General features: G+C 66.5%; 57 protein-coding genes, 1 tRNA gene and 1 pseudogene (2 of these 59 cut by a window edge). 21 read left to right on the plus strand and 38 right to left on the minus strand.

All coding sequences use genetic code 11. The features are described from left to right. Positions 1-660, minus strand: partial view of an MBL fold metallo-hydrolase gene (locus tag AAC691_RS09375; RefSeq protein WP_342629848.1) — the 5' portion only. Its footprint begins 15 nt before the window's first position; only the first 660 of its 675 coding nucleotides appear in the window; its start codon is at positions 658-660; its stop codon lies off the left edge, out of view. 149 nt (positions 661-809) lie between these two features. Here AAC691_RS09375 and AAC691_RS09380 point away from each other — a divergent pair, with 149 nt between their 5' ends. From AAC691_RS09380 to AAC691_RS09395, 4 genes are all read left to right on the plus strand, one after another. Next, positions 810-1,883: an XdhC/CoxI family protein gene (locus AAC691_RS09380; RefSeq protein WP_342629849.1), complete on the plus strand. Its 1,074-nt coding sequence runs from the start codon at positions 810-812 to the stop codon at positions 1,881-1,883. Beyond that, positions 1,880-2,500 (plus strand): nucleotidyltransferase family protein, encoded by a 621-nt coding sequence (locus AAC691_RS09385; RefSeq protein WP_342629850.1) that lies wholly within the window; start codon positions 1,880-1,882, stop codon positions 2,498-2,500. The genes AAC691_RS09380 and AAC691_RS09385 overlap by 4 nt, the downstream gene beginning before the upstream one ends. 86 nt (positions 2,501-2,586) lie before the next feature. Then, positions 2,587-2,937 (plus strand): RidA family protein, encoded by a 351-nt coding sequence (locus tag AAC691_RS09390; RefSeq protein WP_323992164.1) that lies wholly within the window; start codon positions 2,587-2,589, stop codon positions 2,935-2,937. Between the two features lie 312 nt (positions 2,938-3,249). Beyond that, positions 3,250-3,963 (plus strand): CHAP domain-containing protein, encoded by a 714-nt coding sequence (locus AAC691_RS09395; protein ID WP_342630177.1) that lies wholly within the window; start codon positions 3,250-3,252, stop codon positions 3,961-3,963. A 60-nt stretch (positions 3,964-4,023) separates the two neighbouring features. On the opposite strand, the gene AAC691_RS09400 is transcribed toward AAC691_RS09395, so the two are convergent. The 14 genes and pseudogenes from AAC691_RS09400 to rfaD all read right to left on the minus strand — a co-directional run bounded on the left by AAC691_RS09400 (position 4,024) and on the right by rfaD (position 16,188). Beyond that, a complete protein-coding gene (locus AAC691_RS09400; protein WP_342629851.1) occupies positions 4,024-4,479 on the minus strand; it encodes a 23S rRNA (pseudouridine(1915)-N(3))-methyltransferase RlmH in 456 nt (151 codons plus the stop codon). Between the two features lie 36 nt (positions 4,480-4,515). Next, positions 4,516-4,944 carry a ribosome silencing factor gene (gene rsfS, locus AAC691_RS09405; protein WP_342630178.1) on the minus strand — a complete coding sequence of 143 codons (429 nt, stop codon included), beginning with the start codon at positions 4,942-4,944 and terminating at the stop codon, positions 4,516-4,518. Between the two features lie 180 nt (positions 4,945-5,124). Beyond that, positions 5,125-5,712: pseudogene (locus tag AAC691_RS09410) on the minus strand (nicotinate-nucleotide adenylyltransferase); the annotation flags it as partial. 2 nt (positions 5,713-5,714) lie between these two features. Beyond that, on the minus strand, positions 5,715-6,974 hold the full coding sequence (locus AAC691_RS09415) for a glutamate-5-semialdehyde dehydrogenase (protein ID WP_342630179.1): 1,260 nt from the start codon (positions 6,972-6,974) through the stop codon (positions 5,715-5,717). Positions 6,975-7,100: 126 nt separating this feature from the next. Beyond that, a complete protein-coding gene (gene ychF, locus AAC691_RS09420; RefSeq protein WP_323992171.1) occupies positions 7,101-8,195 on the minus strand; it encodes a redox-regulated ATPase YchF in 1,095 nt (364 codons plus the stop codon). Next, positions 8,195-8,773 (minus strand): aminoacyl-tRNA hydrolase, encoded by a 579-nt coding sequence (pth, locus tag AAC691_RS09425; RefSeq protein WP_176640113.1) that lies wholly within the window; start codon positions 8,771-8,773, stop codon positions 8,195-8,197. The genes ychF and pth overlap by 1 nt, the downstream gene beginning before the upstream one ends. A gap of 142 nt (positions 8,774-8,915) precedes the next feature. Beyond that, positions 8,916-9,533 carry a 50S ribosomal protein L25/general stress protein Ctc gene (locus AAC691_RS09430; RefSeq protein WP_342629852.1) on the minus strand — a complete coding sequence of 206 codons (618 nt, stop codon included), beginning with the start codon at positions 9,531-9,533 and terminating at the stop codon, positions 8,916-8,918. 119 nt (positions 9,534-9,652) lie between these two features. Then, positions 9,653-10,252 carry a histidine phosphatase family protein gene (locus tag AAC691_RS09435; RefSeq protein WP_342629853.1) on the minus strand — a complete coding sequence of 200 codons (600 nt, stop codon included), beginning with the start codon at positions 10,250-10,252 and terminating at the stop codon, positions 9,653-9,655. A gap of 79 nt (positions 10,253-10,331) precedes the next feature. Beyond that, positions 10,332-11,312 (minus strand): ribose-phosphate pyrophosphokinase, encoded by a 981-nt coding sequence (locus tag AAC691_RS09440; protein ID WP_342629854.1) that lies wholly within the window; start codon positions 11,310-11,312, stop codon positions 10,332-10,334. Between the two features lie 130 nt (positions 11,313-11,442). After that, positions 11,443-12,417 (minus strand): hypothetical protein, encoded by a 975-nt coding sequence (locus AAC691_RS09445; RefSeq protein ID WP_342629855.1) that lies wholly within the window; start codon positions 12,415-12,417, stop codon positions 11,443-11,445. Then, positions 12,414-13,217 (minus strand): peptidoglycan editing factor PgeF, encoded by an 804-nt coding sequence (gene pgeF / locus AAC691_RS09450; RefSeq protein ID WP_342630180.1) that lies wholly within the window; start codon positions 13,215-13,217, stop codon positions 12,414-12,416. The genes AAC691_RS09445 and pgeF overlap by 4 nt, the downstream gene beginning before the upstream one ends. Positions 13,218-13,251: 34 nt before the next feature. Then, positions 13,252-14,253: an SAM-dependent methyltransferase gene (locus AAC691_RS09455; RefSeq protein WP_342630181.1), complete on the minus strand. Its 1,002-nt coding sequence runs from the start codon at positions 14,251-14,253 to the stop codon at positions 13,252-13,254. A gap of 32 nt (positions 14,254-14,285) precedes the next feature. Next, positions 14,286-15,131: a prolipoprotein diacylglyceryl transferase gene (gene lgt / locus AAC691_RS09460; RefSeq protein ID WP_342629856.1), complete on the minus strand. Its 846-nt coding sequence runs from the start codon at positions 15,129-15,131 to the stop codon at positions 14,286-14,288. Between the two features lie 76 nt (positions 15,132-15,207). Continuing rightward, positions 15,208-16,188 (minus strand): ADP-glyceromanno-heptose 6-epimerase, encoded by a 981-nt coding sequence (gene rfaD, locus AAC691_RS09465; RefSeq protein WP_342629857.1) that lies wholly within the window; start codon positions 16,186-16,188, stop codon positions 15,208-15,210. Positions 16,189-16,364: 176 nt separating this feature from the next. Between rfaD and AAC691_RS09470 the strand changes: the two genes are divergently transcribed. The 6 genes from AAC691_RS09470 to AAC691_RS09495 all read left to right on the plus strand — a co-directional run bounded on the left by AAC691_RS09470 (position 16,365) and on the right by AAC691_RS09495 (position 19,783). Next, complete coding sequence (locus AAC691_RS09470) at positions 16,365-16,688, plus strand: accessory factor UbiK family protein (protein ID WP_176640444.1); 324 nt, start codon at positions 16,365-16,367, stop codon at positions 16,686-16,688. A gap of 200 nt (positions 16,689-16,888) precedes the next feature. Beyond that, the gene (locus AAC691_RS09475; RefSeq protein ID WP_176640443.1) at positions 16,889-17,392 is read left to right on the plus strand and encodes a YbjN domain-containing protein; all 504 of its coding nucleotides are present in this window, start codon (positions 16,889-16,891) and stop codon (positions 17,390-17,392) included. Continuing rightward, on the plus strand, positions 17,389-18,219 hold the full coding sequence (gene proC, locus AAC691_RS09480) for a pyrroline-5-carboxylate reductase (protein ID WP_342629858.1): 831 nt from the start codon (positions 17,389-17,391) through the stop codon (positions 18,217-18,219). The genes AAC691_RS09475 and proC overlap by 4 nt, the downstream gene beginning before the upstream one ends. A gap of 133 nt (positions 18,220-18,352) precedes the next feature. Beyond that, complete coding sequence (locus AAC691_RS09485; RefSeq protein WP_323993286.1) at positions 18,353-19,021, plus strand: TetR family transcriptional regulator; 669 nt, start codon at positions 18,353-18,355, stop codon at positions 19,019-19,021. Between the two features lie 101 nt (positions 19,022-19,122). Further along, positions 19,123-19,197: transfer RNA gene (locus tag AAC691_RS09490), tRNA-Gln, on the plus strand. A gap of 412 nt (positions 19,198-19,609) precedes the next feature. Next, complete coding sequence (locus AAC691_RS09495; protein ID WP_176639701.1) at positions 19,610-19,783, plus strand: hypothetical protein; 174 nt, start codon at positions 19,610-19,612, stop codon at positions 19,781-19,783. A gap of 270 nt (positions 19,784-20,053) precedes the next feature. On the opposite strand, the gene AAC691_RS09500 is transcribed toward AAC691_RS09495, so the two are convergent. Together AAC691_RS09500 and AAC691_RS09505 are read right to left on the minus strand one after the other, a co-directional pair. Then, the gene (locus AAC691_RS09500) at positions 20,054-20,323 is read right to left on the minus strand and encodes an HU family DNA-binding protein (protein ID WP_176639706.1); all 270 of its coding nucleotides are present in this window, start codon (positions 20,321-20,323) and stop codon (positions 20,054-20,056) included. A gap of 316 nt (positions 20,324-20,639) precedes the next feature. Beyond that, positions 20,640-22,682, minus strand: a complete 2,043-nt coding sequence (locus AAC691_RS09505; RefSeq protein WP_342629859.1) for an NAD(+) synthase — start codon at positions 22,680-22,682, stop codon at positions 20,640-20,642. Between the two features lie 127 nt (positions 22,683-22,809). Here AAC691_RS09505 and AAC691_RS09510 point away from each other — a divergent pair, with 127 nt between their 5' ends. Beyond that, complete coding sequence (locus AAC691_RS09510) at positions 22,810-22,986, plus strand: DUF1328 family protein (RefSeq protein ID WP_342629860.1); 177 nt, start codon at positions 22,810-22,812, stop codon at positions 22,984-22,986. Here the strand turns inward: AAC691_RS09510 and AAC691_RS09515 are convergent. From AAC691_RS09515 to AAC691_RS09545, 7 genes are all read right to left on the minus strand, one after another. Beyond that, positions 22,940-23,461, minus strand: a complete 522-nt coding sequence (locus tag AAC691_RS09515; protein WP_342629861.1) for a disulfide bond formation protein B — start codon at positions 23,459-23,461, stop codon at positions 22,940-22,942. The two genes, AAC691_RS09510 and AAC691_RS09515, sit on opposite strands and share 47 nt — an antisense overlap. Beyond that, complete coding sequence (locus AAC691_RS09520) at positions 23,458-24,807, minus strand: trehalose-6-phosphate synthase (protein WP_342629862.1); 1,350 nt, start codon at positions 24,805-24,807, stop codon at positions 23,458-23,460. Before AAC691_RS09520 ends, AAC691_RS09515 begins: the two co-directional genes overlap by 4 nt. Further along, positions 24,795-25,553: a trehalose-phosphatase gene (gene otsB, locus AAC691_RS09525; protein ID WP_342629863.1), complete on the minus strand. Its 759-nt coding sequence runs from the start codon at positions 25,551-25,553 to the stop codon at positions 24,795-24,797. The genes AAC691_RS09520 and otsB overlap by 13 nt, the downstream gene beginning before the upstream one ends. A gap of 70 nt (positions 25,554-25,623) precedes the next feature. Continuing rightward, positions 25,624-26,589, minus strand: coding sequence for a DUF2155 domain-containing protein (locus AAC691_RS09530; protein ID WP_342629864.1), 966 nt, complete (start codon positions 26,587-26,589; stop codon positions 25,624-25,626). Beyond that, positions 26,586-26,810, minus strand: a complete 225-nt coding sequence (locus AAC691_RS09535; RefSeq protein WP_342629865.1) for a hypothetical protein — start codon at positions 26,808-26,810, stop codon at positions 26,586-26,588. The genes AAC691_RS09530 and AAC691_RS09535 overlap by 4 nt, the downstream gene beginning before the upstream one ends. After that, positions 26,807-27,358, minus strand: a complete 552-nt coding sequence (locus AAC691_RS09540) for an outer membrane lipid asymmetry maintenance protein MlaD (protein ID WP_342629866.1) — start codon at positions 27,356-27,358, stop codon at positions 26,807-26,809. The genes AAC691_RS09535 and AAC691_RS09540 overlap by 4 nt, the downstream gene beginning before the upstream one ends. A 241-nt stretch (positions 27,359-27,599) precedes the next feature. Next, positions 27,600-27,968, minus strand: coding sequence for an NADH-ubiquinone oxidoreductase subunit NDUFA12 family protein (locus AAC691_RS09545; RefSeq protein WP_176641188.1), 369 nt, complete (start codon positions 27,966-27,968; stop codon positions 27,600-27,602). A gap of 186 nt (positions 27,969-28,154) precedes the next feature. On the opposite strand from AAC691_RS09545, the gene AAC691_RS09550 reads away from it, so the two are divergent. The 4 genes from AAC691_RS09550 (at position 28,155) to AAC691_RS09565 (ending at position 32,903) form a co-directional block, all read left to right on the plus strand. Continuing rightward, positions 28,155-29,726 carry a vitamin B12-dependent ribonucleotide reductase gene (locus AAC691_RS09550; RefSeq protein WP_342629867.1) on the plus strand — a complete coding sequence of 524 codons (1,572 nt, stop codon included), beginning with the start codon at positions 28,155-28,157 and terminating at the stop codon, positions 29,724-29,726. Positions 29,727-29,790: 64 nt separating this feature from the next. Continuing rightward, positions 29,791-30,255 carry a RidA family protein gene (locus AAC691_RS09555; protein WP_342630182.1) on the plus strand — a complete coding sequence of 155 codons (465 nt, stop codon included), beginning with the start codon at positions 29,791-29,793 and terminating at the stop codon, positions 30,253-30,255. Between the two features lie 28 nt (positions 30,256-30,283). Beyond that, positions 30,284-31,441: a GNAT family N-acetyltransferase gene (locus AAC691_RS09560; RefSeq protein WP_342629868.1), complete on the plus strand. Its 1,158-nt coding sequence runs from the start codon at positions 30,284-30,286 to the stop codon at positions 31,439-31,441. Between the two features lie 196 nt (positions 31,442-31,637). After that, complete coding sequence (locus tag AAC691_RS09565) at positions 31,638-32,903, plus strand: MFS transporter (protein ID WP_342629869.1); 1,266 nt, start codon at positions 31,638-31,640, stop codon at positions 32,901-32,903. A gap of 50 nt (positions 32,904-32,953) precedes the next feature. Here the strand turns inward: AAC691_RS09565 and AAC691_RS09570 are convergent, their stop codons facing one another. Further along, positions 32,954-33,832 carry an NmrA/HSCARG family protein gene (locus AAC691_RS09570; RefSeq protein ID WP_342629870.1) on the minus strand — a complete coding sequence of 293 codons (879 nt, stop codon included), beginning with the start codon at positions 33,830-33,832 and terminating at the stop codon, positions 32,954-32,956. Positions 33,833-33,952: 120 nt separating this feature from the next. Here AAC691_RS09570 and AAC691_RS09575 point away from each other — a divergent pair, with 120 nt between their 5' ends. Next, positions 33,953-34,849 carry a LysR family transcriptional regulator gene (locus tag AAC691_RS09575; RefSeq protein WP_342629871.1) on the plus strand — a complete coding sequence of 299 codons (897 nt, stop codon included), beginning with the start codon at positions 33,953-33,955 and terminating at the stop codon, positions 34,847-34,849. Positions 34,850-35,025: 176 nt separating this feature from the next. Here AAC691_RS09575 and AAC691_RS09580 read toward each other — a convergent pair whose 3' ends face one another. From AAC691_RS09580 to AAC691_RS09605, 6 genes are all read right to left on the minus strand, one after another. Beyond that, entirely contained in the window at positions 35,026-38,103 is a 3,078-nt protein-coding gene (locus tag AAC691_RS09580) for an efflux RND transporter permease subunit (RefSeq protein WP_342629872.1), read from the minus strand. A 12-nt stretch (positions 38,104-38,115) separates the two neighbouring features. Next, the gene (locus tag AAC691_RS09585; RefSeq protein WP_342629873.1) at positions 38,116-39,213 is read right to left on the minus strand and encodes an efflux RND transporter periplasmic adaptor subunit; all 1,098 of its coding nucleotides are present in this window, start codon (positions 39,211-39,213) and stop codon (positions 38,116-38,118) included. Then, positions 39,210-40,775: an efflux transporter outer membrane subunit gene (locus tag AAC691_RS09590; protein ID WP_342629874.1), complete on the minus strand. Its 1,566-nt coding sequence runs from the start codon at positions 40,773-40,775 to the stop codon at positions 39,210-39,212. Before AAC691_RS09590 ends, AAC691_RS09585 begins: the two co-directional genes overlap by 4 nt. A gap of 109 nt (positions 40,776-40,884) precedes the next feature. Next, complete coding sequence (locus AAC691_RS09595) at positions 40,885-41,127, minus strand: helix-turn-helix transcriptional regulator (protein ID WP_342629875.1); 243 nt, start codon at positions 41,125-41,127, stop codon at positions 40,885-40,887. Then, complete coding sequence (locus tag AAC691_RS09600; protein ID WP_342629876.1) at positions 41,127-41,777, minus strand: DUF2975 domain-containing protein; 651 nt, start codon at positions 41,775-41,777, stop codon at positions 41,127-41,129. Before AAC691_RS09600 ends, AAC691_RS09595 begins: the two co-directional genes overlap by 1 nt. A 562-nt stretch (positions 41,778-42,339) precedes the next feature. After that, positions 42,340-43,563, minus strand: coding sequence for an NADP-dependent isocitrate dehydrogenase (locus AAC691_RS09605; RefSeq protein WP_342629877.1), 1,224 nt, complete (start codon positions 43,561-43,563; stop codon positions 42,340-42,342). Positions 43,564-43,811: 248 nt separating this feature from the next. On the opposite strand from AAC691_RS09605, the gene AAC691_RS09610 reads away from it, so the two are divergent. Together AAC691_RS09610 and AAC691_RS09615 are read left to right on the plus strand one after the other, a co-directional pair. Continuing rightward, positions 43,812-44,798: a zinc-dependent alcohol dehydrogenase family protein gene (locus AAC691_RS09610; protein WP_342629878.1), complete on the plus strand. Its 987-nt coding sequence runs from the start codon at positions 43,812-43,814 to the stop codon at positions 44,796-44,798. 393 nt (positions 44,799-45,191) lie between these two features. Continuing rightward, entirely contained in the window at positions 45,192-46,985 is a 1,794-nt protein-coding gene (locus tag AAC691_RS09615; RefSeq protein ID WP_342629879.1) for a DEAD/DEAH box helicase, read from the plus strand. 158 nt (positions 46,986-47,143) lie between these two features. Here AAC691_RS09615 and AAC691_RS09620 read toward each other — a convergent pair whose 3' ends face one another. Both AAC691_RS09620 and AAC691_RS09625 read right to left on the minus strand, forming a co-directional pair. Then, positions 47,144-47,614, minus strand: a complete 471-nt coding sequence (locus tag AAC691_RS09620) for a hypothetical protein (RefSeq protein ID WP_342629880.1) — start codon at positions 47,612-47,614, stop codon at positions 47,144-47,146. Positions 47,615-47,627: 13 nt separating this feature from the next. Continuing rightward, positions 47,628-47,756: a hypothetical protein gene (locus AAC691_RS09625; protein WP_281362831.1), complete on the minus strand. Its 129-nt coding sequence runs from the start codon at positions 47,754-47,756 to the stop codon at positions 47,628-47,630. Positions 47,757-47,801: 45 nt separating this feature from the next. Between AAC691_RS09625 and AAC691_RS09630 the strand changes: the two genes are divergently transcribed. Next, positions 47,802-48,269 (plus strand): YbaK/EbsC family protein, encoded by a 468-nt coding sequence (locus AAC691_RS09630; RefSeq protein ID WP_176641074.1) that lies wholly within the window; start codon positions 47,802-47,804, stop codon positions 48,267-48,269. A gap of 220 nt (positions 48,270-48,489) precedes the next feature. Here AAC691_RS09630 and AAC691_RS09635 read toward each other — a convergent pair whose 3' ends face one another. After that, complete coding sequence (locus AAC691_RS09635; RefSeq protein ID WP_342629881.1) at positions 48,490-48,759, minus strand: hypothetical protein; 270 nt, start codon at positions 48,757-48,759, stop codon at positions 48,490-48,492. Between the two features lie 299 nt (positions 48,760-49,058). Here AAC691_RS09635 and AAC691_RS09640 point away from each other — a divergent pair, with 299 nt between their 5' ends. After that, complete coding sequence (locus AAC691_RS09640; RefSeq protein WP_342629882.1) at positions 49,059-49,493, plus strand: hypothetical protein; 435 nt, start codon at positions 49,059-49,061, stop codon at positions 49,491-49,493. A 63-nt stretch (positions 49,494-49,556) separates the two neighbouring features. On the opposite strand, the gene mdoH is transcribed toward AAC691_RS09640, so the two are convergent. From mdoH to AAC691_RS09655, 3 genes are all read right to left on the minus strand, one after another. After that, the gene (gene mdoH, locus AAC691_RS09645; protein ID WP_342629883.1) at positions 49,557-51,782 is read right to left on the minus strand and encodes a glucans biosynthesis glucosyltransferase MdoH; all 2,226 of its coding nucleotides are present in this window, start codon (positions 51,780-51,782) and stop codon (positions 49,557-49,559) included. Beyond that, positions 51,770-53,317, minus strand: coding sequence for a glucan biosynthesis protein G (locus AAC691_RS09650; RefSeq protein WP_342629884.1), 1,548 nt, complete (start codon positions 53,315-53,317; stop codon positions 51,770-51,772). The genes mdoH and AAC691_RS09650 overlap by 13 nt, the downstream gene beginning before the upstream one ends. A 129-nt stretch (positions 53,318-53,446) precedes the next feature. Further along, positions 53,447-53,806, minus strand: coding sequence for a LysR family transcriptional regulator (locus tag AAC691_RS09655; RefSeq protein ID WP_323992237.1), 360 nt, complete (start codon positions 53,804-53,806; stop codon positions 53,447-53,449). A gap of 120 nt (positions 53,807-53,926) precedes the next feature. Here AAC691_RS09655 and AAC691_RS09660 point away from each other — a divergent pair, with 120 nt between their 5' ends. Further along, a complete protein-coding gene (locus tag AAC691_RS09660) occupies positions 53,927-54,490 on the plus strand; it encodes a GNAT family N-acetyltransferase (RefSeq protein WP_342629885.1) in 564 nt (187 codons plus the stop codon). Positions 54,491-54,493: 3 nt separating this feature from the next. Here AAC691_RS09660 and AAC691_RS09665 read toward each other — a convergent pair whose 3' ends face one another. Then, positions 54,494-55,111, minus strand: the 3' end of a protein-coding gene (locus AAC691_RS09665) for a mannitol dehydrogenase family protein (protein WP_323992240.1). Its footprint extends 846 nt past the window's final position; only the last 618 of its 1,464 coding nucleotides appear in the window; its start codon lies off the right edge, out of view — the gene reads right to left on this strand; its stop codon occupies positions 54,494-54,496.

Below are 55,111 nucleotides of genomic sequence, written 5' to 3' on the forward strand. Positions count from 1 at the left end.
ATTGCCGCGCCGTTCCTGGCCTATCGTGGTGATACCGCCATGGCCAGGAAGGATCGTCACATCATCCCCCAAGGGCAGCAACCGTTCGGCGATCATCCGGATCAATAGCGGTCCATCGCCGTAGGGGAAATCGGTTCGACCGACCGAACCACGGAAGAGCGTATCGCCCACGAACGCGAACCGGGCATGCGCATCATGGAAGATGACGTGACCGGGCGTATGGCCGGGCACATGGCGCACCAGGAACGTCCGGCCCAGAAGCGACAGAGTGTCGTTATCCGCCACATACCGGTCGACCGTAACATCCTGCATTCCGTCCAGCCCGAAATGCGCAGCCTGCGCCGCGATGCCGGACAGCAGGAACGCGTCGCGCGCATCCGGCCCGATGACCGGCACCGTCGCTCCCTGCCGCCGCGATGCCGCGGTGCGCAGCGCATCTGCACCCCCCGCATGGTCCAGATGGCCGTGAGTCAGCAGAATCGCATCCAGCGTTAGATCGCGTGCCTCCAGCTCACGCATCACGCGTGGTACGTCGCCACCGGGATCGACCACGACGGCATGGCGGCTGGCCGGATCCCACAGGACCGCGCAATTCTGCTCGAACGCGGTCACTGGCACGACCAGCAGATCCAACCCGTCCAGATCCGAGGAAAACGACACTGGGGCCTCCTTGCCGACCGTGCGGTCAGGTATGGAATTCGGACATGATGGATGCCCGCTCCGCTCTGTACGCCCCGAGACACGGACGAGCAAGGCCGCCCATCCGCGCCTTATGGCCTGTCTATATTCAAGCTGATAGAGTGCTGCCCATGACGCCGCACCCCTTGCCCTTCGACCCGCTGGATTTGGCAATTGCCTGGGCCGAAGCCGGCGAGCAGGCCGCCCTGGCGATCGTCGTGGCCACCTGGGGCAGTTCGCCGCGCCCGCCCGGCAGCATGATGGCCGTCAGCGCCACCGGACGGATCGAAGGATCCGTTAGCGGCGGTTGTGTCGAGGCCGCCGTGGTGGATGCGGCCGCCACGGCCATGGCGCACGGAGGCACCGAATTACTGTCCTATGGCGTGACGTCCGAGCAGGCCTGGGCCGTAGGTCTGGCCTGCGGCGGGGAGCTTGATATCCTGGTCGAGTCGATCGGACCGGCCGGCTCATTGCCGCTCGAGCTGGCGCGGCGGGCTGCCGCCCTGCGGCGTGCCCGGCGCGCGGTTATCCTGGCGACCAACCTGCCCGACAGGCAGCATGTGCTGATCGAAAAGACGACCGATCGACTGCACGTCGTCGCGGGCGCGCCGCCGCTCGACATTTTGCGGCCGAGCCTAGAATCCGTTTTTCGCAACGGCCGAAGCCAGCGGCAGCGGGATGCAGAGGGACGACTCTGGTTCCTGCACCTGCTGACCCCTCCCCACCGCCTGCTGATCGTCGGCGCGGTGCATATTGCCCAGGTTCTGGCACCGCTGGCCGCGGCGGCTGGATTCGACGTTACGGTGATCGATCCGCGCGCCCAGCTTGCCACCCCGGAACGCTTCCCCGGGATCACGCTGCAGGTCGATTGGCCCGACGAGGCCCTTGAGCGCATCGGCATCGACAGCCACACCGCTATCGTCACCTTGACCCATGACGCAAAGCTCGACGACCCCAGCCTGCGCGTCGCGCTGAACAGCCCGGCCTTCTATATCGGCGCGCTGGGATCGCGCAAAACCCAGGCTTCCCGGCTGATGCGCCTGCGCGAAGACGGTTTCGATACCGATCGGACCGCCCGCATCCGCGGCCCTGTCGGACTGGCGATCGGCGCCACCGGCGCACCGGAGATCGCCCTGTCGATCCTGGCCGAGATCGTGGCCGTGCGGCACGATGCCCCACTTGCCCATCAGCGCGGCTGGACGTGACCACCCGACCCAAGTCCGTCGCCGCAATCCTTCTGGCCGCCGGCCGGTCCACGCGCACCGGTGCGCGTCATAAATTGCTGGCGTCCGATCGGGTGGGCGTTCCAATGGTCGTCCGCACGCTACGGGCCCTATGCACCAGTCCGGCCTGGCCGATTATCGTCGTCCTGGGCCATCGCGCGGACGATCTTCGGACGGTCATCGCCGCACACGCCCCGTATGAGCAGGACGTGACGACCTGTCTCGCCGCCGATCACGCCGATGGCCTGTCGGCGAGCCTGCGCGCCGGCGTGAGAGAGGCGGCACGTCACCGACCATCCGGCATCCTGATCTGCCTGGGCGACATGCCAGGGCTGAAACCCGACTTGGTCGCCCGCCTGATCGCCTGTCACCGCGAAGCCGCCGCCCCGGCCATCGTCCCTGTCCATGGCGGGCGGCATGGCCATCCGGCGCTGTGGGATCGCGCCATGATCCCGGAACTGATCGCCCTGCGGGGTGACCAGGGCGCGCGGGGACTGATCCGCGCCCTGGGCACGCGCGTAAGGACACTCGACTCTGATCCGTCGATCCATCAGGATTTCGACACGGCCGAGCAACTGGATGATTTTGCCCGATCCTAATCCCGCCTCGAGTTGACCGACGCCATCCCGGTATCGGACAAGAGGAGCACGCGGCCCGCCGCGGTCGCATCACGAGGAACTGGCCCATGAGCAAGATCATCCGCACCGAACCGAACGCGATCCTGTCGAAGGTCGTCGAATATCACGGCTTCCTGTTTACCCAGGGCTTCGTCGCCCGCGACCTGACGGCCGACATCGTCGCCCAGACACATGACGTGCTGGAGCAGATCGACGAGGCCCTGGAGCAGCACGGCACCGACAAGACGCGCCTGCTGCAGGCGCAGATCTGGCTGAAGGACATCAAAGATCGTGACGCGATGAACGGCGTATGGTCGGCCTGGCTGCCCAAGGATGGCGCGCCTGCCCGCGCATGTGTCCAGGCAGTGATGGCCGCCCCCGAAATCCTGGTCGAAATCATGATCGTCTGCACGAAGTAGTAAGAACGGCGGAGGACACGCTTTCATCGCGATTCCATCTGTCGCATTTCGGCAACGGATTGCGATTCCCGGATATTTGAAGGCCGGCCAGGGCTCCCTGGCCGGCTTTTTCGTGGGAACCAAAATTTTTCATTCAAAAACTGGAATCTGGATCAGAGATCCAGGAATATATTCCTTATTATTTCGGCTGGCTGGTGAATTTTAATAAAATTTGACCAGTCTCCTCCCAGAAATGCGGCCACGTCTTGTCAGGGTTGCAACCGCCTTGCTACGCCTCGTTGCGCAGTGATTTGGCAGGTGGGATTCTTCGGGATGTGGGCAGGCGGTTTGGGACGTTCTCTCCTTTTATCACTGGCGGCCGCTTCCCTCGGTTTGACCCTCTCTCCCAAGGCGGATGCCCGGACGCATCGCGCGCACCATGCGCATCGCAGCATCATGCATCATGTGGTCTATCACCGGCATGACAGCGGCCATGTGATTCAGTGCGTGGCTTTCGCCCAGGCCGATTCCGACGTCGCCTTGCACGGCAATGCGGCCAATTGGTGGTACAACGCCGCCGGGGTCTATGCCCGCGGCTCTGCTCCCGAATCCGGCAGCATCCTGAACTTCCGCGCCAATCGCCGCATGCCGCTGGGACACGTCGCAGTCGTGACCGACATTGTCGACAGCCGAACCATCACCATCGACCAGTCCCACTGGGCCCAGCGCGGCATCAGCCGCCATGTATCGGTCATCGACGTGTCGCCCAACAATGACTGGACGGCCGTGCGCGTAGCGCTGAGCCATAACGGCGCCTATGGCAGCATCTATCCGACCTATGGCTTCATCTATGCGCGTCCGGACACGACCGGTCACGTCATGATGGCCAGCAGCGAACGTGCCGTGCCGCATACGCGCAACGACGCGCCCAGCGATCTTCGCCGCCCGATGACGTCGACCGAAGTGGCCGAGGCGCCGGAAAGCCTGCCGGTCGTGACCTATGGCCACGCCTTCCGCGACGACGCGCCGAATCGCTCCATCCGCTGATATTCATCGTTTGGGGCAAAAAGGCGCCATTTCCAAATCCCCGGCCCGGGATAGAACCGGTCAGGGCCGTCCCGCCCGGTGGTACGGATGGCCGGACGCAATCGCCCGCGCGCGATAAAGCTGTTCGGCCAGCAATCCCCGCACTAGCATATGCGGCCAGGTCATCGGCCCCAGGGAGAGCGTGTCATCCGCGCGCGCGAGCACGCTGCCATCCAGTCCCTCTGCCCCGCCGATCACGAAGCAGAGCGGCCGCGCCAAGCCCATCCAACGTTCGACGAGGCGCGCGAAAGCCATGCTGTCATGGGTTCGCCCGCCTTCATCCAGCGCGACCGCGAACGCCCGCTCCGGCAAGGCCGAAAGCAGCCCCTGCGCCTCGCGCCGCTTGATCTCGACCGCCGCCCCCCGGCCCTCGGCAATTTCCACCAGATCCAGCCGCGGCGTCAGCCGCGCGGCATAACGCTGGAACAGATCGTGCTCGACACGATCCTTCATGCGCCCGACCGCGATCAACCGCATTCCGTCCTCGCCTGAAACAGAATGTGCGACCGGGCCTTATCCCTCGGCCGGCGGCACGTCCAGTTCGGCGCCCCACATGCGCTCTAGCCCGTACATGGCCCGAGCCTCGGCCTTGAACAGATGAACGACAATATCACCGGCGTCGATCAGCACCCAGTCCGACCCGCTGGCGCCTTCGATCAGCACCCGCTTCAAGCCGGCATCGCCGAGCTTGCGTTCGATATGCGCGGCCATGGCCGCGATCTGGCGGTCCGCGAGTCCGGTCGCGATCACCATCCGGTCGGCGAACGCCGCCCGACCGGTCAGGTCCAGCACCACGATGTCCTCGCCCTTGTCGTCAGCGATGCTCTCGGTGATGATGGACAGGTATTTCTCCAGCAGGCTGGTTTCCGCCGGCTCGCGCTTCACCACCTTGGCCGGCCCGGCGACCGCCGCCTTCTTGCGCGGCGTGCCCGGGGCCTTCACCGCGCCGGCAACCGCATGCGTACCGCCGGAGGCGCTTCTGCCGGCTGTGCCGGACGTCTTCTTTGTTGCCGTGCGACGAGTGGTGCCCGTATCGGCCGGAGGCTTCCTGGCGATGACCGTCTCTCCTGATGCATGAGGCGCAGGCGGTTCGGGCGATGATAACGCACAACCCCGGTCCAATGCCCGCAATTCCGTTGCTGATATACCGATCTGGGGGGCCGGAAGAAAGGCCCAAGCACAAGGCACGCAATCCGCCAGGATCGTCGCCTGCCGCCCCGGTCGGCGCCAGTGGGCCAGGGCCAGCGCCGCCTGCCCCCGCAGCGCCGCGGTGTTGTAGGGGGGCCGCGGCAGCACCGCGAACGGCACCTGTGCGATGATGCCCCGCCACGCGTGCCAGCGCGGCAATTGCGCAAGCCCATCCGCCCCCATAAGCCAGATGAACGCGACATGGGGAAAACGCCGCCGCAACTGCGAAACCGTATCGACGGTATAGCGCGTCCCCATCCGCTGCTCGATATCGGTCGCGACGACGCGCCGCCCGTCCACCCGTGCCGCCACCCTCGCCAGGCGGTCGGCGAACGGCGCCATCCCTTCGACCGGTTTCAGCGGATTCCCCGGCGAAACCATCAGCCAAACCTGGTCCAGACGCAAATGCCGCAGCGCCCGCCGTGCCAGGCGCAGATGGCCCTCATGCACCGGATTGAACGAGCCGCCCAACAGGCCGATCCGGGCCCGTCGCCCGTCGCCCCACGCGGGAATCGACACCATTGTCAGGGCCGCTGCTGCCCCGTGCCGATGACCTCGTAGCGATAGGTCGTCAACTGCTCCAGGCCGACGGGTCCGCGGGCATGTAGGCGCCCGGTGGCGATACCGATCTCGGCCCCGAACCCGAACTCGCCCCCGTCACAGAACTGGGTCGACGCATTCCACATCACCACGGCACTATCGGTACCGTTCAGGAACCGGGCCGCCGCCTCGGCATCATCGGTCACGATGGCTTCGGTGTGCGCGCTGCCATGGCGGACGATATGCGCCAGGGCGTCGTCTACCCCGTCCACTACCGCGATCGACAGCACGGCATCCAGCCATTCGGTGGCGAAATCGGCGACGCTCGCCGCCGGCAGGCCGGGCACGATCGCCCGCGCGCGGGCGTCAGCCCGGAAGGCACAGCCCCGTGCAGCCAGATCGGCGACGATGACGGGCAAGAGCGACGGCGCCACTGTCGCGTCAATCAGCAGCGTCTCCGTCGCCCCGCAGATTCCGGTGCGCCGCATCTTGGCATTCACCACCAATCCCCGTGCCATATCCGGATCGGCCGCCGCGTGGACATAGGTGTGGCAAAGCCCCTCGGCATGCGACAGGACCGGTACCCGCGCCTCGCGCTGCACGCGCTCGACCAGAGACTTGCCGCCACGCGGGATGATCAGGTCGATCTGCCCGGATGCGGCCAGCATGTCGGCCACATGGCGCCGATCGGCATCCGGTGCGATCTGCACCGATGCCTCGGGCAACTCCGCCGCCCGTAGGCCGGCCACCATCGCCGCGTGAATCGCCCGCGCGCTGTGCAAACTCTCGGATCCACCGCGCAGGACGACCGCATTGCCCGATTTGATGCACAGGCCCGCCGCGTCCGCGCCGACATTCGGCCGGCTTTCATAGATCATGCCGATCACCCCGACCGGCATCGCGATACGGCGGAAACGCAACCCGTTGGGCCGCGTCCATTCCGCCAGCACCCGCCCGACCGGATCGGGCAGCACCGCTACGTCCTCCAGCCCGACCGCCATCGCCTCGATTCGTGCCGGCGTCAGGGTCAGCCGGTCGCGAAATGCCGCCGTCGTGGTGGAATGCGCCAGGTCGCGCGCATTCGCCGCCAGGATCTCGTCCTGCCGCTCGCGCAAGGCCCGTGCCGCATGGCGCAGTGCGGCGTTGCGCGCATCGGTGGTACTGCGCGCCAGCGCCCGCGCCGCGTCACGTGCCCGCGCGGCCAGGCCCGGCATGGCCGGGACCCACTGGTCCTGCTGGTCCATGACGGGCGTGACTGCGTTCATGATCGGGCTCCCTGCTCCGCGCGGCCGATCCGGCCGCGATCCGACGCGCATTGTCGAACCTTGCACGCCAGGACGCAAGCCGGATCACGACCGACCGGCAGGCTCTCAGACATTGAAGCGGAAGAGGAGGACATCGCCATCCTGCACGACATAGTCGCGCCCTTCGATCCGCAGCTTGCCCGCTTCCTTCGCCCCAGCCTCGCCGTGATATTGAACATAGTCGGCATAGGCTATGGTCTCGCAGGCAATGAAGCCGCGCTCGAAGTCATTATGGATCACGGCGGCGGCCTGCGGCGCACGGGTGCCGGCGGTGATCGTCCAGGCACGGGTTTCCTTCGGCCCGACGGTAAAATAGGTCCGCAGCCCCAGCAGACGGTACCCCGCCGCGATCACCCGATCCAGACCACTATCGGCCAGGCCCAGCCCTTCCAGGAACTCCTTGCGGTCCTCGGGGCCCAACTGGCTGACTTCGGCCTCGATCGCGGCAGAAACCACCACGGCCGCGGCGCCCTCGGCTTCGGCGCGGGCCTGGACGCGCTCGGACCAGGCATTGCCGGTCGCAGCCGAGGCTTCCTCGACGTTGCAGACATACAGAACGGGCTTGGTGGTCATCAACTGCAGCCGGCGCACCGCCTCTTCCTGCCCGGCGGGGATCGCCTGGCGGGCGGGACGCCCCTCGCGCAGCACCGCGATCAGCGGCTCCATCAGCGCCACCTGCGCCGCGGCCTCGCGATCATTGCCCTTGGCCTTCTTTTGCAGGGCGACGATCCGCTTTTCCAGCGAATCCAGGTCGGCCAGCATCAGTTCGGTCTCGATAATCTCAGCGTCGCGAATCGGGTCGATCCCACCCTCGACATGGGTGATGTCGTCATCCTCGAAACAGCGCAGCACGTGGATGATCGCATCGACCTCGCGGATATTCGCCAGGAACTGGTTGCCCAGTCCCTCGCCGCGCGATGCGCCTCGCACCAGACCGGCTATATCAACGAATTCCAGGCTGGTCGGCAGGATCTTCTGCGACTTGCCGATGGCGGCCAGCGCCTCCAGGCGCGGATCGGGGACGGCGACCCGCCCCACGTTCGGCTCGATGGTGCAGAACGGATAATTCGCCGCCTGGGCCGTGGCCGTCGCGGTCAGAGCGTTGAACAGGGTCGACTTGCCGACATTCGGCAGACCCACAATGCCGCAATTGAACCCCATCAGCCATTCTCCCCGGTCAGCAACGCCAGTTTAGTCATGAACAGTTCCGGCTGCCCGTCCGCCAGGATGGGCGCCGCATCGGACATGGCGTCGAGCATCCGCTCCAGCCAGTCCTGATCGCTTTTCGAAAAGTCGCCCAGCACATGCCCTGTCACGCGCTCCTTCGCGCCGGGATGGCCGATACCGATGCGAACCCGCCAGTAGTCCGGACTGCCCAGCATCCGATCCATCGAACGCAGACCGTTATGCCCCGCCGCCCCACCGCCGCGCTTCACCCGCACCCGTCCGGGCGGCAGGTCCAGCTCGTCATGGAAAGCGGTGATGGCTTCGACTGGAATCTTGTAGAACGCGGCGGCCTGCTGAACGCTTTCACCCGAAAGGTTCATGTAGGTCATGGGCTTGAGCAGCAGCATCCTGTGCGCGCCCACCCGCCCTTCGGCCACCTCGCCACGGAAACGCTTCCGCCATGGCGCAAAGCCATGGCGGGACGCGATCCGATCGACGGCCATGAAACCGACATTGTGCCGGTGCCGGCTCATTCCCGGCTCAGGATTTCCGAGCCCGGTCCAGAGCAGCATGCCGTATTCCCTGTCCTAAAGCGTGCCGTGGCGGGACCGGCCGATCACGGCACGCTCCATGTTGCTGCTTTACAGAGCATCCTCACGTGATGAGGCGTTTCCACCTTCATCACGATCTGCTCCACGGCCGTCCGGCCGGCGATTATTTCTTCGCCGGGGTCGCCGCCGCGGCGGCCGGTTCCGCCGCCTCGTCGACGCTCGGCGCCGCGATGGTCGCGATCACGAAGTTCGGGATCTGCAGGACCGGCGTGGCGTTCTCGGTACCCTGCAGGTCGTCCCAGCGCACGTTGCCGTGGATGTCCAGTTGCGACAGGTCCACCGTGAAGGACGACGGAATATTCGCCGGATCGACGCTGACATCCACCGTGTGGCGGACGATGTTCAGCACGCCGCCGCGCTTGATGCCGGGGGCCTTGTCTTCGCCGGTGAAGACGATCTGCACTTCGACATGCACTCGCTCGCCGGCCGCCAGGCGCTGGAAGTCCACATGGATCGGCTGATCGCTGACCGGATGGAGCTGGATCTCGCGCATCAGCGCATGAGTCGACGTGCCATCGACGGTGACGTCGTATACACGCGAACGCCAGCCGGCCTTGTGCATCTCGCGCATCACCAGGCGGGGGTCGAGCGCGATCAGAACGGCTTCCTGCTTCGCACCATAAATGACGGCCGGGACCTGACCGTCACGCCTCGTCGCACGCGCTGCCCCCTTACCAGCCTTCGCGCGCGAAGAAGCCTCGAGTTTCGTGAATTGGGTCACTTTACGCTCCTGAAAACCAAGCGCGCAGGCCTCCAGGGGTGCCTGCGCGAGCGCGGCGTGTAACGGAAAATGCGCGCCGACGCAAATCTTTCAGGCACGCGCCCAGCCGCAACGCGGGCTCAGCCCAGCTTGTCCAGACCCCACGGGGCCTTGCCGGTCGCATCGGACGGTGTCACCCACAGCGGCGTGGCGTTAGGCAGGCGCACATTGGCCGGCAGGTTCATCGCCGCGCGCAGGGCACGGAACATCGCGCCATGGCAGACGATTAGCACGGGGCCCTCGCCGTCCAGCGCACGGTTCACCGCCGCCACGGCCCGGGCGCGCAGCGCGGCGAAGGGCTCGGCACCTTTCGGCGTGTACGCGCCGGCGATCCAGCTATCGTACCAGTCGCCCATCGGCTGGCCTTCCTGCTCGCCGAAACAGACTTCCTGCAGCCCCTCATCGACCACAACCGACAGCGGAGCCGCACTCGATGTGGCCATCGCTTGGGCGACGATCTCGGCCGTGCGTAGCGCGCGAACCAGCGGCGACGATACGATGCGCGCCACCTTGGCGTAACGCGCCTCCTCACGCGCCAGCAGAGCACCCGCGTCCTCGGCCTGGGCGACGCCGCGCGCGTTCAAAGGAATGTCCGACCGCCCCTGCGAGAGCCCAGCGGCGTTCCAATCCGTCTCGCCGTGGCGCAGATACCAGTACGGACGGGCGATCAGCTCGGTCATTCGGGGGCAGCTCCTCTCGGTTCGCTCCTCCCCGATAGGTCCATGCCTGGCCCGGGTCAATCCGTAGGAAAGCGCCGCCTCAGTCGAACAGCGACGAGACCGAACTTTCGTCCGATACCGCGCGCATGGCGCGCGACAGCAGGTTGGCCGTGCTGATCTGACGGATGTTCCCCGCACTTGCGACGGCTTCCGTCGCGGCGATGCTGTCGGTCAGGGTCAGCATCCGGATGGGCGAATCTGCGATGCGCCGCACCGCGCCGCCGGTCAGCACGCCATGGGTGACATAGGCCTCGACTGCGGCGGCGCCCTCTTTCATCAGCGCGGAGGCGGCATTGCACAACGAGCCGCCGCTATCGACGATATCGTCGATCATGACGCAATAGCGGCCCCGCACGTCGCCGATCACGTTCATGACCTCGGACACACCCGCGCGCTCGCGCCGCTTGTCGATGATCGCCAGGTCCACATTCAGCCGCTGCGCCAATTGCCGCGCACGGACCACGCCGCCCACGTCGGGCGATACGACCATCAGGTTCTGGAACCCGCCCGGGATTTCCAGCGGCGGCGCGATATAAGGCAGTGATCCCTGGTCGATGCGCCCCTTGATGTCACGGGTGAACAGCGGCGCCGCGTAGAGATTATCCACCGGAATGTCGAAGAAGCCCTGGATCTGCATCGCATGCAGATCCATGGTCAGGATCCGGTTCGCTCCGGCCTCGACCAGCAGGTTGGCCACCAGCTTGGCGCTGATCGGGGTACGCGGGCCGGATTTGCGATCCTGCCGGGCATAGCCGAAATAGGGCATCACCGCCGTGACACGCCGGGCCGACCCGCGGCGCAGCGCATCCAGCATGATCAGCAGTTCCATCAGATTGTCGTTGGTCGGCGAGCATGTGCTCTGAATCACGAACACGTCCTCGCCCCGGACATTCTCGTGGATCTCGACGAAGACCTCCATATCCGCGAAGCGGCGCACGGATACGTTGCACAGCGGCATGCGCAACTCGGCAGCAACCTTCTCGGCGAGAGGCAGGTTGCTGTTGCAGGCGACGATCTTCATCTGGCGACGCTCTCCCCCGGGGCGGTCTCATGGGCTGGCGGCGCGGGTATTAGCAATCGCGCCCGCCTCTGTCATCCGTCTGCCGCAACGGTCCTGCGCGCCGAACGTTTCCGCCCGCGCGACAGCGGGCTCATTGTTGCAAATCCGCTACAGGCGTGCCCGAGCCGTTCGCGGCTCCACCGACGGGCATCGGCAGCGGCACGTTGTTCCGCCCCGAATAGCGCGAAACCACCTGCCGCACCCCGCCGGCCGCCTCCTGCGCCGCGACCATGGCTACCTCGCCCCAATGCCCGTCCAGCGCGTGGGCGTCGATATCGTGCAATTGCGTCGCCGCCCCGGCTTCCTTGCCCGCCTGATCCACCACCCGCCAGACCAGTTGCATATGCTGCTGCTTCTGCCCGGATGCGCCCGGCGGCACGTCGGAAACCGATACGGCGCAGGACACGGTGAAATCGGCATCGCGCGGCGAGGCCTGCACGGCGTTCTCGGCATCGCCCAGAGCGCGTATGAAGGCTTGGCCCAGCGCGCTGTCGCCATCGCCCGGCGCGCCATGCACGCCGGCGAAATAGATCCGTGCCGCCCGGTGCTTCAGGCTGCGCGGATCCTGGGCCATCTGCGCCGCCTGGATCCCGGTCAGGGCCGCGGCAATTCCGGGCGCTGCCTGCTCTGCCGCCCGACGCAGCGTCGCCGGAGCACCGACCGCCCAGACCGTGGCCGGTATGGGGTCGCCGGCCTCGGCACTGCGCACCCGGCCATCGGGCATCATCACGCTATAGGTCGGCACCACGTCCTGGCCCCGAGCCTCCGCCCCCAGGCGCAGCCACCAGTCCCCCTTGCGCGCGGGCTGCGCCATGGCCGGCACCGTCTGGTCCAGCAGCGCTGCCGCCACGTCGCGGCTCCATGCCTGGGCCGCCGCCTGCGGCAACAGGGCCGAAGGCGGCACAGGCACCGCCAGGCGCGCGGGCGGCGGACTGCCTGCCAGCGACCGCCCCTCGCGCCCCGGATCACGAAACGGATGCGGAACGTCCAGGCATCCGGACAGCAGGCCGACACCGGCCATGGCCACCAGCGCGGCCATATGGCGAAGAACGGGGATACGCATCATGCGCCGCTTGTAGCACCGGCCCGGGCGATCGCCGAAATCTGATGCCCAATCGGCCCGCCACCCGCCAAAGTACGCCGCCGATGACTGAAGAAACGCCGCGTATCGCCCAGCGTATCCACACTAAGCGCTATTGCCCGGCCGATCCCGGCGCGCCGCAGCCGTGCCACGCAATAGCCGGCCAGGTCGAACTGGTAATGTTCCGCGCGCCGCCCACCGGCAAAGAAAGCTTCGGCATCCGGGTCCTCCGCCAGCGCCCGGGCGCGCATGTCGGCTCCGACCTCGTAGCTCTGCTGCCCGATGCAGGGTCCCACGACCGCCCGGACCGTCACCGCTGGCGCCCCCAGCCGGGCCATCGCCGCCAGCGTGGCCTCCAGCACGCCCCCCACCGCGCCGCGCCAGCCGGCATGGGCCGCGCCGACCACACCGCCATCCTCGGCCGCGAACAATACCGGTCCGCAATCGGCGGTGATCACCCCCAGCGCCACCCCCGGCCGGTCGGTGACCAGCGCGTCGGCCTGCGGCGCGGCGCCAGCCTCCCAGGGACTGGTCACGACCGCCACGCCGTCGCCATGCACCTGGGTCACTCCCAGCAGGTATTCCGGACGCACCCCCATGACGGTCGCGATCCGGCGGCGGTTTTCGGCCAGCGCCTGGGGCGTATCGCCCGAACGGGTGGAACAGTTCAGGCTTTCGTACGGGCCCTGCGATACGCCCCCAAGCCGGGTGAAGAACCCGTGCGGTACATCACCCAGCAAGGCGTGACGCAGGACGGCCTCGGGCGGAATCGCGTCCGTCCCCATCGGGCCCGATCCCCCGGCGTGATCCTGCCTGTCCTTATTCATGCGCCTGAAATCCCGGTGGCGCCGGCAGTCCGGGCGATGTCAGGGCCAGCACCTTGAACAGGCGCCCCATCCTGTCCGGCGCGGCCAAGCGCTGCGCGGCGTCGCGAATGGCATGCGCCTCGGCGGCCGCGCGGCCGCGTGCCAATTGCTCGGCCCGCGCGAACAGCCCCAACCCGGCCAGGAAAGCCCCCTGCGTCACACTGCCATGGCAGAGCGCGCCCCCTTGGCGCGCCGCCGCGGCGAATGCCGCGAAATCGACATGGGCGGTCAGGTCCGCCTGCCCCGGATCGGCCAGCGGCCAAGCGGGCTGGCCGTCCCGCAGCGCCTGCAGCGTGTCGCCCCAGATCGCACCGTCATAGCCGTAATCGATGAACAGCCCGGCACCCGGCGCATGCGACAGCCGCGCCGCCACGCTTTCCGCCACCGCCAGCGCTTCGGGGCAAAATTCCAGGATCTCGCCCAGGGGCACGGGCCGGTCGAACAGTTCGCCCACCGCAGCCCCCCAGGGCACGTCATGGGCGCGTACGGTCACGAATCCGACCCCCTGCACAAAGCGTTCGTCCCATCCGTCCGCGGTCCGGACGAACTGGCGGATCGGCAATGCGTCCAGGAACTCGTTGGCCAGCAGGATCGACGGCCCCTCGGGCACATCCGCAAGGCGCGCGTGCCAGGCGACGGGCCACGCCCCGCGCCCGGCCAGCGCCGCGTGCTGCACCGCGCGCAGGCGGGGCGACTGCTCCAGCAGATGCACGCGCGCCGCCTGATGGCAATCGGGCGCCACCCTTGCCAGCAGGCGCAGCATGTCGGCCATCAGGGTTCCGCGCCCCGGCCCGGCCTCGATCAGACGGAACGGCGCCGGGCGGCCCATCGCCTGCCAGGTGACGGCCACCCAGGCCCCCAAGATCTCGCCAAAGATCTGCGAGATCTCGGGCGCGGTAACGAAATCGGCGAACGGATCGCGCCCGGCATAATAGGTCGCGTTGGCCCGCGCCATGAAACGATCCAGCCGTTCGGGCTTATCCGTGCTCACGGGCGTTTGGACTCCGTATCGACCGGCATCAGCAGAGTCTGCGGCGGCCGGCGCATCGCCTGCAGCATCAGCCCCGCGCCGGCAATCGCCATAGGAATGCACAGGATCTGCCCCATGGTGGTGCCGAACGGCAGAAACCCGATAAAGGCATCCGGCTCGCGGAAACATTCACAGATGCTGCGCGCCACGGCATAGCCGAACAGGAACAGTCCGGACAGGAAGCCCGGCCGCTCACGGATCGACTGCTGGCGCGACACCACCCACATCATCGCGAACAGCACCAGCCCTTCCAGCAGCGCCTCGTAGAGTTCGGACGGATGCCGCGGCTGGGGGCCGGCCTGAGGAAAGACCATCGCCCAGGGCAGGCCGGACGGCGCCGGGCGCCCCCACAATTCCCCGTTGATGAAGTTGGCGATGCGCCCCAGCCCCAGCCCGATCGGCACGACGACCGTCACCCGGTCGGAAAACGCCAGGAAACTCAGTTTATTGCTCCAAGAAAACAGCGCCAGCGCCACCACGACGCCAAGCGCCCCGCCATGGAAGGACATTCCCCCACGCCAGACTTCCACCACCGCCATCGGATGCGCGAGATACAGCGATGGCTGATAGAACAGGATATAGCCCAGCCGCCCCCCCAGCACGACACCCAGCGTCGCCCAGGTCAGGAAATCGTCGACCTGCAGCGCGGTCGCCGCACGGGGCGACAATCCCGCCAGGCGGCGCACCAGCCGCCAGCCGACCAGCAGCGCGGTGATATAGGCCATGGCATACCAGCGAATGGCCAGCGGCCCCACATGCACCATGACCGGATCGAATTGCGGAAATATCAGGACGGGCAGCATGCAGCGTCTTTCTGCTACGAAATGGCGTTACGAAACGGCGTCGGGGCGGCCAGGGACGAGCGGGCCGGACGATGCGTCACAGATACGGGTCGGGCGCGGCCAAGTAATCCCGCACGTACCGGCGGACCCCGTCTTCCAGCGTCGTGAACGGCCGTCCATAGCCCGCCGCCCGCAGGCGCGTCATGTCCGCGCGGGTATAGGATTGATACTGTCCCCGCAAATTGGCGGGCATGTCGATGAATTCTACCTGCCTTGGCACACCCATGGCGTCGCACACCGCATGGGCCAGGTCCAGATAGGTCCGTGCCACCCCGGTCCCGCAATTGAACAGCCCGCTGACCCGCGGGTTGTCCAGCAGCCACAGCATCACGTCCACCACGTCGCCGACCCAGATGAAGTCCCGCGCCTGCGCTCCGTCCGCCAATTTCCGCACATCTGACCGGAACAGCCGCGCCGGCAAGCCCCGACTGACCTCGTCATATTTCACCTTCACGACCGAGATCATCTTGCCCTTGTGGTATTCGTTCGGGCCGAAGACGTTGAAGAATTTCAGCCCCGCCCATTGCGGCGGCGCGGCCTCGCCCCGCGCCAGTCGCGCCATTACCTGCCGATCGAATACATGCTTCGACCAGCCATACAGGTTCAGCGGCCGCAGGGAGTCCAGCATTGCGGGATCGTCGGAAAACAGTTCCGACCGGTCGGCGGCGCCATAGGTCGCAGCCGATGACGCATAGATGAAGCGCGCACCGTACCGCACGCACCACGCCCATAAGCGCGCCGACAGGTCAATATTGGTGCGCCAGATCAGGTCTCCGTCACGCGCGGTCGTCTCGCTAATCGCGCCCAAATGGAACACAGCCGTCACGGCCGGGTGGCCGGCCAGGAAATCGTCCAGAGCCTCGGGCGCAAGCAGCCGCTCGGGGGCATGGCGCGCGATATTGCGCCATTTCCCTTCCGCACCCAGCCAGTCGACGATGACCGTCTCCTCGCCCCGCGCCCGAAGCGCCGCATGCAGACATGAGCCGATGAACCCGGCTCCACCGGTGATGATGATCATGACCTGCTCTATAGAGCAGTTCGCTGCGCGATCGAAGACCCGCGACGTCCCATGCCACCGGCCCGCCGTTTGCCGGATGGCCATCGTAGGCCGGAATGTCTATATGCTGCCAGATGCACCGCCGGGCGGCCTTGTCCAATCCGGCCACCACCCACCCTGGAACAGGAGGCTCCGCCATGCCCGACAGGCCCCGTATCTTCGACGATCTCGCTGGCGTTGCCGGCGGCGCCTTCTCGGCGCTGGCTGGACTGCGGGAAGAAATCGGCGCCATCGTTCGAGCCCGCGTCGACGAGGTCCTTTCGACGCTGAACCTGGTCCGGCGAGAAGATTTCGAGGTGGTGCGCGAATTGGCCGGCCGGGCACGCTCGGCGCAGGAGGAGGCAGATGCCCGCCTCGCGGCGCTCGAGGCCCGAATCGTGGCCCTTGAAGCTCAACCCGGCACGCCCCCCTTTCCGCCCTCCATGCCCGGCGAAACGAACCCGACAGCCAACCCGTTCTGAAGCCGAACGAAACGCAAAAAAATCCGCAGGACGGCACGCCCGCGTCCGCGTGACTCTTGCCAGTCTGCCCGAACCGCCCATAGGGTTGAAATGTGGCCGCGTTCTCACCCGTGGCGGGAACGGCCAGCGGCCCGCTTACGCAGACGTCCGGGGTCCGGTGCGCGACGCCGGCCTCCCTCCACGGCTCAGGGGAGTCCCATATGCCTGCTCTCACGCCCTCCTCTCCCTCCCAGGACTCCAACCCGCTCGATCTCATGGAACAGATCGTCGGCGGCTATGAATGGGCGTTCGAACGCCGCAACGATTCCGAAATGGCCGCCGAGGCCCCCGGAAAATGGTGCGATTATGGTCTATATTTTTCCTGGTCGCGCGAAGTCAGCGCGATGCATTTCACCTGCACATTTGACCTGAAGGTCCCAACGCAGCAACGCCGGGCCTTGTTCGAACTGGTCGCCCTGGCCAATGAGCGACTGTGGATCGGCCATTTCGGCATGGATCTTGAGAGCGGCATGCCGCTGTTCCGCCACGCGGTCCTACTGCGTGGCGCCCCCGGCGCATCGATGGAAAGTCTCGAGGACATGGTCGATATCGCCATTACCGAGTGCGAGCGCTTCTACCCCGCCTTCCAGTTCGTGCTGTGGGGCGGCAAGACCCCTGCGGAGGCGCTGGAGGCCGCGATGCTGGATTGCGCGGGCGAGGCGTGAGCAGCCCGGCCTCGCCGTCCGCTCCCATTCCCCCCCTGCTTCTGGTCGGGTGCGGACAGATGGGCGGCGCGATGCTGGCCGGCTGGCTGGCCGATGGACTTGCTCCATCGGTCGTTCTCGACCGGCACCGCGACGATATCCCTGCGCCGCATCGCGTCGTGCGGGATGCCGCCGACCTTCCGCGGGATTTCGTTCCTTCCCTGATCGTCCTGGCCGCCAAGCCGCAGAAGGCTGCCGAGGTGCTGCCCGCCCTGGCCCCGTTCGCGCGCCAAGCGCCCATCCTGTCGGTCATGGCCGGCAAGACGGTCGGCGGGCTGACGGCGGCGCTGGCCGATGCGGGCTGCCCGGATGCCGTCGTCATCCGGGCCATGCCCAACACGCCCTCGGCGATCGGGCAGGGCATGACGGTCTGCTATACCCCGCCCGGGGCCAGCGACGCCCAGCGCGCCTTGTGCGAACGCATACTCTCGGCCATCGGCGACACGGCCTGGGTCACCCGGGAAGAGCAGATGGACGCCGTGACCGCGATCTCGGGCAGCGGCCCGGCCTATGTCTTCCTGCTTGCCGAACTGATGGAACAGACGGGCACAGCGCTGGGCCTGCCGCCGGAACTTGCCCGCCGCATCGCCCGCCGCACCGTTTCGGGGGCCGGCGCGCTGATCGAGCGGACGGGCGTCGACGCCGCGGAACTGCGCCGCCGCGTGACCAGTCCGGGCGGGACGACGCAGCAAGCGCTGTCCGTGCTGATGGCGCCCGATGCATGGCCGACCACGCTGGACCGTGCCATCCGCGCCGCGTCCCGTCGCGCCCGCGAACTGGCGTCCTGAACGGATTGCATGGCCGGCACCCCGGCCACTCGGCGAACTTGCGCCCGCCCCCGCCGTAATTTAACCGCAATGGCGATTCAACCTGTCCGGATCGGCCGGACGAAGCCGAAAACAGAAGATGTTCCAGAAGACCATGGATAACGACCAGTTCGACGATGCCCTGCTCCGCGCCGCCATGGACCGCACCGCCCTGTCCGGATGGGGGCGCCTTACGATCGTCGACGCGGCGCGCGACGCCGGCATTCCGCTGGACGAAGCCCGCCGGCGCTACCCGGTCAAGGCGGCCCTGCTGCTGAAACTGGGCCGCCTGGCCGACGAATCCGCCCTGGTGGATGACGGCAGCACCGGCACGGTGCGCGAAAAATTGTTCGACCTGCTGATGCGCCGTTTTGATGTACTGCAACAATATCGCGCCGGGGTGCGCGCCGTGCTGCGCACCCTTCCTTTCGACCCGTTGCTGGCAGCCGGGCTGGGAGCAGCGACCTACGAAAGCATGCGTTGGATGGCGAGTGCAGCCGGGCTGGACGTCACGGGCCTGATCGGCACCCTGCGGGTCAAAGGCTTGGTCGGTGTCTGGACCTATACGCTGCGTGCCTGGGATCGCGACGACAGCGAAGACCTGTCCAGCACCATGGCGGCCCTGGATCAGGCCCTGGATCGGGCCGCGCGGCTGGGCAATCTGCTGGAATACGGTCGCCGCCGCTCCGCCACTAGCGCGACTGCCGAAGCGGCGACGACTCACTCCAGCGAGATCGACCCGTCCATCGATCTGCCGCTGGAACCCCATCCAAACTATCCCTGACCGGCATCAGCCTGCGGAGCATCCGAAAAAGGAGGCAAAAGCCCCCTTTACGCCACCCCGCCCGACCCATTAGAAGGACGGAGCCAAGGTGTTCGGGCCATTGGGGCGTAGCCAAGCGGTAAGGCAGCGGATTTTGATTCCGCCATGCGGAGGTTCGAATCCTCCCGCCCCAGCCAATCTATTTCACCTGAATAGCTCCTGGGCGTCCTCCGGAATGTCGCGACGGCCTGCTTGGCCACTTCAGCGAATACAATCACGGTTTTCTGCCTGGCCCAGGATACTCTTCATTCAACCCGTATTTTTGAAGCTTCTCCTTCAAATACTGAGTTCTTTACGTCAGGCCCCGCATCGCACCCCATGCCGCCACGCAAAAATACCGGCTCTGAAACGACTGGAGGTGTTGATTTAAAAATAATTCTTGATCGCTGATTTTTTCGTGACATAAAGAAGGGGACTAGAAGAATTCTGGTCCAATCGTCGACATAGAAAGCCAATACAGAACAGTTGTATATTTTTTGAGATCAGAAACCATTTCTTGCAAACCAATCGGCCAAGCATGATCTGTCGGCCCGTGCGGAAAGGCATGCCGTGAAAATTCTGCTTTCCCTCTCTGGAGACCGGACCGGTGCCGTCATGCTGGAATATGGCCTTGTCGCCATCCTGGTCGTTCTGGTTATTGTCGGCCTTGTCGCGGTTATCGGCCAAGATATCCTTGGTATGTTCTATGCCGCCGTCAACAATTTTCCACCATCGGCCAGCTAATTTCTGGCGTATCGGGCCGGAACAGCTTCGCGGAGCGTAGCGACACGGACCAGTCTCGCCACATGAGACCGCGTCTACAAACAATGGTCCGCGCTACATGGCGCGAGGGCCATCATTTCTACATATGACTGTTAACAGGCCGCTTTTGTACAAATGGAAATATAGAGCGAATAATACCCGCAGCCATTCCAATGTTTCGACCGGAACGGAACATCACAGGTTACCCCGATACGGCTCGCGGGCCCCCGCATATGCGGGGGCCCGGCCGTCTCAGACCGCCTTTTTCAGGTTCGGGCTGGCCTTGAAGCGCACCGTCTTGCCGGCCTTCACCTTTACCGGCTCACCCGTACGGGGATTCAGCGCCTTGCGCGCCTTGGTCTTCTTGACCGTAAAGGTGCCGAATGACGGCAGGGTAAACCCACCTTCCTTCTTCAGTTCCCGGATGATAGCGGCCATCAGGTCCGTGGCCGCCTGGTTGGCAGCGACACCTGTGCAGTCGATCGAATCCTGGATTACTGCGGCGATGAAGGCTTTGCTCATTGACTCTGTACGCTCCTGTCAGGACATAAAACGGTCGCAGCGTGCTGTCCGCCACGTTTATCATATCTCGGCGGAGGCGGCTTTTAGCGTGCTGTTCAGACTTATGCCAGAGAATTCTGCATTCATGTCACGATTCTTGTTGGCACAGACAGCAAACCTGGCGCCTCTTTCGGAAAAAGTCCGATTTCGTGGAAGACTGGGCAAGTACATAGCCGGTCCGCGCACAAATCATAACGATGTTGGACCGTTCAATGCAAACCCCCTATCATCGGTCGCCTGACACAAGATCGGGACTAGAGATCCGGCAGTACCAGTATCAGGCCGAGGGAACGTTACGTTCCAGCTCATCCAGCCACAACCGCGCATTGCCATCCGACGGCGCGCGCCAGTCGCCGCGCGGCGACAATGCCCCGCCTGCCACCACCTTCGGCCCGTTGGGTACCGCCGAACGCTTGAACTGGCTGAAACCGAAGAACCGGGCCAGAAAGACCGAAAGCCAATGCCTTATCGTCGGTAGATCATAGGCTACGCGCTTATCTTGAGGAAAACCGGGCGGCCAGTTTCCCGCCTGAGGATCCTTCCAGGCAATCTCGGCCATGAAAGCGACACGCGACGGGCGAAAACCATAACGCAGCACATAGAACAGCGTGAAATCCTGCAACGCGTAAGGACCAATCCGCGCCTCGGTGCTCTGCAGGGCCTGATCATCGCCTGCCGGAACCAGCTCGGGCGAAATCTCCGTGTCCAGGATCGCCTGCAATACGCCACCCACCGCACCGTCCACCCTCTCCGACGCAATCACCCAGCGGATCAGATGCTGGATAAGCGTTTTGGGCAGCCCCGCATTGACGTTATAATGTGACATCTGGTCACCGACACCGTAGGTGCACCATCCCAGTGCCAATTCTGACAGATCGCCGGTACCAATAACGATCCCGCCATGCTGGTTGGCCAGGCGGAACAGGAAATCGGTCCGCAACCCGGCCTGGACGTTCTCGAAGGTCACGTCATAGAGCGGCATGCCGCTGGCGAAGGGATGACCCAGCTCCTGCAACATCATGCGGGCAGTCGGACGGATGTCCAGTTCCGTCGCCGTCACCCCCAGGGCGCGCATCAGTTCCAGGGCGTTGGACTGCGTGCCCGGGCTGGTCCCGAAACCCGGCATCGTATAGGCCAGCACCGCCTCACGCCCCAGCCCCAGTTCGTCGGCCGCTCGTGTGGCCACCAGTAGCGCCTGGGTCGAATCCAGGCCGCCGGACACGCCGATCACCATGCGCCGTGTTCCGGTCGCTTGCAGCCGCTGCTTCAACGCCGAAACCTGGATGGTCCAGGCTTCGTAGCAATCCTGCTCCAGCCGCGCCGGGTCGGATGGGACGAACGGAAAACGTTCGATCCGCCGCTTCAGGCCCAGATCACCCGCCGGCGGTGCCAGCGCGAAGCTGATCCGCCGCCAGCCGGCGTCCGGACGCGCCGCGCGATTGTCGGCAAAACTGCCCATCCGGCTGCGCTCCTGACGCAGCAGGTCCAGGTCCACGTCCGCCGTGGCCCGGTGGGGCCCCTGCGGAAAGCGCACCGTCTCGGCCAGCAACACACCGTTCTCATAGATCGACACCTGACCGTCCCAGGCCAGGTCGGTCGTCGACTCCCCCTCTCCGGCCGCCGCATAAACATAGGCGCAGATGGCGCGTGCGGATTGTGACCGGCATAACAGGTCGCGTATGTCGGCCTTGCCGACCGTGATGTCACTGGCGGACGGGTTGGCGATGACGGTAGCGCCGGCCAGTGCGGCATCGGTGCTGGGCGGCAGCGGCACCCACAGGTCCTCGCAGATCTCGACCGCGATGATCAGACCTGGCACATCCTCGGCCTCGAACAGGAGGTCGGGACCAAAGGGCGCCGTCTGGCCGGCGACATGGATGCTCTGCCCGCGCTGCCCCACGCCGGCGGCAAACTGCCGGGCCTCGTAGAATTCGCGATAGTTCGGCAGGAAACTCTTGGGCACCACCCCTAGGATCGTACCGCGATGCAGAATGACGGCACAATTATACAGCGCGTCGCCATGCCGCAGCGGTGCGCCGGCGACGATGACCGGCGTCATTTCGGCTGTCGCGGCTGCCAGGGTGGCCAGGGCGGTACCCACCCCATCCAGCAACACGTCCTGCTGGCGCAGATCCTCGATCGCGTATCCCGACACGCCCAGTTCCGGAAATACCGCCAGCGCCACGCCCTCGGCGTCGCATGTCTGCACCATTTCGACCATGCGTGCGACGTTGGTGGCCGGATCGGCCAGGGCCACGGGCAGCGTGCATCCGGCGACGCGTGCAAAGCCATGACGGTAGAGAGAACGAAAATCCGGCACGATCTGTCACCCGGTACTGACTGTTTCCATGGTCGCCGCGGCCGCATGCGGCAACTCGCACGAGGCCCACGCATTGGGATCCTTGATGGACCCCTTAGTCCATTCACATAAATCGGAGGACTTCGCCATGGACTTCCTACGCTGGACGCTGATCTTTCTGGTCCTGGCGCTGGTGTCGGCGGCTTTCGGCTTTGGCGGCCTGGCCACCAATTTCGCCTATATCGGCAAGATCCTGTTCTTCATTTTCCTGATCCTGTTCATCGTCGGTCTGTTCTTCGGTCGCGGACGAGGCAGGACGTGGTGATCCCGAGCAGACCCAGAGCGTACAGGCCGCCCATCGCGGTCATCGACAGCTTCAGCCCGCTGATCAGATAGGTCGGCGCGTCGCACGGCTTGGCGGGGCGTAGCGGCATGGCCGCCAGCCGTTCGGCGAAGGTTCCGCCGTGGAAGACGGGGGCCCGGCATTCCGGCAGCGGGCTGGGCCACCATCCCTGTTCCACCCCGACATGCACGACCGACAGGCCGCATGCCGCCATCAGGACCGGGACGCACAGCCAGACGATTCCCCGCCGGCCGCGGCCGCGTGCCAGCGCCGCCAATATCCCGAGCGCGATCAGCAGCCGGTATGGCCAGCGCTCCCACAGGCATAACCCGCACGGCGCCATGCCGAGCCCGTGTTCGACCCATTCGGCGATTCCCAGCGCGATCGCGCCTGCGGCGGCGAGTGTCAGGGGGAGCCACGGCCGGGTGTCGACGCGCCTGAAAACATGGGATTTCATGGTGTACAGACCGGCGGCGCCTCATCCAGTGCGCGGAGGAAGTCCCGGGCCCAGCTTCCGGCGGTGGTCCGGCGGACTTCCTCGTCCAAGGCCAGCCAGCGGCGGCGGCGTTCGTGCACATCCATTGTCAATGCTTGATGCAGGGCGTCGGCGATCTCGTCGGCATCAAAAGGATTGACAAGCACGGCCTCGCCCATCTCGGGGGCGGCGCCGGCGAAATGGGACAGGACCAGCACGCCGGGTGCCGCCGGGTCCTGGGCGGCGATATATTCCTTGGCGACCAGGTTCATGCCGTCGCGCAGCGGCGTGATCAGCGCCACGTCCGCCATGCGGTAGAAACCCGCCAGGATGTCGCGGCCGATCGGCCTTGTGATGTAGCGGATGGGCGTCCAGTCGAATTCGGCATAGGCGCCGTTGACCCGGCCCGTCAGCTCGTCGAGCTGACGGCGCAGCAGGCGGTATTCCTCGACGTCGCCGCGCGATACCGGCGCCACCTGCAGGAACGTCACCTTGCCGCGATGTTCCGGATAGCGCTCCAGCAGCGCCTCGTAGCCGCGGAAACGCTCGGGCAGGCCCTTGGAGTAGTCCAGCCGGTCGACGCCCAGGATCAGCGCGGCCCCGCGCAGGCTGGCCTGCAGCCGCGCGGCCTCGTCCCGCGCGACGCCGGCTTCGGCCTGGGCGCGGAATTCGTGCGGGTCGATGCCGATCGGGAAGGCCTGCGCCCGCTCCATCAGCCCGTTCAGGCGGAAGGACTGGTTGAGATTGTCGGCGTCCTCGTCGGTCTGCACCCCGAACACGTCATAGGCCTGCATGTCCTCGAGCAGCAGCTCGACGCCGGGGAGGCAGCGGATCAGGCTCCAGGGCGGCACCGGGATATGCAGGAAGAAGCCGATCCGCGTCGTGACCCCCAGGTCGCGCAGCGCCTGGCCCAGCGGGAACAGGTGGTAGTCGTGGATCCAGATCACGTCGTCCGGCTGCAGCAGCGGCAGCAGGGTACGCGCGAACATGGCATTGACCTCGAGATAGGTCTGCCAGTCGCTGCGCGCGTAGCTCATCAGCCCGATGCGGTAGTGGAAGAGCGGCCAGAGAATGCCGTTGGAGAAATTCTGGTAGAATCCCTCGTGCTGCCGCGCCGTCAGGTCGATGGTCGCGTAGGTGACGCCCGCGACCGTGTCGAAGCCCGGCACGGGGTCGGCGTCGCTGTCGACCAGGTTGCCCGACCAGCCGAACCACAGCGACTCGCCGCCCCGCAGCGCGTCGCGCAGCCCGACCGTCAATCCGCCCGCCGGCTGCGTGCGTTCGCGCGGCGACGGCACGCGGTTCGATACGATGATCAGGCGCCCCATCTGTCGTCCCCCCCCTCGGTCAGGCCGGCCAGCCATGTCCGGAACGCGGTCGGGTCGGGAAAGTCCCGGTGGATCCGGAACCCCACCCCGCCCAGCCGGACGGCCTCACGGATGCCGTCCTCGTCGGTAACGTCGTCACCGACGAAGATCGGATGCCGCCCGGCGAAGGGCGGCGACTGCATCAGGGCGGCGACGGCGTGGCCCTTGTCGACGCCATGCGGCCGGATTTCCCATGCCATCTTCGCCGCCTGGATATGAAACGCGCCGTTGCCGGAGGCGATCCAGCCCTCGGCCGCGTCGCGCAGCAGCTCGGCGGCCTCGGGCGCCGCGCGGTAATGCAGCACGAAGCCCGCGATCTTGCGTTCGATCCGCACGCCGGGATGGGCGGCGGCCAGACTTTCGGCCGCCTGCAGCCAGCCGGGCGGATATTGCGGCAGGTCGGCGCGGACGATGGGGCCGTCCGGGCGGTGCCGCACGGCGATCCCGTGCTCGCCCGCCACGGCATAGGGCACGTCGCCCAGGAAATGGTCGATCTGGTCCACCGCGCGGCCGGAAATCACCGCCAGCGCGTCGCCGCATTTCGCCCGCAGGCGGCGCAGCACCTGCGGCAGCCCGGGCGGGACCACCACCGATTCCGGGGTGGGGGCGATATCCACCAGCGTGCCGTCGAAATCCAGCAGCAGGGCGGCCTGGTGCGGCGGCGGCATGAAGCGGCCGTCGGGGCCGGCATAATCCGTCGGGCTCATGGAAGTCTGCTCTCCTCGCGTCCGATGGCGTCGTTACCCATCCCGCCCTCTTGCCCGAGGGCCGCCCCGGCTAGCGGGGAAGCAGGGATTGGGGCTGTCCCGGCTGCGGCTGATCCGGACCGGGTTGCGGCGCCGCGGGCTGATCCTGCGGCGTGTCGGGTGTCGGCGGGGGCAGCAGGGACAATGGCGCCCCCTTGCCCGAGCCGCCTCCCCCGTCCATGCCCGCCTGATACGGCGTCGGCGGGGGCAGGGCCTGATGCTGGCCCGCAATCGCCGGCGGTGCAACAGGCATCGACGACGGCTGCGATGCAACAGGCATCGACGGCGGCGGCGATGTGTCGCCCTCGTCCGGCGGGACCAGGGAGAGGGGCTGCCCGCCCGATGCCGGCGCGGCGGGGCGCGCGGGGGCGGCCGCGGCCGGAGACGGCACGGCGACGGACGGGGTAGCGGACGGCGGGATATTGGGCGGCGCCGCGGCAGTGGGAGCGGCACTGGGGGGAGCCGCGCCGGGGGCCGTGTTCGGAGTCGCGCCCGGGGCTGCCCCCGCGTCCGGGGCCGGGGTGGCGTCCGCGGTGACGGGCGGGGTCAGGGGCGGCGGCGTGGGGGCCGTCGTCGCGCCGTCGCAGCCCGTGAGCTGGACGGTATAGACCGGGTCCTGGAACACGCCGAGGAACGGTTCCTGCGCCAGCATCCAGCCATCGAAGCCCGGGCCGTCCTGCCGCGCGTCGCGGACCGAGACCCATGCCGCCGCATCGGGCGCCAGCGTCGCCGGACGGTCGCGGCAGGCGCCGACATGGATGGTGAGCGCCTTGTAGGTCGCGTCCTGCCCCACGGGGACGGTCAGGACCTGCACGTGGGAATCCAGCGTGTCGAGGACCCGGATCGTGGCGCTGGACCGCCCCTGCCAGGTATCGGGCGGGTAGATCAGCGGCGGGTTGACGATTTCGGCGGCCCGCGCGGTACCCTGGAGGGACGCGACCCCGTGACAGGAAAGGGCGGCCAGCACCGCCAGGCGAACGATGGCGGCGTGTCTCACGCTTTGGGGCTTTGCAATGCGGACACGATTCCGTGGATGACCTGCTTCATTTCCTGCGCGTCGACGCCGATCAGCACCGCGTCCTCGAAGGCGTCGCGCATGACCTCGCACAATTCCCGGTAATTCTCGGCCAGGACGCGCAGCTTGTCCTGGCACGAGACCGGGCTGCCATCGGGCTGGCGCCAGATGGCGGGCGGCGGCGGCAGGGCCCCGTCGCTCATTGCGGGGAGTCCCCCCCCGGCTGCCCGGCCGGGGGGGCGGTCCCGCCCTGGGTGGCCCGCTGCTGGTTCGCCTTCGTCATGGAATCGGTCACAGAGAAGATGAAACGGCTGAGCAACTGTTCCAGGCTGATCGACCCCTGGGTCTGCGCGATTTCCGCCCCGGGGCGCAGGATGGCGTCGTTTCCGCCGGGAGACAGCGCGATATATTTGCCGCCCAGCAGGCTGTCGCTGGTGATAATCGCGGCGCTGTCGGTCGGCAGGCGGATGTCGGGGCGCACGGTGAAGGTCACCTGTGCCTTGTAGCTGGCGGGATCGACCCGTTCGGCGACCACCTGGCCCACCGTCACCCCGGCCAGGCGCACGTCCGACCCCACCGACAGCCCGTCGATATGGGCGAAGGAGGCCCCAAGCCGGTAGCCGTTTTCGTGCCGGTGGCCCTTGTCGACCACGGCGAAGGCCAGCAGGCCGCCCAGCAGGACGAGGACCCCGCACCCGGCGGCAAGTTCGGCCGGGTTTCGGCCCCCTCTGACTGGAACCGCACTCACCATCTGAATCGCATCCCTTCTGGGCATCCCTGTCTGGGGCATCCCTGCTGGAGGGGCCCGCCGGCTGGGGATCCTATAAAAGGAAACGCCCCTGCCTTGCTCCGTTCCGCTGCATTCTATCGGCGCCGGCATCCCGTGAACAGGGGCCGGCTGCCGCTATGCTGGAGCATCGAAATCTGGCCGGAATATGGTCGGCATTATCCTGGCGGGCGCCGGAAGCGGGTGCCGCCGTGGCGGCCGGGCGTCAGGACTCGGGGAACCAGGCCTGATAATCGCTGGTCGAGGGGGCGCGCCGGCCGCCGCGATAATCGCTGCCGGGCGGGCGATACGCCTCGATCGTGCCGGTGCGGTTGGGCTGATAGGGCAGTTGCCAGGGCTGGCGGGCGCTTTCGGGCAGGGGCGCGTCCTCGACATGGTGCAGCCAGCCCCACCATTCCGGCGGCACGGCGGACGCGTCCTCGCCCTTGCGGTAGATCACCCAGCGTTCGTGGCGCTTCAGTCCGCCGCCGGTCCGATTCGCCGTCCGCGCTTCGTAATAGCAGCGGCCGTCGGCGTCCTTGCCGACCAGGCGGCCCTTGAATTTGGTGTAGATCCGGGTGCCGAGATTTGCCATGGCCGGATGGTAGCGCCATCTTTCGCCCATGGTCCATCCCGCCCGGGCGCATCGCGACCTCACATGTCCGGCATTGCGGGAACCGGGGAGTTATCCCCCATATCCACAATATACAGTGGTCTGTATAGCGGTGGCCCTACCATATGCGGCTTTCACCGGGCGGCGCGGCGTGCCTAGACTGCCGCCATGACAGCCCGTAGCCATTGGAACGGCATCCGCATGCGCAGCGTGCAGGCTGCCGCCGACCCGGACGACGCCCCGCGCGCCGTCACCCTGCCCGTCGACTGGGACGACGAGGCGGCGTCGGCGCTGGTCCGGCTGGCCCGGGGCCAGGGGCCGATCCGCCTGGCGACCGAGGCCGCGCGCTGGATCGACGAGCTGGCCCAGGGGCCGCATCTGGCCCAGGCGCGGTCGCTGTCCTGTCTGCTGATGCTGCGCCAGGCGGCGCCGACCGAGTCGCTGTGGACCGGCGAGCATGACCGCCGCCCGGGCTTTGTCGTGAATCTGTGCGGCTTCGTGCAGGCGGGCACGGGCTTCCTGGCCGAGGATTTCGTCGCCGCGCTGCGCCTGCTGTGCCTGATGCTGCGCGACGTGGCGCAGCGGCGCGCGCCGCTGCGCAATGGGGAACTGCCCTTTCCGCCGGTGCCGGCGCCGCAACCGGCCCGTGCGCGCAAGGGCCGTGCGCCGGCCGAGGACGACCCGATGCCCGTGCCGGCCGTCGCGGGCGACCTGCTGCTGACCAACCTGGATGCGTGCCTGGCGGCGCTGGGCCTGGATTATGACAGCGACGCGGCGCGCGACGTGGCCTGCAGCCTGGCGTCGCTGGCCACGCTGGTGGCGCATGAAGGCAGCGGGGCGGATGCGCTGCTGCTGCCGCCGGCGCGCTGCGCGGTGCCGGGCCTGGCGGAAACCGCCCGGGCCGTCTGGCGCGAGGCCGCCGTGGAGATCGCAACCCCGCTGCCGCGGATCTGCACCGGCTTTTCCACGCCAGGGCCGATCGACGCGCTGCTGGGCGCGGAATCCTGCGGCCTGGCGCCGATCTTCTCGCCCTTGCGGCCGGATGGGCGGCTGGCCGCCAGCACGCTGGCGCGGCTGGCCTGGCGGGGATTGACGCCCGAAGCCGCCTTTGCCGCCGCGCTGGCCGGCGAGGCGGTGCTGACCCTGCCGGACATCCAGGCCCACCAGGCCATGCATCGGGCGCTGACGGGATTCGTGGACCAGATGCCGGCCCGCCCCGACCCGGCCGCCCTGCCGCTGCGCCGGCGGCTGGCGCTGGAACGCGGCGTGCGGCGCCACCTGCCGGCCCGCCATGGCGGCTTTACCCAGAAGGCCAGCGTCGGCGGGCATCGGCTGTTCCTGCGCACCGGGGAGTACGAGGACGGCACGCTGGGGGAGATCGCACTGACGCCCGCGCGCGAAAGCGCGGTCGCCCGGGGGTTGATGGATGCGCTGGGCCAGGCCGTCAGCATCGGTTTGCAATATGGCGCGCCGCTGGATGATTATGTCGCGGCGTTCGCCTATACTCGGTTCGGCCCGGCGGGCACCGTCGAGGGCGATCCCGTGGCGGCCTATGCCACGTCGCTGCTGGATTATGCATTCCGGGCCTTGTCGGATGCCTATCTGGGCAACAGACTGCCCGACGCCCCGCACCAGGACCCCGTCGCCGACGCCCCGTCGCCGATGCTGCCGCTGGACCTGCCCGCCGCGCCGGGCGAGACGCCCCCGCGGCGCGCCGGCCGGCTGAGGCTGGTGGGGTGAGGCTGGCGGGATCAGCAGGCCACTAAGATATTGATTCCAGTGTCGAATACAGGAGTATCCCATGATGGACAGCACCCCCGAAGCCCGCCTGGACCAGCACGGTATCATCCTGCCCATTCCGCCGGCCCCGGTCGCGACCTATGTCGGCACTGCCGTCAGCGGGTCGCTGCTGGTCGTTTCGGGCCAGTTGCCGCTGGTCGACGGCAAGCTGTTCGCCACCGGCAAGCTGGGCGCGGACGTGGCGACCGAAATCGGGGTCGAGGCCGCCCGCTATTGCATGATCAACATCATCGCCCAGGTCCGCGCGGCGGTCGGCGACCTGTCGCGGGTGCGGCGCGTGGTGCGGCTGGGCGGGTTCATCGCCTGCGTACCCAGCTTTACCCAGCATGCCGCCGTCATGAACGGAGCATCGGACCTGGCGGTCGCCATTTTCGGCGAGGCGGGGCGCCATGCGCGCTCGACCATCGGGGTGCCGTCGCTGCCGCTGGACGCGGCGGTCGAGGTCGAAGGCCTGTTCGAGATCGGCTGAGGGGCGCCCGCCGATGGCCGCCCGTTCCATGGCTGACCTGACGCTGAGCCTGCATCGCGCGATCGCCGAGATTCCGGCGGCCGAATGGGATGATTGCGCCGGCGCGGACAATCCGTTCGTCAGCCATGCCTTTCTCTCGGCGCTGGAAGAGAGCGGGTCGACCGGGCCGCGCACCGGCTGGCTGCCGCAGCATGCGGCGATCCGCGGCAAGGACGGGCGGCTGCTGGCCGCGGCCCCGCTTTATGCCAAGTCCCATTCCTATGGCGAATATGTGTTCGACCAGTCCTGGGCCCAGGCGCTGGAGCGGGCCGGAGGGGCGTACTATCCCAAATTGCAGGTCGCGGTGCCGTTTTCGCCGGTGCCGGGGCCGCGTCTGCTGGTCCGCGCGGGCGCGGCCGATGTTCCGGCGCTGCGCAGTGCGCTGATCGGCGCGCTGCGCCAGGCGTGCGGGGCGCTGGAGCTGTCCTCGGTCCATGCGACGTTCTGCACGGCGGAGGAGCATGAGGCATTCGGCCGGGCCGGCTGGCTGCTGCGCCAGGGCATGCAGTTTCATTGGGACAATCGCGGCTATCGCGATTTCGACGATTTCCTGGCCGCGCTGTCGTCGCGCAAGCGCAAGGTGCTGAAGCGCGAGCGGCGCGACGCCAATGCGTGCGGCCTGACCTTTCGCACGCTGCGCGGCGGGGCGATCACGCCCGAGATCTGGGCCCATTTCTATCGGTTTTATACCTCGACCGTCGATCGTAAATGGGGCAGCGCCTATCTGACGCCGGAATTCTTTCCGCTGCTGTCCGAGCGGCTGGGCGAGCGGGTGGTGCTGATGCTGGCCGAACGCGACGGCGCGCCGGTGGCCGGGGCGCTGAACCTGATGGGCGCGGACGCGCTGTATGGCCGCAACTGGGGGTGCGACGGCGAGTACCCGTTCCTGCATTTCGAGCTGTGCTATTACCGCGCGATCGAGTTCGCGATCGCGCACGGGCTGGCGCGGGTCGAGGCCGGGGCGCAGGGCGAGCACAAGATCCAGCGGGGCTATCGCCCCTGCCCGACCTATTCCGCGCACTGGATCGAGCATCCGGGCCTGCGGTCGGCGGTCGGGGATGTCCTGGCCCGCGAGCGCGCGCATGTTCTGGGCGAGATGGCCGAGCTGGATGCCCTGTCGCCGTACCGGGCGGTGGACGATGCGTGACGGGCGGCGCCTGGTACCCAGCCGCCTGAAGGCGAGGGCGCTGCCCTCGACCCGCAAGGGGTCGCGGACCCCTTGACCCCGATTCGTCGATACCCGATTCCTCGATAACGAATGGTTTCCAAAGGCGTCGCCTTTGGCGGGGCGCGGGGCGGCGCACCGAAGGTGCGATCGGGGTCCAATGGCAGACGAAGGCTTGATGACGCTCGCCCTTGCCGCGGATGCCGATACGGGCGGGGACCGTTCGCCTCGGCGGCGGCATCGCGCCGTGCTTGCCCTGTGCGCGCTCAATTTCTTCATGGCGGACGTGCAGGCGGGGATCGGCCCTTTCCTTGGCGTGTTCCTCCAGCGCCATGGGTGGGAGACCGGCCCCATCGGGTCCGTCATGACCGCCGGGGGGATCGCCGGCATGCTGGCGGCGATCCCGACCGGAGCGTTCATCGACCACACGCGGCGAAAGCGTCTGGTCGTGATCGTCACGGGCCTGTGCACCGTCCTGGCTTCATTCCTGTTGCTGTTGTCGCAGTCCGCGATCGTCGTGACGCTGAGCCAGCTTGCGACGGCCGTTGCGGGCGCCGCGATCGGACCGGCGATGGCCGGCATGACGCTCGGCATCGTGCGTCAAAAGGGTTTCAACGCCCAGATGGGACGCAACCAGGCCTGGAACCATGCCGGGAACATGGCCGGCGCGGGCCTGTCCGGCTGGTTCGGCTGGCGCTTCGGACTGCCGGCGATCTTTTTTCTCTCTGCTGCTTTCGGCGTGCTTGCCATTGCCTCGGTGCTGGCCGTCCCGGAAACATCCATCGATCATCGGGCGGCGCGCGGACTGGAGGACGGCACGGACCATGATTCCGAAACTCGGGCCGAGGGCCTGAGATCGTTTCTCCACCACAAGCCCCTGCTGGTCCTGGCGGTGTGCCTGTGCTGCTTTCACCTCGGCAATGCCGCGATGCTGCCGCTCTATGGCATGGCGGTGGTCAGCGCGGGCAAGGGCGATCCCGCCATGTTCACGGCGACGACCGTCGTCGTGGCCCAGGCCGTGATGATTGTCGTCAGCCTGCTGGCCATGCGTCTCGCCGCACGGCGCGGTTACTGGATCGTGCTGCTCGTCTCCTTTGCGGCGCTTCCGCTGCGCGGCGTGCTTGCGGGCAGTTTTATCCAGCATTGGGGCGTATGGCCGGTGCAGATGCTCGACGGGATCGGCGCGGGGCTGCAAAGCGTCGCCGTCCCCGGTCTGGTCGCGCGTCTGCTCCGCGGAACCGGACGCGTCAATGTCGGTCTCGGCATGGTCATGACCGCCCAGGGGGTCGGCGCCGGCCTGTCGCCCGCCCTGGGCGGTTGGCTTGCGGAGGCTTTGGGATATTCGTCCGCGTTCTACACGCTCGGGTGCATTGCCGTTCCGTCACTTCTGCTCTGGATCGGGTTCGGCGCGACCGTGCGCGCGGCGAGCAGGAATGCTGCATGAGGACCACGATCCAGCCGCGCGCCCGCTCCTGATCGGGGGATGGTGCGTGTTCAGCCTTTCGCCCACTGGGCGGCGGCGTCCCTGGCGAAGGAGGCGTATGCGCGCGGCGCGCGGCCGAGCAATCGGGTGAGGCGCGCGACGTCGTCCGGGGTCGCCGCCGCGCCGTCGGCCTGGTAGCGGGCGAACATCAGGCGCAGGTCGAGCGCATGCCAGGCGGGCAGCATGGTTCGGAGGCGCTGTTCCATCATGCCGAGATCGTCGCCGCCGTAGCGGATGGGACGGCCGAGCGCCTTGCGCCAGATCGCGGCGATCTCCTCGCCGGTCAGGCTGTCCGGACCGACCAGTTCATAGGTCTCGCGGCCGAGCGGCGCGGCGGCATGTTCCCGGCGCGCGAGTTCGATCGCCGCGGCCTCGCCGATGTCGCGGATATCGACCATCGAGATGCCCTTCGCGCCGATCGGCGCGCCATAGGCGCCGAATGTCAGCAGCGGGTCCTTCTGGCGAAAATCGTTCTGGATGAAATAGGCCGGGCGCAGGATCGTGGCGGGAAGGTCGAGCGCGTCGATCATCCGCTCGACCGTGTATTTGCCGGCGAAATGCGGCACGTCGGCATAGGCCGCGCCCTTGAACACCGACAGATAGACGATGCCCTTGACGCCGGACTCCCGGGCCACTGTCAGCGCCAGCATGGCCTGGGTCAGTTCGTCGGCGACGTTCGGAACCAGCAGGAACAGCGTGCTGATGCCCTGGAATGCCGCGCGCAGTGACTCCACGTCGCCGGGATCGCCGCGGACCGGGATCACGCCGGCGGGCAAGCGCGCCGTTTCGGGCGAACGGGTCATGGCGCGGACATCGACATTGCGGCCCTGCAGGTGGGCCAGGACCTGGGACCCGATGGTCCCTGTGCTGCCGGTTACCAAAATAGCCATTTTGAAAGCTCCTCGAGAGGTTGCGAGCGGTTGTGCGTCTCGAGGAGAGAGATATTCGTTCCATTACCGGAGGGGAGATGGCATTTTTGAGATTGTCCGTCTCATTATCGGAACAGCGTGATGAATCTCGACGCCTTGTCCGCCTTCAACCTGGTCGCTGCCTATGGCGGGTTCGGGCGCGCCAGCCGCGTGACCGGCCGGCCGAAGGCGACGCTGTCGCGCCGGGTCGCCGAACTGGAACAGAGCCTGGGTGTCAGGCTGATCGAGCGCGGTGCCCACAGCCTGCGCCTGACCGACGAGGGGCGTGCGCTCCATGCGCGCACGGAAGGGCCGCTGTCGGAGATCGCGGAAGCCGGCGAGGCCGTCATCCTGGGGGCATCGACGCCGCGGGGCAGGTTGCGGGTCAGCGCGCCGGTGGTCTTCGCCCATGTCGCCCTTCCCCGGATCGGCGCCCGTTTTGCGCGTGCCTATCCCGAGGTCCAGCTTGAGATCGTCGCCGAGGATCGCAAGGTCGATCCGGTCGAAGACGGCTATGACCTGGTGATCCGGGTCGACCCCGCGCCGGACGAGCGCCTTGTCGGTCGTCGGTTCCTGAATGACGAACGCCTGATCGTGGCGCCGGCGGACATGGCGCGGCCCGCCCCGATGGACGATGGCGGGGCGCGTGCCGTGAAGGCCGTCCTGCTGGGCACGGCGGCGCCCGATATCGTTTGGCGCATGCGCGCCGGAACGGAAACGGAGATCGTCCTGGGGCCGGAGCCGGTCATGCGGCTCTCGTCGCTGCTGATGGTGCGCGATGCCGTGCTGGCGGGCGCAGGCGCGGCGGTGCTGCCGAGGCTTCTGGTCGCGGACGATATCGCTTCGGGCCGGCTTGCCTGTTGGGGGACGCATGCCGGCCCGCCGGTCGAGATCTGGGCGCTTCAGAGCGCGCGCCGCCTTGTCGGCGCCAAGGTCCGTGCTTTTCTTGACGCGGTCGAAAGGGCGTTTCCGGAGAGGATCTTCGTTCCGCCGGCTTGAACTTTGGCGTTCGCTCCGAGCGATTGACGGCCCTATTGTCGATCTTCGGTCTACAGATGCGTGATCCTGCTGCAGCCCGCGTGGTTGGTCGCCGGCGTGCGATCCAGTGCCCAGGCTGAGCCGCGACGGGCAGATCCAAGGCCCCGACGGCGTTGCCGGCGTTTTCCCGGGAGGCCCTAACTTAACACTGAGGGCATGTCGGGGGCAGGTTCGGTAGAAGCTCCTCTCCTTCGAGCCAACAACAGGTAAAATGCCGGCACGATGAAGAGCGTAAACACGGTTCCGATGGCGAGGCCGCTGGCCAGTACCAGTCCCATGACATAGCGTGAGGCGGCCCCGGCTCCGGACGCGAACAACAATGGCAGCACACCGAGCACCATGGCGCCACTTGTCATCAGGATCGGCCGCAAGCGCAGAAGAGCCGCATGTTCGATGGCCGCAAGTTTCGACGATCCTCTGGCTTGTTGCTCATTGGCCACCTCGACGATCAGAATGCCGTGCTTGCTGATCAGTCCTGCCAATGAGACCAATCCGATCTCGCTATACAGATTGATGGACGCGCCTCCGATACCCAGCCAGAGGAATAGCATGGCCCCCGCGACTGACATCGGCACGGATATGAGAATGATCAGCGGGTCGCGGAAGCTTTCAAACAGGGCGGCAAGCGCCAGAAAAATAATGACAAGGCCGAAGCCGAATCCTGGAAGGAATGACCCGCGTTCAGCGATGTAGTCTCTCAGCGAGCCTGACGTGTCGGTTGCGAACCCGCCCGGCAGGTATCGGTCGGCGAGTTTCTGGAGTTCGGCATAAGCTTGGTCGGTAGAAACGCCGTGGCGGGGAATACCCTGCAATGTTGTTGCGTTAAGTTGCTGGAAATGAGCGATCTGTTCCGGAACCACTTGATGGGTCAAAGTGGCAACCGTTGAAAGCGGGACAGGAATGCTGGGACCATTCGGCTGCGGCACGAAGGCGATCGGATAATTCAGAATCTGTTCGGCATTCAGACGCTGATTTCGCGTAACCATCGGCATGACACGGTAGGACCTCTGGTCGCGACTGAAATAATTTACGTAGCCGCCGCCCAGCAACCAGTTAAGGCCATCGCCGATGTCCTCGACCTTTAGACCGAGTTCGCCGATCTTATTGCGATCCAGATCTATGGTGATCTGAGGCTGATCTATGACAAGGTCATTATCGATATAGGCAAATAGGCCGCTCTTGCGAGCTTGCATCAGGATCGTTTTACTTACCGCCGCAAGTTCCTCGGCCGAACCAGAGCCTTTGAGCACGAACTGAATCGGCATTCCTCGCGAACCGGGCAGAGATGGGGGTTGAAAGACAGCCAACTGGAGCCCCGGAATTTGGTTGAGGCGGTTCTGTAATGCTTCCTGGATCTCCGTTGCGGTGCGCGTACGCTTGTCCCACGCCGTCAAGGCAATTCCGCCATCCTGCATTCTCGGCGCATCGACCAGCCAGTAATCACGCATTTCCGGAATGGTCTTAAAGGCAGCGAGAACGGACGCGTTGTATTTCTTTACAAAATCCAACGTCGTGGAAGGGGGCGCCTGACCAGCGACGGCGACGAGCCCCATATCCTCGGGTGGCGCGAGTTCGCTTCTTGCGCCCCGGAACATCCACCCCGTCGCGCCCATGATAAAGAATGCCAAAATGACCGTGACCGGCCAGAAGGATAGGCTATGGCGGAGAAAATTGGCATAAACACGGTGCATGAGATGCAGCCCGCTATCGCCGAGACGAACGAGGCGGCCAGCCTGCGCGCCATGAGGTCTGAGCAGACAGGCGCACATCATGGGAGACAATGTTAGTGCGAGAACGGCCGAGACCGTGACGCTGGCAGCCAACGTGAAGGCGAATTCCGTGAACAGCGCACCGATCAGGCCTTTCTGAAGTCCTACCGGGATATAAGCGGCGATCAGAACGACAGTCATGGCAATGACCGGACCGGCCAATTCGCGGCCAGCCGATAAGGATGCCTGCAAAGGCGTCTGCCCGTTGGCAAGATGTCTATTCACATTCTCGACCATGATAATCGCGTCGTCGACCACCAGACCGATTGCCAATACGAGCGCCAGCAATGTCAGCGAATTGACAGAGAAACCGAGCACTTTCATCAATGCCAGCGTACCGATCAAGGACACCGGAATCGTCACCAACGGTATCAGGACCGAGCGGAAAGACCCGAGGAAGAGGAAAATGACGACGGCCACGATCACCACGGCCTCGGCCAGTGTCCGCATTACTTCCTGAAGGGACGCGCGTACGAAATCCGAGAGATCGAAAACAATGTTAGCACGGATATCGGGCGGCAAGCCGGATACGATGTGGGCGAAGGCCATTCGCAGGCCGGCGGCGGTTTCCAGCATATTTGCGCCGGGCGTCAGGGTGACACGAATAAATGCCCCCTGCCCCAAACCGTCCGTCACGCCGATATTGGTCGCTTCGGGGCCCAATTCGATGCGTGCCACGTCTCCTAGTTTAATGATAGCAGATCCGCTTCGGATCAGGACAAGATTTCGAAACTGCTCTTCGGTATGCAGACCGCTGGTAATCGCCAGATTGGTAAAACTCATGCCGCCCATGGTCGTACCAACGCCCGTAACATAGTCGTTTTCTTGCAATGCGAGCACGGCTGCGCTCGCCGTAAGGCCGTAGCCCGCCAATCGTCGGGCATCGAACCAGACACGCAAGGCCAGATTAGCTTCGGTCATGTCAGTAGCGTGCAGTACACCCGGTACCGCCTGTAACTGTGGAAGAACTACGCGACTTGCGTAATCGGAGACCTGCTCCGGACGCAGCGTCCGACTGGATACCGCAATATACATCGCGGACCCTTCGTTGTTGGTCATGGTGATAACGGGCTGCTGCGTACCCGGTGGAAGCTTATTGCCGATAGCCGAGACATATGCCTGGACCTGTGCGATGGCGGCCTTTGGATCCTGGTTCAGACGCAGATGCAGCGTCACAGTGCTAAGGCTGGTGGCACTTGTAGAATCGATATAGTCGACCCCGCCGGTCGCCGAAATGGCATTTTCGATCGGAGTCGTCACGAAGCCCGCCATGGTGGCGGCATCGGCGCCGTAATAGGTCGTCGAGACTTGGATCGTGGCACTGACGGTTTGAGGGAATCGTTGGATCGGAAGCGAAAGACCGGCATGCACACCCATGACGACGATCAGCAGGCACACCACAATAGATAAGACTGGACGGCGTATGAACAGGTCGGTGAAACGCATCGTCGGGTTTCCTCATTCCTGCGGCGGATGGGGATCGGCACTCGCATCCGGCTGGATGATATTGTTCTCGGTGACGGGCGCGCCTTCGTAGAGCTTGATCTGCCCTGCACTGACGATTTTCTGACCATCGGTCAGGCCGGACAGGACCTCAACCTGGTCGCCACGACTCTCTCCCGTTACAACTGCAGTTTGTCGAACAATTTCTTTCTTGTGGTCGCCGGACGATTGAACGGTCCAAACGCTGGTTCCGAAGGTCGAAAAAGTCACGGCTGATTTTGGAATCGTGATTTGTCTGGCTGCCACCCCATACATGAGCCGTACGATTGCAAACATCCCCGGCACGAGCGCATGATCGTGATTGCCCAACCGGGCACGGACCAGTATCGTCCTGCTTGGTACATCTACCTGCGGCGTGACGGCTGTAACGGCGCCGGCGAAGTTGTGCCCCGGCCATGCATCGACCGTCACTGTTACGGGACTTCCCTCTTTCAAATAGGCGGACATATTCTGTGGCACGTAGAAGTCGACGTAGATCGGATCCAGAGCCTGGAGCGTGACGACAACTGTCCCGGGTTGCAAATATTGGCCAGGATCGACTCGACGTACCCCGAGGCGCCCAGAGAATGGCGCACGCAGCGTCTTCATTCCGATCACACCTTGCTCTGCCACAGCGCGACTGTGATCCGCCTGGAGCGTGAGGCGATCGTGATCGACCGTGGCTTTACTGACGGCCTGGACTTGATATTGCCGCGTATCGCGATTGAAGACGATCTGATCGAGATCTGCCTGAGCTTGATATTCGGCCAGCAGGCCAGGTTCGTCATTCAGTTGCAACCGCGCCAATTTGGTGCCGGCGTCAACGTCTTGCCCAGAGTGGAAGTCCAGTTCCGATACAATCCCAGCCGTCTGGAAAGCGAGATCCGCGCCCCAACGGGCACGCAGGTTACCGACGGCTTCGAATGTTGGTTGCCATATCGTGCGATGCGCGATCACAGTCGAAACGACCTGCGTGGTCTCTTGTGCGTATGCCGTTCGATCGAGGCCAAGGAGGCCGCAACAGAGTATCAGTGTCAGGCAGGCACGACGTTTTCCGCGTGGGATCGCGATCATGAGTGGCTCCATGGCAGGAGGGAATGGAGGACGTCAGATGGTGGAGGAGGCAGATCTTGACGGTTCCACCATCCCCCACCCAATGCGACGAACAAGGCTGCGGTGTCCGCAAGGCGGGCAGCACGCGCGCGAACCAGGGCAATCGCAGCATTCTGGTAGGTGACCTCACTGGTCAGCACGGTCAGGTAGGAGACGCCTCCCAACTGGTACTGCCTCTGTGCGAGTGACAGGGCGCGAGCGGATGCTTGCTCGGTGGCAAGAGTGGCGGCAAGTTGCCAACTGTCGTTCTGGAGTTGCACCAGGGCGTTGGCGACATCCTGGAAGGCACCCACCACTGTTTGTTGCCATTGGGCAGCGTATTGCCGCATCGAGGCGACGGCGGCCCGTTGCTGATGAAGAAGGTTGCCGCCCTGAAAAATGGGCTGGAGCGCCTGCATCGCCAATGTCGCAAGTCCGTTACCCGGTGTCATAAGCTCCCCGGCCCGCGTGGCTTCGGAGCCGAGATCACCGGTCAGTGTGAACTGCGGCAGGCGGTTCGCAATCGCGATGCCTACGCCGGCCGTAGCGGCGTGCAGATTGGCTTCTGCCTGCCGGATATCGGGGCGCTGTTCCAGCAGGGCGGATGGCAGGCTGACGGGTACGTCCGTTGGCAATTCCAGAGTGGCAAGGTCGAGGATGGGGACGTGGGCCTCCGCCGGCGTCGCGCCCAGATAGGCTGCCATCGCGTGGCGTGCCTGGGCGAGTTCGGTTTTGATTTGCGGCAGAAGAGCTTCCTGCTGGCCCAGTTGCGCCTGTTGCAGGGCGACATCCGTGGCGGTGGCGCCCCCCAGAGCGAACTGGTTCTGGATGGTCCGCAAATAGTTCCGCTCAAAGATGATGAGGCGTTGCTGTTCGGCGAGTTGGCCACGTAGAGAGGCCTCATTGATGGCCGTGGAGACGACGTTGCCGGTCAACGTCAACAAAAACGCCTCAAGCTGCGCACGCTGGAAGTCGGCCTGCGCGGATTGTTGCTCGATCGTCCGGCGTGTTTTACCCCAGACATCGAAATTATAGCTTAATTCCAAATGGGCGTCGTAGTAGCCGTAGCTCAAGGACGTGTTCGGCTGACCGCTGGGAGCGAGTGGAAAATTGCCGCGGGTGCGGGAAAATGAACCACTCACCGCAGGCGACAAGCCGCTATATTCCGCGAGTGTCACCTCCTCCGCATTGCGGAGGGCCTGACGTGAAGCCTCCAACCCCGGGTTGTTGCGGATAGCCGTTGTTACCAATTGCGTAAGCACTGGAGAACGAAAGAGCTGCCACCAAGCGCCAGGGATGTCGCGTCCCATGATCAAGGTCTGCATCTGGCCTTGTGCTGTGGGCGACGACGCTGTGTGCGCTGACAATGCAGTTTCGGTGTAGCGAATTGGCAAATGCGAAGTTGGGTGACGAAAATCCGGCCCGACAGCGCAGCCTGAGCAAAGTCCTATCGTTACAATTTCTACGGCAAGCCGGACGCGCAACCATATTTCATTTCTTATTCGTATTGTTATGGAGCGAGCATTCTTGCATTCCGTGTGCATGGCGCACAGACATCCTCAGGTTACGGGGGATATTGCCCTGAACAGATCAGCGGCCGCTTTTGGCTGCTGAAGACTCATAATGACGTAACGCGTTTGCAGCGCCTGCTGCTCATCCCACTTCACGGAATTGAACAGGGCTTTCTCCGTCTTCGGGCACGTATTCGAGCAGGTCTCCGGGCTGGCAGCGGAGATGCTTGCATATGGCTTCCAGAGTCGAGAACCGAATACCCTTGATTTTTCCTGATTTTATCGAAGAGAGGTTAGGTTCCGTAATCCCCACGGCTCGCGCCAGTTCGTTCGATTTCATCTTGCGGCGGACAAGCATCATGTCCAAATGAAGTATTATTGGCATTATATATAATCCTCCTGCTCTTGTTGAATACGACTCCCGATTGCCATGACGTGCGCCACAGCCAATAGGATCAAGCCCAGAACTGAGGCATCCAATTGTTGGATATCGTATTTAATTATGTCGGGCGCCAGCCCAATCGCATACATCGCAGGGTGCGTAATAAACCGAATTACCGAATACAGAAGAACTGCATAAGCAATTCTCTGCATTTGCAACGTATGACTGTTGGTAAATATCGATCCCTGGGCATATAACGAAAATAGTCGATGCAAATACCAGAGAATCATCAGTCCTGGTAGAAATCGAATAATCAAGAGGACTGCCGCTAGCGTGGAAACCCAAACCGGCAGATGCGATACGGGAACAAAGCCGCGTTGGATCTCGCTGGACCAGGCTAACGGATCGAACGTAGAAGAAAATGCAAATCCCATTTGCCCGCCAAGCGTGCCGGCGGAAACGAAGATTCTCGTTCTGCACAGCAATGCCGTAAAACCAACCAACACAAGCGTTGAACACGAAATTAACAGCACCATGAAAAGTGCGGATAGAGTTTTCCCATAAAGTCTGAGACGAGACTCCTCCCTTGTTTCGGGAGCATCCCTCACAGCGGCTTCTACTGGCGTTGGTCTTACAAATGCGACGACCGTCATCTCACATCATCCCTAGCTTCCAAGCTCCGTATAGTCGGTTGCCGAACTTCTCGTCAAACGATAATCTAATATCGCATGTCAATAATTCCCATGGCTGCCGGCAGAGACGTACTGGCATGCCTCAATCGCAAAAGTTCCAAGCCAAACTTGGCGTTCAGACGTTTAACGGGGCATTCAATATCGGGACAGGTTACACGCCCGTGGTGAAATTACGGCAATTTGCACGGGCCCAGAAGAAGCCCGATGACGGGCGCAACAACACATTTATCGTGCACCTTTTATTATATCGACTATGCTCTGGCGTTATGTTGCGCGCCGCAATAAAATGCGGCGGAAATTTATCGCTTTCCGACGTAATTATGAAAATGTAATTATCTACATCTTATTGACGATATTGCAATTAAAGGCATCGCCATCCCGGATGGCGAGTATGTGACCGAGTCATGCACGCGACGTAGTAGAAGTGGGCGCTGTCACAACTCGATTGGTGTGATGAACCGCATCGGCTTTTCCGAAGGCAATTTTTGTTGAGTTATACCAATGGGCGGCGCGCCGCTTGCAGTCAGGCCGGCGCGGCCAGGGCCTTGCGCAGGTTGGTGTCCAGTGCGGCCAGGAAGTCCTGGGTGGTCAGCCATTTCGTATCGGGTCCGACCAGCAGGGCGAGGTCCTTGGTCATCTGTCCGGCCTCGACCGTTTCGATGCAGACGCGTTCGAGGGTTTCGGCGAAGCGCGTTACCTCGGGCGTGTTGTCGAAGCGGCCGCGATAGGCCAGGCCGCGCGTCCAGGCGAAGATCGAGGCGATCGGGTTGGTGCTGGTCGGCCGTCCCTTCTGGTGTTCGCGGTAATGGCGGGTGACGGTGCCGTGCGCGGCCTCGGCCTCGACCACGTCGCCGGCCGGGTTGAGCAGGACCGAGGTCATCAGCCCCAGGCTGCCGAAGCCCTGGGCCACGATGTCGCTTTCGACGTCGCCGTCGTAATTCTTGCAGGCCCAGACATAGCCGCCGCTCCATTTCAGGGCGGAGGCCACCATGTCGTCGATCAGCCGGTGTTCGTAAGTCAGGCCCAGCCGGTCGAAATCCGCCTTGAACTCGGTGTCGAACACCTGCTGGAACACGTCCTTGAACATGCCGTCATAGGTTTTCAGGATCGTGTTCTTGGTCGACAGATAGACCGGCAGCCCGCGGTCCCGGCCATAGGTCAGCGACGCGCGGGCGAAGCCTTCGACCGATGCCCTTGTGTTATGCATGCCCAGCGCCACGCCGGGCCCCTGGAAATCATGCACCGCCATGTCGACCGGCGCGCCGCCGTCGGCGGGGCGATAGGTCAGCGTGACCGTGCCGGGGCCGGGGATCCGCGTCTCGGCCGCGCGATAGATGTCGCCATAGGCGTGGCGGCCGATCACGATGGGCTGCGTCCAGTGCGGCACCAGGCGGGGCACGTTGGAACAGACGATGGGTTCGCGGAAGATCGTGCCGTCCAGGATGTTGCGGATCGTGCCATTGGGCGAGCGCCACATCTGCTTCAGCCCGAATTCGGCCATCCGGGCCTCGTCCGGCGTGATCGTCGCGCATTTGACGCCGACCCGGTATCGCCGGATCGCCTCGGCGGCCGCGACCGTCACCCCATCGTCGGTCGCGTCGCGGTTTTCGATCCCCAGATCGTAATATTTCAGCGTGATCTCCAGATAGGGCAGGATCAGCCTGTCCTTGATGAAACGCCAGATGATCCGCGTCATTTCGTCGCCGTCGAGTTCGACGACCGGTTCCTTGACCTTGATCTTGGCCATTTGGAGCACTCTCTTGCGTCTTCTTGTCGTTTGCATGCGTGGGGCGTGCGCGCCTGCCGGCCGCGTGCCGAGGCAGTCTTAACGACGCGCATCGCCGCCGCCCGTCACAATCCGGTCATGACCGGCGATTCTGATCCAGATCATGGCAGAGGACGGCGTTGCCGGATGGAATGGGTTGGATGGAATGGTCCGGATGGAACGGACCAGATGGGATGGCCGGGACCGGCCCGCCGAACGGAGTGCCCGCGATGCATGCCATGCGCCTGAATGCCCCCCGGACCGCGCTGGAATGGGTGGACCTGCCCGACCGCCTGCCCGGCCCCGGCGAAATCCGGGTGACGGTCAGTGCCTGCGGCGTCTGCCGGACCGACCTGCATGTCGTCGACGGCGACCTGCCCTTCCCCGGCCATCCGCTGATTCCGGGGCATGAGATCGTCGGCCGGATCGACGCGCTGGGCGCGGGCGTGGAGGATCTGCGGCTGGGCCAACGGGTCGGGGTTCCATGGCTGGGCCATACCTGCGGCACCTGCCCCTATTGCCGCGCGGCGCGGGAAAATCTGTGCGATCGTCCGCTGTTCACCGGCTATACGCGTGACGGCGGCTATGCCACCGCGGCGATCGCCGATGCGCGCTATGCCTTTCCGCTGGGCGAGGAAGGCGACGACGTCGCGCTGGCGCCGCTGCTGTGCGCCGGGCTGATCGGCTGGCGCGCGCTGGCCATGGCGGGGGACGATGCGCGGGCGCTGGGGCTGTACGGGTTCGGCGCGGCCGCGCACATCATCGCGCAGGTCGCCATCGGCCAGGGCCGCACTGTGTACGGCTTTACCCGGCCGGGCGATAGCGCGACCCAGAATTTCGCCCGGGAACTGGGCGCGCGCTGGGCCGGCGGCTCGGACCAGGCGCCGCCCGAGGCCCTGGATGCCGCCATCATCTTCGCCCCCGACGGCGCGCTGGTCCCTGCCGCGCTGGCCGCGGTGCGCAAGGGCGGCCGCGTGGTCTGCGCCGGCATCCATATGAGCGACATCCCCGGCTTTCCCTATGCGCTGCTGTGGGAAGAACGGCAGGTGCTGTCGGTCGCCAACCTGACGCGGCAGGACGGGATCGATTTCCTGTCGCGGGCGCCCGGGATGCAGATCCGGACCCGGACCACCCGCTATGCGCTGCGCGACGCCAACCGGGCGCTGGCCGATTTGCGCGCGGGGCGGTTTGAAGGTGCGGCGGTGCTGGTACCCTGAGAGAGAGAGAGCCCGTTCGGGAATGCGCGCTGGCGGCGGTCCGACGCGCGTTTCCTGCGCTCCGATGCTCGCGGCCATCAAGGCCGCTCCGCTTCGGTGCTCGGAAACACACGCCGGGCGCGGCCCTGCGGGCCGCTCCCGCTCACCAGCACCCATTCCCGAATGGGCTCTTGGACTTCCATGCCGTTGCGCGCCTGGCGGTGGTGCAGCGCGCGGTTTTCGTCGCCGGCGCCCGTTTCCGGGCGGGCCCTGAATTTTGTGCCATAGGGTGGGGCTGCTTTATTGCTGGCCTTTTGGGCGGGGGTTCTTTATGCACCGCCTTTCTCCCGCTTTGCGCACCTGCTTGTCCCGCGGCCCGTCGGCCGCGCCCTTTCTGTCCGGATTGACCGACCCATGCCGTTTCCCGAAACCCATCCCGCTCTTCAGCGCGCGCTCGATGCGCGCGGCTATGCCGAGCCGACCCCGGTCCAGAAGGCCGTCCTGGACGTCGCGGCGGACGGGCGGGACCTGCTGGTGTCGGCGCAGACCGGATCGGGCAAGACCGTTGCCTTCGGCCTGGCGATGGCCGACACGCTGCTGGGCGGCGCCGAGCGTTTCGGCCCCGCCGGGGCGCCGCTGGCGGTGATCATCGCGCCGACCCGCGAACTGGCCATGCAGGTGCAGCGCGAACTGGCCTGGCTGTACGGCCCGGCCGGCGCGCGCATCGTGTCATGCATCGGCGGCATGGATGCGCGGCGCGAGGCCCGGGCGCTGGAGATCGGCGCCCATATCGTGGTGGGCACGCCGGGGCGGCTGTGCGACCACCAGTCGCGCGGCCGGCTGGTCCTGTCCGACCTGCGCGTCGTCGTGCTGGACGAAGCCGACGAGATGCTGGACCTGGGCTTTCGCGAGGAGCTGGAACAGTTGCTGGACGCGATGCCCGATACACGGCGCACGCTGCTGTTCTCGGCCACCATCGCCAAGGAGATCGCGGCCCTGGCGCGCCGCTATCAGCGCGATGCGCTGCGCATCGACACGCTGTCGGGCGCGCGGCAGCATGCCGACATCACCTATCGCGCCGTGCTGACCGATGCGCGCGAGATCATCCCGGCGGTGGTCAACATCCTACGCTTTACCGACAGCAAGACCGCGATGGTGTTCTGCGCCACGCGCGAACTGGTCCGCCACATGCAGGGCGCGCTGCTGGAGCGGGGCTTTTCGTCGGTCGCGCTGTCGGGCGAGCTGGGGCAGAACGAGCGCACGCGCGCGATCGAGAGCCTGCGCACCGGGCAGGCCCGCGTGTGCGTGGCCACCGACGTGGCGGCCCGCGGCATCGATATTCCGGCCCTGGGGCTGGTGATCCATGCCAGCCTGCCGACCGACAGCGCCACGCTGCTGCATCGCTCGGGCCGGACCGGCCGCGCCGGGCGCAAGGGCGTGTGCGCCCTGGTGGTGCCGGTGTCGATGCGCCGCCGCGCCGAGCGGCTGCTGGCCACGGCGAAGCTGAGCGCCGAATGGATTGCGGTGCCGACCGCCGATGCGATCCGCGCCCAGGATGCCGAACGGCTGCTGAACGACCCGATCCTGACCGAGAGCGCCGCCCCGGGCGACGAGGACCTGGTCGCCCGTATGGTCGAGGGACGCAGCGCCGAACAACTGGCCAGCGCGCTGCTGCAGGCCTATCGCGCCCACCTGCCCGACCCCGAGGATATCCGCCCGCTGCGCGTCGAGGCCCCGCGCGCGCCGCGCGAGGGCGATTACGCCCGGCGCACGGAGCGTCCGGCGCGCGAGGAGCACGCCATGCAGGGTGCCGGGGCCTGGTTTTCGATGAGCGTCGGCCGCCAGGACAAGGCCGATCCGAAATGGCTGGTGCCGCTGATCTGCCGCCTGGGCGGGGTGCGCAAGACCGATATCGGCGCGATCCGCATCGCCGACGACCATACGCTGTTCGAAATCTCGGCGTCCTCGGCCGAGCGGTTCGGCGCCTGCGTGGCCGCCACCGATTCGGACGAGGTGCGGATCACCCCGGCCGGCGCCCCCGCCGGTGGCCCGCGCGGCCGGGCGGCGCCGGGCGAACGCGGTCGTGGCGCGCCGCGCAAGCCGGGCGGCAAGGGCGGCTTCTCCCAGGGCCCGGGCGGCGCCCGGGCCGGCCGGGCCCCGGCCCGCACCAGCCCGTCGTCGCGCAAGCGCGCGCCCGCGCGGGGCTAGACTACTTTCGGGGCTTTGCCCCGAACCCCACCAAAGGCGGTGCCTTTGGAAACCATTTGTTTATCAACAGATTGGGGTCAAGGGGGCCGCGCCCCCTTGCGGGTCGAGGGCAGCGCCCTCGCCTGGCCCTGCGCGGGTTGCTTTCCGGGGGGCTGGTCTTACAGCCCGCCGGTCATCATTCCGGCCGCATCGGTGCGGCCTTGCCGGCCCAGCGCGTTCAGCCGATCCTGTTCGGCGGCGCCTTCATTGCGCAGCCGGTCCGCCTGCCGTTCCGGCAGGGTGCGCGCCGCGTCGATACGGTCGCGGCCGGCCTGGATGCGTTGCCGCGCATCCTGCCCTATTCCGTCGCGATAGGCCCGGGCGCGGCCGGTCAGGCAGGTCTCGCGCCGGGCCAGCCGGCCGGCCACGTCCCAGCCCGGGACGCCGCCGGGCGTGCAGGCGGCGTCGGCATGGCGATCCGCGGGGCGATCCGCGGGATGGTCGTACGCAAGATGACGATCCGGGGTTCGGTAATCGGAGCTTCGATAATCGGAGGTCCTCGGAGCGTCGGAGGCGTGGGCGGCCAGCGGGGCCAGGGCCGCGCCGGAGAGGGCCAGGGAGAGGGTCAGCAGGGCGGTGCGCGCGAACATCGGGGCGGGCTTTCTAGCTGTTGTCGATGGTCCACCGGACCATGGCGGGATGGCCGCAATGGGTCGGGGCCGTGGCGGAATCGTGCCCTCTCGACGCGTTGCGCCGGGTCGCGCCATGATGGGCGGCGAAGGAGTGCGCCATGACCCTTGTCCATTCACATACGGAGTCCCACCCGGAGCCGGCCGCATGAGCCTGGAATCCGTCCGTCTCTTCCTGGCCGAACATGCGCCGGACCTGGCGATCATCGAAATGGCCGAATCGACCGCCACCGTCGCCGAGGCCGCCGCCGCGCACGGCACCACGCCCGAGCAGATCGCCAAGACGATCTCGCTGCGGCTGGGCGAGCAGGTGGTGCTGGTGGTGGCGGCCGGCACGGCGCGGCTGGACAACCGCAAGAGCAAGGCGGCCTTCGGCCAGAAGCCTCGCATGCTGGACCGTGCCGAGGTCGAGGAACTGACCGGCCATCCGGTCGGCGGCGTCTGTCCGTTCGGGCTGAAGGAAAGCCTGCCCGTCTATTGCGACCAGTCGCTGCGCGCGTTCGACGAGGTGATCCCCGCCGCGGGCGCGATCAACAGTTCGGTGCGGCTGGCGCCGCTGCGCCTGGCGGAGCTGACCGGCGCCACCTGGGTGGATGTGTGCCAGTTGCCGGAATAGGGTGGCCAGGCTTCTTTTTCGGGGCTTTGCCCCGAGCCCCACCAAAGGCGGTGCCTTTGGAAACCATTTGTTATCAACGGAGTGGGGTCAAGGGGGCGCGCCCCCTTGCGGGTCGAGGGCAGCGCCCTCGCCTTGCCCCGCCTTGCAGTGCGGCGGCGAAGCCGCTCGGCTGCGGCGCACCCCGTTCGAGATCATGATGCGCCGGGAAGGGCCGGAGCGTTCAGCGCAGGTGCAGCGCCGGCGGGGGCACCGTGACGGGGGCCGGATCATGCAACTGCACGGTCAGGGGCGGCGGGGGCGGGATCTGCCGCGCGGTCTTGACCACGGCGACCGGGATGGCGGCGTAGACCGGGCCGTGGGGTCTGGGGTGGCGGGAGAGCGTCACGAACAGCACGACATAGACCACGCCCAGGGCGACCAGCACGCCGATCTTCATGCCGCGCGGATTGGGCAGCTTGGGCAGGCCGGGCGGCGCGGAACGGAGCAGCATGGCGGGGCGTCTTCCTGAACGGGCGTCCGGTATGGACGGGCATAACGTGTGGATACGCGGCCTTGCGACCGGGTGCCAAGCCCGTAGGTGCCGGTTTCCCCGGGTGACTTTTCCTTGGGTGGCTTTTCCCCGGGTGGCTTTTCCGTTCCGCCGCTTGCTGCCATAGTCCGGCACGATCCCGTGGCGCCGCGGCCCGAGCGGCAGGCGCCCCCCGGGGAGTCGCCGGGATCGTCTCCGCATCGTCCGAAGCGGACCCGGGGGCTTCGCGCCATTGGAATGTCCAGAGAGTGCCGAACATCGTGACGTCTTTCCGCCCGGGCCGCGTTGTCGCCCCGATCCTCGGCTATGTCCTCGGCGGCGCCGTCGCCGCCATCGTCGCCGCCACCCCCGGGGCCGCGCCGGCGCAGGATGACGGCGGCCCGACCACCACCAACACGCAGTTGCAGAAGATCCTGGCCGTGTTGCAGACCAATCCCAATGCCGCCAGCCAGGATTGCCTGGGTGCGCTGCAGGACCTGCACAAGACCCAGGACACGCTGGCGGCCGAGGAATCGCGCAACAAGGACCAGGATGTCGAGGTTGCGCGCGACGTGCTGGAATCCGATTTCGAGACCGCCGGCCAGTCCTGCGCCCCGGACGCCGCCGCGATCTGCGACAAGGCGGATTCCGCCGCGCCGCCGAAACTGGTCCAGGCCTGCCGGATGCTGCATGGCGGCCGCGCCGGACGGAACTGAGGCCGTACTGAAGCCGTCCGGACGCGGGGGGCCGCGATTAGAGGCCGCGATTAGATTCCGCGATTACCGGGCGGCGATCCGTTCCAGCCGGTCCAGCCCGTCGGCGCTGGCCAGCACGGCGGCTTTCTCGGCACGGTTGAGCGCGGCGGCGGCGGCGTCCGGGCCGGCGCTTTCCGTCACCTTGACCAGTCCGACCAGCAGATTGGCGTCGATCGGATCGCCCGGGCGGCGGGGCGGGGGCAGCATGGCCCGGTGCGCGGCCATCAGCGCCGGGTCGGCCAGCAGCCGGTGCACGGCGTCGGTTTCCGGGCTGTCCGCCAGCTCCGCGACCGCGCGGGCGGCGCGGCGCAGGATGTCCGGCGGCGCCGTTTCCTCGGGGATCAGCAGCAGGCCGGCGCGGCGCAGCGCCTGGCCGGCGGCGCGGTCGCCCGTGACCGCCGCCAGCGGAATGGCGAAGGCCAGGCCCAGCAGCACCGGGGTCATCCACAGGAACAGCGGGATCGAAACGCTCCACGCGCAGCCGCCCAGGATCAGCCCGAACAGCATATAGCGCCAGTAGGCCCGCGCGATATCGCCCAGCGGCACGCCGCCATCGTCGCGCCGCTGGGCGTTCCAGCCGGAATCCTGGCCCATCAGGATCGACAGCACGCCCGAGGTCTGGATCAGCATGGCGATCGGCGCCACCAGCCCGCCGATGACCGTCTCGACCAGCACCGACAGGCCGGCGCGCAGCGCGCCGCCGCATCCCTGCCGGGCCGGGCGGTCGAACAGCAGCGCGACATAGGCCATCAGCTTGGGCGCCAGCAGGATCGCCATGGTGCCGATGAACACGTATTTCGCCTGTTCGGGATCGACCTGCGGCCAGTTCGGATACAGGGATTTCGTGTCGCCGAAATATTCCGGCTTCTGGAAGCGGGTCTGCAGGGCGATCAGGATGCCGACCAGCAGGAAGACCAGCCACATCGGCGAGGTGACGTAGGAGCCGATGCCCATCATCATGTGCAGCCGGCTGACCCAGTGCAGGCCGCGCGTGCGCAGCACCTTGGCGTGCTGCAGGTTGCCCTGGCACCAGCGCCGGTCGCGGATGGCGATGTCGGTCAGCGAGGGGGGACTTTCCTCGTACGAGCCGGGCAGGCCCGGGACCATGTGGATCGCCCAGCCGCCCCGGCGCATCAGCGCGGCCTCGACGAAATCGTGGCTGAGGATATGGCCGCCGAAGGGCTTGCGCCCCGGCAGATGCGGCAGGCCGGCCTGCTCGGCGAAGGCCCGGGTGCGGATCACCGCGTTATGGCCCCAGTAATTGCCTTCGGACCCGTGCCACCAGGCGATGCCGTGGGCGATCAGCGGCCCGTAGACCCGGCCGGCGAATTGCTGCATGCGCGCGAACAGGGTGGTGCCGTTGACGATCTCGGGCAGGGTCTGGATCAGCCCCACCTGGGGATGGCGCTCCATCGCCGCGGTGATGCGCACCAGGGTGCCGCCATCCATCAGGCTGTCGGCATCGAGCGTGACCATCTGCGGATAGGCGCCGCCGAAGCGGCGCACCCATTCGGCGATATTGCCCGCCTTGCGTTCGGTGTTGACCGGCCGGCGGCGGTAATAGACGCGCCCCCCCGCCCCGCCCCCGGTTCCGGCCGTCTCGGCGCGGGCCGTCTCGGCGCGGAAGGCGAGGAACGCGGCCTCTTCGGCGACCCAGATATCGGGGTTGGTGGTGTCCGACAGGATGAAGATGTCGAATGCGTCCAGCCGTCCGGTGGCCGCGAGGCTGTCATGCATCGCCCGCAGCCCGGCCATCACCCGGCCCGGCGATTCGTTGTAGGTCGGCATCAGCAGGGCGGTGCGCGTCGACAGCGTCGGCAGGTCGCCGTCGCGCGCGATCCCCAGCCCCAGCCCGCCGCGCCGCAGCAGCGAGACGAACCCGCCGACCGACGAGGTGAAGGCCAGCGCGATCCACTGGAACAGCAGCACGAACAGCGCCAGCAGCACCGCGCCCAGCACCGAGAAGCCCGTCGCGTTCAGCACCAGGTTCATCTCGTACGCGCCGTAGCCCGTCAGCAGGCTGGCCGAGCCGATGACCGCCAGCCGGCGCAGGGCGATGAAGCGCGGCGCGGTCACCGGCATGCGCGGCCGGCCGTGCCGGTCGGGCCAGGCGGACAGCGACTGGACGTCCATCCGCAGGGGGGATTCGTCCGGCAGGGCGGGAAACCCGTCCGGAAGGCCCCGGGGCGCGGCCCCCGGCCCAGGGTGTGGCCCGGGGTGCGAGTGTTGGGCGGTGTCTAGGGCGTCCATCGATAGGTCCATTGTTCGGAGACCGGTCCGGCGTCATTGGCCAGGACGCAACTGAGTTCGGCGATCCTGGCGTCGCCCGGCACGAATTCGAAGGTGGTGCGCCAGCCATGGATATTCGGGTTCGGTTCGACCACCACGTTGCGGATCGTGCCGGCCGAGCTGCTGGGGACGAGATGGAACTTGGCGTCCGGCGGCAGGTTGGCGAACGGCGCCCCGTCGAAATCGATGTCGAAGAAGCGGGCGGTCTTGTCGTCGGTCACCGCGCCGACCCGGGTCGCGGCCACGCGGGCCAGCCTAGTCGGCCAGGGCGAGTCCCATCCCCAATACATGCGATAGGTGAAGGTGTATTCCCGCCCGGCCGCCAGGCCGCCCTTGGGACGCCAGAACGAGACGATATTGTCGTTGACCTCGTTCGGCGTGGGGATTTCGACCAGGTCGACCGCGCCGGCGCCCCAGTCGCCCACCGGTTCGATCCACAGCGAGGGCCGTTTTTCGTAATTCAGGGCCAGGTCCTCGAAATCGGCGAAGGCGCGCTTGCGCTGCATCAGCCCGAAGCCACGCAGCGAATCGTCGGAGAAGGCCGAGAATTGCAGGTCCTGCGGATTGCGCAACGGCCGCCACAGTTGCTGGCCGCTGCCGGTCCAGATCGACAGGGCCTCGCTGTCATGCGCGGCGGGGCGCCAGTCATCGACATGGTTGCGGTCGTTGGCGTCGAAATAGAACATGCCCGTCAGCGGCGCGATCCCGGGTTCGGCGATCGCCGCGCGGGGATAGAGGGAGGATTGCACGTCGAAGGTCGTCAACTCGCCGGGGCGGATGGTGAAGCTGAACGCCCCCGCCACCGAGGGGCTGTCCAGCAGCGCGTGCACCACCACGGCATCGACGCCCGGCTGCGGCCGTTCCAGCCAGAAGGCGCGGAACAGGGCGAATTCCTCGCCCTTCGGGTTGCCGGTGCCGTCGGCGAAACCGCGCGCCGACAGGCCGTAATTCTGCCCCTTGGCCACCGCGCGGAAATAGGATGCGCCGAGGAAGACGCAGAATTCCTCCATCACGCCCGGCGTGTTGATGGCATAGCGCAGGCGCAGCCCGGCGAAGCCCAGATCGTCGGTCACGCGCAGGGCGGGGTCGCCGTAGCTGAACAGGTCGGGGTTATAGGGCACCGGCGCCGCCTTGCCGTCCACGACCTCATAGATCTCGATCCGCGGGCGGTACAGGAAGCCGCGCGGGAAGAATTCGACGTCGAAGGCCAGGTTCTGGCCGTGCCACAGCGCCTGGTCGGGCCGGTAGGCGATCGCGCGGTACTGGTCGAAATTCAGCTTGTCGATCGCGGCCGGCAGGGCCTGGTCGGGCGCGCGGTACGGGCGGCGCGACAGGGACTGGGCGATCTGCCGCACCGTGCCGCCGTCGAACGGGCCGGTCGGCGCGGGTCCGGCCGGGGCATCGGCGGCGGCGGCGTCCCCGACAGGGGCGACATTGCCCAGCAGGGACAGAAGGGACAGGCCGGCACCTGTCTTAACGAGATCGCGTCTTAACATCCTGGCTCCCCGGGGCGCGCGTCACGCGGGCCCGTTCGTCATGTCTTATTGTCGTTATTGTAGCATCAGCCCTGTTCGCGGCGCCCGAACAATCGGGCCATCGGGCCATCGCGACCGTCTGCCTGCGTCCTATGGCGTTTTTGCGGCATCCGGCGTGCCGAGCCGAGCCGCCAGCGCGTCCAGCGCCGTGGCGGCGGCGGCGTGCGCGGTGCGCTCGATCTCGCGGTAGAGGCGCACGACCTCCTGCCCCGCCGGCGACAGGGCGGCCCCGCCGCCGCCGCCGGGGCGGGCGGCGACCACCGGTTCGGCGAATGCGCCGTTGAGCGATTCCACCAGCAGCCAGGCGCGGCGATAGGACATGCCCATGGCCCGGGCGGCCGCCGAGATCGATCCCGTCTCGCCGATCGCCTCGAGCAGGCGGATCTTGCCGTGGCCCAGCAACGGCCGGTCCCGCGTGTCGATCCGCAGCGTCAGACGCATCCCCGTCATCGCACCTCCGCCTTCGCCACCCCGCGGCCCATTCGGTTGCAGCCCATCGGTTGCAGCCTGGGCCGGGGGCCGCCATGCTATGCTGGAGTGTTCCGCCGCCTGTCGAGAGCAATTTTGCGCATGACGCCCCCTCTTCCGGCCATGACGGCCCCATCATCCGTGACGGCGCCCGCCGCCTGGCGCGGCATGCGGGCCGCCGACCTGTCCGCCGTGATCGCGATCGCCGCGCGCGTCCATCCGGATTACCCGGAGGACGCGGCGGTGTTCGGCGAGCGGCTGGCGCTGTGCCCGGCGGGTTGCCTGGTGCTGGAGGGGGCCGGCGGGCCGGACGGCTATGTGCTGAGCCATCCCTGGCGGGACGACGTGCCGCCCGCGCTGAATGTCGCGCTGGGCGCGTTGCCGGCGCGGCCCGATTGCTGGTACCTGCACGATATTGCCCTGCTGCCGCATGCCCGTGGCCGGAACGCGCCGGCCGCCGCGCTGGCGATGCTGGCGGCGCGGGCGCGAAAGGCCGGCCTGTCGCGGATCGTGCTGGTCGCCACCGGCAGCGCCGGCGCCTATTGGCTCCGGGCGGGCTTCACCCCCCTGGACAGGCCCCGGGCGGCGGCGATCCTGCGCAGCTATGACCCGGCGGCGCGGCTGATGAGCCGCGCCGTGGGGCCCGAGGGCCCGAGGACTGACTGACGGTCAGCGGGGCAGCGATGCGCGCACCCCCTGCGTGCGGATGGCGTGCCGCGCGGCGACGATCGCCTGGGTCAGCGCCGGGGTCTGCACGTCGCGCCAGCCGTCGAAGGCGGGCAGCGCCAGCCCGGCCGCCAGGTCGTCCGCGCCGGCCAGGGCGATCCGCGCCGGATCCAGTGTCGGCTCGAACGGGGTGTAGGCCGCGCCGGACTCGTCCTTGCCGCGCAGCATTTCCAGATAGGCGGCGATGCCGAAGGCGATCCGCGACAGATCCCCGCCATCGGCCAGGGTGCGGCGCACGGTCTCGGTCCAGTAGACCTGGACCTTGGACGAGCCGTCGCCGCCCACGCGCAGCAACTGGTCGGCCATCGCGGGGTTGGAGAAACGGCTGAGCACGCTGCGCCGGTATTCCTGCGGGTCCAGCCCTTCGGGCGCGGTCAGGCGCGGAATCACGTCGCGTTCCAGGTAGGCGTTGACGAAGCGTTCCAGATCCGGGTCGCGCAGCGCCTCGTCGACATGGCGATAGCCCAGCAGGATGCCCGGGAAGGCCAGCAGGATGTGCGAGGCGTTCAGCATCCGCACCTTGACCTGCTCGTACCCCGTCACGTCGTCGACGAACTGCAC

This window comes from Nguyenibacter vanlangensis, assembly GCF_038719015.1.
GTDB classification, from domain to species: Bacteria; Pseudomonadota; Alphaproteobacteria; order Acetobacterales; family Acetobacteraceae; genus Gluconacetobacter; species Gluconacetobacter vanlangensis.

What these genes read in the sequence shown, in the direction of transcription:
- AAC691_RS09535 (WP_342629865.1), bottom strand. Translation starts at nt 26,810, where the DNA reads ATGAGCGACGGGGCCCTGCCGCCGCCGCCCGCCATCTGGCGCCAGCCC.
- AAC691_RS09545 (WP_176641188.1), bottom strand. Translation starts at nt 27,968, where the DNA reads ATGGCAAATCTCGGCACCCGGATCTACACCAAATTCAAGGGCCGCCTG.
- AAC691_RS09510 (WP_342629860.1), top strand. Translation starts at nt 22,810, where the DNA reads ATGGACTTCCTACGCTGGACGCTGATCTTTCTGGTCCTGGCGCTGGTG.
- AAC691_RS09520 (WP_342629862.1), bottom strand. Translation starts at nt 24,807, where the DNA reads ATGGGGCGCCTGATCATCGTATCGAACCGCGTGCCGTCGCCGCGCGAA.
- otsB (WP_342629863.1), bottom strand. Translation starts at nt 25,553, where the DNA reads ATGAGCCCGACGGATTATGCCGGCCCCGACGGCCGCTTCATGCCGCCG.
- AAC691_RS09445 (WP_342629855.1), bottom strand. Translation starts at nt 12,417, where the DNA reads ATGATGCGTATCCCCGTTCTTCGCCATATGGCCGCGCTGGTGGCCATG.
- AAC691_RS09560 (WP_342629868.1), top strand. Translation starts at nt 30,284, where the DNA reads ATGGCTGACCTGACGCTGAGCCTGCATCGCGCGATCGCCGAGATTCCG.
- AAC691_RS09550 (WP_342629867.1), top strand. Translation starts at nt 28,155, where the DNA reads ATGACAGCCCGTAGCCATTGGAACGGCATCCGCATGCGCAGCGTGCAG.
- AAC691_RS09570 (WP_342629870.1), bottom strand. Translation starts at nt 33,832, where the DNA reads ATGGCTATTTTGGTAACCGGCAGCACAGGGACCATCGGGTCCCAGGTC.
- AAC691_RS09380 (WP_342629849.1), top strand. Translation starts at nt 810, where the DNA reads ATGACGCCGCACCCCTTGCCCTTCGACCCGCTGGATTTGGCAATTGCC.
- ychF (WP_323992171.1), bottom strand. Translation starts at nt 8,195, where the DNA reads ATGGGGTTCAATTGCGGCATTGTGGGTCTGCCGAATGTCGGCAAGTCG.
- AAC691_RS09575 (WP_342629871.1), top strand. Translation starts at nt 33,953, where the DNA reads ATGAATCTCGACGCCTTGTCCGCCTTCAACCTGGTCGCTGCCTATGGC.
- AAC691_RS09555 (WP_342630182.1), top strand. Translation starts at nt 29,791, where the DNA reads ATGGACAGCACCCCCGAAGCCCGCCTGGACCAGCACGGTATCATCCTG.
- pgeF (WP_342630180.1), bottom strand. Translation starts at nt 13,217, where the DNA reads ATGGGGACGGACGCGATTCCGCCCGAGGCCGTCCTGCGTCACGCCTTG.
- AAC691_RS09615 (WP_342629879.1), top strand. Translation starts at nt 45,192, where the DNA reads ATGCCGTTTCCCGAAACCCATCCCGCTCTTCAGCGCGCGCTCGATGCG.
- AAC691_RS09620 (WP_342629880.1), bottom strand. Translation starts at nt 47,614, where the DNA reads ATGTTCGCGCGCACCGCCCTGCTGACCCTCTCCCTGGCCCTCTCCGGC.
- AAC691_RS09540 (WP_342629866.1), bottom strand. Translation starts at nt 27,358, where the DNA reads ATGGTGAGTGCGGTTCCAGTCAGAGGGGGCCGAAACCCGGCCGAACTT.
- AAC691_RS09565 (WP_342629869.1), top strand. Translation starts at nt 31,638, where the DNA reads ATGACGCTCGCCCTTGCCGCGGATGCCGATACGGGCGGGGACCGTTCG.
- AAC691_RS09630 (WP_176641074.1), top strand. Translation starts at nt 47,802, where the DNA reads ATGAGCCTGGAATCCGTCCGTCTCTTCCTGGCCGAACATGCGCCGGAC.
- AAC691_RS09655 (WP_323992237.1), bottom strand. Translation starts at nt 53,806, where the DNA reads ATGACGGGGATGCGTCTGACGCTGCGGATCGACACGCGGGACCGGCCG.
- rfaD (WP_342629857.1), bottom strand. Translation starts at nt 16,188, where the DNA reads ATGATCATCATCACCGGTGGAGCCGGGTTCATCGGCTCATGTCTGCAT.
- AAC691_RS09515 (WP_342629861.1), bottom strand. Translation starts at nt 23,461, where the DNA reads ATGAAATCCCATGTTTTCAGGCGCGTCGACACCCGGCCGTGGCTCCCC.
- AAC691_RS09435 (WP_342629853.1), bottom strand. Translation starts at nt 10,252, where the DNA reads ATGACCGAGCTGATCGCCCGTCCGTACTGGTATCTGCGCCACGGCGAG.
- AAC691_RS09455 (WP_342630181.1), bottom strand. Translation starts at nt 14,253, where the DNA reads ATGGCGCGGGCCAACGCGACCTATTATGCCGGGCGCGATCCGTTCGCC.
- AAC691_RS09470 (WP_176640444.1), top strand. Translation starts at nt 16,365, where the DNA reads ATGCCCGACAGGCCCCGTATCTTCGACGATCTCGCTGGCGTTGCCGGC.
- AAC691_RS09400 (WP_342629851.1), bottom strand. Translation starts at nt 4,479, where the DNA reads ATGCGGTTGATCGCGGTCGGGCGCATGAAGGATCGTGTCGAGCACGAT.
- pth (WP_176640113.1), bottom strand. Translation starts at nt 8,773, where the DNA reads ATGCTGCTCTGGACCGGGCTCGGAAATCCTGAGCCGGGAATGAGCCGG.
- AAC691_RS09440 (WP_342629854.1), bottom strand. Translation starts at nt 11,312, where the DNA reads ATGAAGATCGTCGCCTGCAACAGCAACCTGCCTCTCGCCGAGAAGGTT.
- AAC691_RS09415 (WP_342630179.1), bottom strand. Translation starts at nt 6,974, where the DNA reads ATGGACCAGCAGGACCAGTGGGTCCCGGCCATGCCGGGCCTGGCCGCG.
- AAC691_RS09625 (WP_281362831.1), bottom strand. Translation starts at nt 47,756, where the DNA reads ATGGCGCACTCCTTCGCCGCCCATCATGGCGCGACCCGGCGCAACGCG.
- AAC691_RS09635 (WP_342629881.1), bottom strand. Translation starts at nt 48,759, where the DNA reads ATGCTGCTCCGTTCCGCGCCGCCCGGCCTGCCCAAGCTGCCCAATCCG.
- AAC691_RS09600 (WP_342629876.1), bottom strand. Translation starts at nt 41,777, where the DNA reads ATGACGGTCGTCGCATTTGTAAGACCAACGCCAGTAGAAGCCGCTGTG.
- AAC691_RS09475 (WP_176640443.1), top strand. Translation starts at nt 16,889, where the DNA reads ATGCCTGCTCTCACGCCCTCCTCTCCCTCCCAGGACTCCAACCCGCTC.
- AAC691_RS09610 (WP_342629878.1), top strand. Translation starts at nt 43,812, where the DNA reads ATGCATGCCATGCGCCTGAATGCCCCCCGGACCGCGCTGGAATGGGTG.
- AAC691_RS09660 (WP_342629885.1), top strand. Translation starts at nt 53,927, where the DNA reads ATGACGCCCCCTCTTCCGGCCATGACGGCCCCATCATCCGTGACGGCG.
- mdoH (WP_342629883.1), bottom strand. Translation starts at nt 51,782, where the DNA reads ATGGACGCCCTAGACACCGCCCAACACTCGCACCCCGGGCCACACCCT.
- AAC691_RS09390 (WP_323992164.1), top strand. Translation starts at nt 2,587, where the DNA reads ATGAGCAAGATCATCCGCACCGAACCGAACGCGATCCTGTCGAAGGTC.
- AAC691_RS09395 (WP_342630177.1), top strand. Translation starts at nt 3,250, where the DNA reads ATGTGGGCAGGCGGTTTGGGACGTTCTCTCCTTTTATCACTGGCGGCC.
- AAC691_RS09485 (WP_323993286.1), top strand. Translation starts at nt 18,353, where the DNA reads ATGGATAACGACCAGTTCGACGATGCCCTGCTCCGCGCCGCCATGGAC.
- AAC691_RS09585 (WP_342629873.1), bottom strand. Translation starts at nt 39,213, where the DNA reads ATGATCGCGATCCCACGCGGAAAACGTCGTGCCTGCCTGACACTGATA.
- AAC691_RS09580 (WP_342629872.1), bottom strand. Translation starts at nt 38,103, where the DNA reads ATGCGTTTCACCGACCTGTTCATACGCCGTCCAGTCTTATCTATTGTG.
- lgt (WP_342629856.1), bottom strand. Translation starts at nt 15,131, where the DNA reads ATGCTGCCCGTCCTGATATTTCCGCAATTCGATCCGGTCATGGTGCAT.
- AAC691_RS09595 (WP_342629875.1), bottom strand. Translation starts at nt 41,127, where the DNA reads ATGCCAATAATACTTCATTTGGACATGATGCTTGTCCGCCGCAAGATG.
- AAC691_RS09500 (WP_176639706.1), bottom strand. Translation starts at nt 20,323, where the DNA reads ATGAGCAAAGCCTTCATCGCCGCAGTAATCCAGGATTCGATCGACTGC.
- AAC691_RS09590 (WP_342629874.1), bottom strand. Translation starts at nt 40,775, where the DNA reads ATGCACACGGAATGCAAGAATGCTCGCTCCATAACAATACGAATAAGA.
- AAC691_RS09650 (WP_342629884.1), bottom strand. Translation starts at nt 53,317, where the DNA reads ATGTTAAGACGCGATCTCGTTAAGACAGGTGCCGGCCTGTCCCTTCTG.
- AAC691_RS09605 (WP_342629877.1), bottom strand. Translation starts at nt 43,563, where the DNA reads ATGGCCAAGATCAAGGTCAAGGAACCGGTCGTCGAACTCGACGGCGAC.